General features: G+C 71.7%; 48 protein-coding genes and 6 pseudogenes (1 of these 54 running past the window's edge). 33 read left to right on the forward strand and 21 right to left on the reverse strand.

Annotated features, from left to right (window positions below):
* Window positions 1-762 carry the 3' portion of an Rv2578c family radical SAM protein gene (locus IF67_RS0109440; protein ID WP_030984034.1) on the forward strand. It extends 303 nt beyond the left edge of the window, so the window shows 762 of its 1,065 coding nt (coding positions 304-1,065); the start codon falls outside the window, past its left edge; its stop codon occupies window positions 760-762.
* Window positions 763-784: 22 nt separating this feature from the next.
* On the opposite strand, the gene IF67_RS0109445 is transcribed toward IF67_RS0109440, so the two are convergent.
* Window positions 785-1,138 (reverse strand): MerR family transcriptional regulator, encoded by a 354-nt coding sequence (locus IF67_RS0109445; RefSeq protein WP_030984035.1) that lies wholly within the window; start codon window positions 1,136-1,138, stop codon window positions 785-787.
* A gap of 90 nt (window positions 1,139-1,228) precedes the next feature.
* Complete coding sequence (locus IF67_RS0109450; RefSeq protein WP_051817821.1) at window positions 1,229-2,020, reverse strand: SDR family NAD(P)-dependent oxidoreductase; 792 nt, start codon at window positions 2,018-2,020, stop codon at window positions 1,229-1,231.
* Window positions 2,021-2,212: 192 nt separating this feature from the next.
* On the opposite strand from IF67_RS0109450, the pseudogene IF67_RS41275 reads away from it, so the two are divergent.
* The 3 genes and pseudogenes from IF67_RS41275 to IF67_RS45955 form a co-directional block, all read left to right on the forward strand.
* Window positions 2,213-2,527: pseudogene (locus tag IF67_RS41275) on the forward strand (leucine zipper domain-containing protein); the annotation flags it as partial.
* A 217-nt stretch (window positions 2,528-2,744) separates the two neighbouring features.
* Window positions 2,745-3,509, forward strand: coding sequence for an IS110 family transposase (locus tag IF67_RS46190; protein ID WP_420708629.1), 765 nt, complete (start codon window positions 2,745-2,747; stop codon window positions 3,507-3,509).
* Window positions 3,510-3,660: 151 nt separating this feature from the next.
* A complete protein-coding gene (locus tag IF67_RS45955; RefSeq protein WP_051817822.1) occupies window positions 3,661-5,280 on the forward strand; it encodes an IPT/TIG domain-containing protein in 1,620 nt (539 codons plus the stop codon).
* Between the two features lie 314 nt (window positions 5,281-5,594).
* Here the strand turns inward: IF67_RS45955 and IF67_RS41285 are convergent, their stop codons facing one another.
* Window positions 5,595-5,840 carry a transposase gene (locus IF67_RS41285; protein WP_078889355.1) on the reverse strand — a complete coding sequence of 82 codons (246 nt, stop codon included), beginning with the start codon at window positions 5,838-5,840 and terminating at the stop codon, window positions 5,595-5,597.
* A gap of 113 nt (window positions 5,841-5,953) precedes the next feature.
* Here IF67_RS41285 and IF67_RS44765 point away from each other — a divergent pair.
* The 3 pseudogenes from IF67_RS44765 to IF67_RS46195 all read left to right on the forward strand — a co-directional run.
* Window positions 5,954-6,053: pseudogene (locus IF67_RS44765) on the forward strand (transcriptional regulator); the annotation flags it as partial.
* Between the two features lie 7 nt (window positions 6,054-6,060).
* A pseudogene (locus IF67_RS0109475) lies at window positions 6,061-6,327 on the forward strand (transposase); the annotation flags it as partial.
* Window positions 6,328-6,366: 39 nt separating this feature from the next.
* A pseudogene (locus IF67_RS46195) lies at window positions 6,367-6,917 on the forward strand (GNAT family N-acetyltransferase).
* On the opposite strand, the gene IF67_RS0109485 reads toward IF67_RS46195, so the two are convergent.
* Window positions 6,842-7,624 carry a HEAT repeat domain-containing protein gene (locus IF67_RS0109485; protein ID WP_030984037.1) on the reverse strand — a complete coding sequence of 261 codons (783 nt, stop codon included), beginning with the start codon at window positions 7,622-7,624 and terminating at the stop codon, window positions 6,842-6,844. The pseudogene IF67_RS46195 and the gene IF67_RS0109485 sit on opposite strands and share 76 nt — an antisense overlap.
* A gap of 384 nt (window positions 7,625-8,008) precedes the next feature.
* On the opposite strand from IF67_RS0109485, the gene IF67_RS0109490 reads away from it, so the two are divergent.
* The 9 genes from IF67_RS0109490 (at window position 8,009) to pssA (ending at window position 19,048) form a co-directional block, all read left to right on the forward strand.
* Window positions 8,009-9,829 (forward strand): 3-hydroxyacyl-CoA dehydrogenase family protein, encoded by a 1,821-nt coding sequence (locus tag IF67_RS0109490; protein WP_051817824.1) that lies wholly within the window; start codon window positions 8,009-8,011, stop codon window positions 9,827-9,829.
* A 136-nt stretch (window positions 9,830-9,965) separates the two neighbouring features.
* The gene (locus IF67_RS0109495) at window positions 9,966-10,769 is read left to right on the forward strand and encodes a TetR family transcriptional regulator (RefSeq protein ID WP_030984039.1); all 804 of its coding nucleotides are present in this window, start codon (window positions 9,966-9,968) and stop codon (window positions 10,767-10,769) included.
* A gap of 514 nt (window positions 10,770-11,283) precedes the next feature.
* The gene (gene ccrA, locus IF67_RS0109500; RefSeq protein WP_030984040.1) at window positions 11,284-12,621 is read left to right on the forward strand and encodes a crotonyl-CoA carboxylase/reductase; all 1,338 of its coding nucleotides are present in this window, start codon (window positions 11,284-11,286) and stop codon (window positions 12,619-12,621) included.
* 40 nt (window positions 12,622-12,661) lie between these two features.
* Entirely contained in the window at window positions 12,662-14,674 is a 2,013-nt protein-coding gene (locus IF67_RS0109505) for a protein meaA (protein WP_030984041.1), read from the forward strand.
* Entirely contained in the window at window positions 14,671-15,645 is a 975-nt protein-coding gene (locus IF67_RS0109510; protein ID WP_030984043.1) for an HpcH/HpaI aldolase/citrate lyase family protein, read from the forward strand. Before IF67_RS0109505 ends, IF67_RS0109510 begins: the two co-directional genes overlap by 4 nt.
* Before the next feature lie 5 nt (window positions 15,646-15,650).
* Window positions 15,651-16,175, forward strand: a complete 525-nt coding sequence (locus IF67_RS0109515) for a MaoC family dehydratase (RefSeq protein ID WP_030079426.1) — start codon at window positions 15,651-15,653, stop codon at window positions 16,173-16,175.
* 2 nt (window positions 16,176-16,177) lie between these two features.
* Complete coding sequence (locus tag IF67_RS0109520) at window positions 16,178-17,383, forward strand: acyl-CoA dehydrogenase family protein (protein ID WP_030079425.1); 1,206 nt, start codon at window positions 16,178-16,180, stop codon at window positions 17,381-17,383.
* 170 nt (window positions 17,384-17,553) lie between these two features.
* Window positions 17,554-18,201, forward strand: a complete 648-nt coding sequence (locus tag IF67_RS0109525) for a phosphatidylserine decarboxylase (RefSeq protein ID WP_030984051.1) — start codon at window positions 17,554-17,556, stop codon at window positions 18,199-18,201.
* Window positions 18,188-19,048, forward strand: coding sequence for a CDP-diacylglycerol--serine O-phosphatidyltransferase (pssA, locus tag IF67_RS0109530; protein WP_030984053.1), 861 nt, complete (start codon window positions 18,188-18,190; stop codon window positions 19,046-19,048). Before IF67_RS0109525 ends, pssA begins: the two co-directional genes overlap by 14 nt.
* Before the next feature lie 96 nt (window positions 19,049-19,144).
* Here pssA and IF67_RS0109535 read toward each other — a convergent pair whose 3' ends face one another.
* A complete protein-coding gene (locus IF67_RS0109535) occupies window positions 19,145-20,269 on the reverse strand; it encodes a glycerate kinase (RefSeq protein WP_030984056.1) in 1,125 nt (374 codons plus the stop codon).
* Between the two features lie 353 nt (window positions 20,270-20,622).
* Between IF67_RS0109535 and IF67_RS0109540 the strand changes: the two genes are divergently transcribed.
* Genes IF67_RS0109540 through IF67_RS0109550 form a run of 3 tightly spaced genes read left to right on the forward strand, consistent with a single transcriptional unit; the run spans window position 20,623 to window position 22,333 of the window.
* The gene (locus IF67_RS0109540) at window positions 20,623-21,135 is read left to right on the forward strand and encodes an NUDIX domain-containing protein (protein ID WP_030984058.1); all 513 of its coding nucleotides are present in this window, start codon (window positions 20,623-20,625) and stop codon (window positions 21,133-21,135) included.
* Window positions 21,136-21,174: 39 nt separating this feature from the next.
* On the forward strand, window positions 21,175-21,984 hold the full coding sequence (locus IF67_RS0109545) for a DUF4037 domain-containing protein (RefSeq protein ID WP_030984060.1): 810 nt from the start codon (window positions 21,175-21,177) through the stop codon (window positions 21,982-21,984).
* Between the two features lie 31 nt (window positions 21,985-22,015).
* The gene (locus IF67_RS0109550) at window positions 22,016-22,333 is read left to right on the forward strand and encodes a TetR/AcrR family transcriptional regulator C-terminal domain-containing protein (protein ID WP_107050192.1); all 318 of its coding nucleotides are present in this window, start codon (window positions 22,016-22,018) and stop codon (window positions 22,331-22,333) included.
* A 60-nt stretch (window positions 22,334-22,393) separates the two neighbouring features.
* On the opposite strand, the gene IF67_RS0109555 is transcribed toward IF67_RS0109550, so the two are convergent.
* From IF67_RS0109555 to IF67_RS0109585, 7 genes are all read right to left on the reverse strand, one after another.
* A complete protein-coding gene (locus tag IF67_RS0109555) occupies window positions 22,394-22,933 on the reverse strand; it encodes a methylated-DNA--[protein]-cysteine S-methyltransferase (protein ID WP_030984065.1) in 540 nt (179 codons plus the stop codon).
* 10 nt (window positions 22,934-22,943) lie between these two features.
* The gene (locus IF67_RS0109560; RefSeq protein ID WP_030984066.1) at window positions 22,944-24,416 is read right to left on the reverse strand and encodes a DNA-3-methyladenine glycosylase 2 family protein; all 1,473 of its coding nucleotides are present in this window, start codon (window positions 24,414-24,416) and stop codon (window positions 22,944-22,946) included.
* Between the two features lie 103 nt (window positions 24,417-24,519).
* Complete coding sequence (pip, locus tag IF67_RS0109565) at window positions 24,520-25,497, reverse strand: prolyl aminopeptidase (RefSeq protein ID WP_030984068.1); 978 nt, start codon at window positions 25,495-25,497, stop codon at window positions 24,520-24,522.
* A 264-nt stretch (window positions 25,498-25,761) separates the two neighbouring features.
* Window positions 25,762-26,274, reverse strand: a complete 513-nt coding sequence (locus tag IF67_RS0109570) for an O-acetyl-ADP-ribose deacetylase (protein WP_030984070.1) — start codon at window positions 26,272-26,274, stop codon at window positions 25,762-25,764.
* 89 nt (window positions 26,275-26,363) lie between these two features.
* Window positions 26,364-27,785: a phytoene desaturase family protein gene (locus IF67_RS0109575; protein ID WP_063754321.1), complete on the reverse strand. Its 1,422-nt coding sequence runs from the start codon at window positions 27,783-27,785 to the stop codon at window positions 26,364-26,366.
* Window positions 27,786-27,825: 40 nt separating this feature from the next.
* A complete protein-coding gene (locus IF67_RS0109580; RefSeq protein WP_051817848.1) occupies window positions 27,826-28,626 on the reverse strand; it encodes an inositol monophosphatase family protein in 801 nt (266 codons plus the stop codon).
* Window positions 28,627-28,886: 260 nt separating this feature from the next.
* Window positions 28,887-30,752 (reverse strand): gamma-glutamyltransferase family protein, encoded by a 1,866-nt coding sequence (locus IF67_RS0109585; RefSeq protein WP_030984075.1) that lies wholly within the window; start codon window positions 30,750-30,752, stop codon window positions 28,887-28,889.
* Between the two features lie 206 nt (window positions 30,753-30,958).
* Between IF67_RS0109585 and IF67_RS0109590 the strand changes: the two genes are divergently transcribed.
* The 3 genes and pseudogenes from IF67_RS0109590 to IF67_RS41290 all read left to right on the forward strand — a co-directional run.
* Window positions 30,959-31,723 carry an SIR2 family NAD-dependent protein deacylase gene (locus IF67_RS0109590; RefSeq protein ID WP_030984077.1) on the forward strand — a complete coding sequence of 255 codons (765 nt, stop codon included), beginning with the start codon at window positions 30,959-30,961 and terminating at the stop codon, window positions 31,721-31,723.
* 262 nt (window positions 31,724-31,985) lie between these two features.
* Window positions 31,986-32,459, forward strand: a complete 474-nt coding sequence (locus IF67_RS0109595) for a hypothetical protein (protein ID WP_030984078.1) — start codon at window positions 31,986-31,988, stop codon at window positions 32,457-32,459.
* Between the two features lie 137 nt (window positions 32,460-32,596).
* A pseudogene (locus tag IF67_RS41290) lies at window positions 32,597-32,800 on the forward strand (lipoate--protein ligase family protein); the annotation flags it as partial.
* A gap of 44 nt (window positions 32,801-32,844) precedes the next feature.
* Here IF67_RS41290 and IF67_RS0109605 read toward each other — a convergent pair.
* From IF67_RS0109605 to hydA, 3 genes are all read right to left on the reverse strand, one after another.
* Window positions 32,845-34,401 (reverse strand): NCS1 family nucleobase:cation symporter-1, encoded by a 1,557-nt coding sequence (locus tag IF67_RS0109605; protein WP_030984082.1) that lies wholly within the window; start codon window positions 34,399-34,401, stop codon window positions 32,845-32,847.
* Window positions 34,402-34,550: 149 nt separating this feature from the next.
* Entirely contained in the window at window positions 34,551-35,552 is a 1,002-nt protein-coding gene (locus IF67_RS0109610; protein ID WP_030984083.1) for a TIGR03842 family LLM class F420-dependent oxidoreductase, read from the reverse strand.
* Between the two features lie 11 nt (window positions 35,553-35,563).
* Window positions 35,564-36,973: a dihydropyrimidinase gene (gene hydA / locus IF67_RS0109615; RefSeq protein WP_030984085.1), complete on the reverse strand. Its 1,410-nt coding sequence runs from the start codon at window positions 36,971-36,973 to the stop codon at window positions 35,564-35,566.
* A gap of 368 nt (window positions 36,974-37,341) precedes the next feature.
* Between hydA and IF67_RS0109620 the strand changes: the two genes are divergently transcribed.
* Window positions 37,342-38,226, forward strand: a complete 885-nt coding sequence (locus tag IF67_RS0109620) for an ABC transporter substrate-binding protein (protein ID WP_030984086.1) — start codon at window positions 37,342-37,344, stop codon at window positions 38,224-38,226.
* A gap of 75 nt (window positions 38,227-38,301) precedes the next feature.
* Here IF67_RS0109620 and IF67_RS0109625 read toward each other — a convergent pair whose 3' ends face one another.
* Together IF67_RS0109625 and IF67_RS0109630 are read right to left on the reverse strand one after the other, a co-directional pair.
* Window positions 38,302-39,624: an aspartate aminotransferase family protein gene (locus tag IF67_RS0109625; protein WP_030984088.1), complete on the reverse strand. Its 1,323-nt coding sequence runs from the start codon at window positions 39,622-39,624 to the stop codon at window positions 38,302-38,304.
* Window positions 39,621-40,463: a nitrilase-related carbon-nitrogen hydrolase gene (locus IF67_RS0109630; protein WP_030984090.1), complete on the reverse strand. Its 843-nt coding sequence runs from the start codon at window positions 40,461-40,463 to the stop codon at window positions 39,621-39,623. Before IF67_RS0109630 ends, IF67_RS0109625 begins: the two co-directional genes overlap by 4 nt.
* Window positions 40,464-40,646: 183 nt before the next feature.
* On the opposite strand from IF67_RS0109630, the gene IF67_RS0109635 reads away from it, so the two are divergent.
* The 3 genes from IF67_RS0109635 to IF67_RS0109645 all read left to right on the forward strand — a co-directional run bounded on the left by IF67_RS0109635 (window position 40,647) and on the right by IF67_RS0109645 (window position 42,619).
* Complete coding sequence (locus tag IF67_RS0109635) at window positions 40,647-41,078, forward strand: MarR family winged helix-turn-helix transcriptional regulator (RefSeq protein ID WP_030984091.1); 432 nt, start codon at window positions 40,647-40,649, stop codon at window positions 41,076-41,078.
* A gap of 138 nt (window positions 41,079-41,216) precedes the next feature.
* The gene (locus IF67_RS38980; protein ID WP_078889358.1) at window positions 41,217-41,936 is read left to right on the forward strand and encodes an MFS transporter; all 720 of its coding nucleotides are present in this window, start codon (window positions 41,217-41,219) and stop codon (window positions 41,934-41,936) included.
* A gap of 128 nt (window positions 41,937-42,064) precedes the next feature.
* On the forward strand, window positions 42,065-42,619 hold the full coding sequence (locus IF67_RS0109645; RefSeq protein WP_030984092.1) for an isochorismatase family protein: 555 nt from the start codon (window positions 42,065-42,067) through the stop codon (window positions 42,617-42,619).
* Between the two features lie 37 nt (window positions 42,620-42,656).
* Here the strand turns inward: IF67_RS0109645 and IF67_RS0109650 are convergent, their stop codons facing one another.
* Window positions 42,657-44,144 (reverse strand): amidase, encoded by a 1,488-nt coding sequence (locus tag IF67_RS0109650; RefSeq protein WP_030984093.1) that lies wholly within the window; start codon window positions 44,142-44,144, stop codon window positions 42,657-42,659.
* Window positions 44,145-44,336: 192 nt separating this feature from the next.
* Window positions 44,337-46,172 carry a gamma-glutamyltransferase gene (ggt, locus tag IF67_RS0109655; RefSeq protein WP_030984094.1) on the reverse strand — a complete coding sequence of 612 codons (1,836 nt, stop codon included), beginning with the start codon at window positions 46,170-46,172 and terminating at the stop codon, window positions 44,337-44,339.
* 227 nt (window positions 46,173-46,399) lie between these two features.
* Between ggt and IF67_RS0109665 the strand changes: the two genes are divergently transcribed.
* The 3 genes and pseudogenes from IF67_RS0109665 (at window position 46,400) to IF67_RS0109675 (ending at window position 48,672) form a co-directional block, all read left to right on the forward strand.
* On the forward strand, window positions 46,400-47,143 hold the full coding sequence (locus IF67_RS0109665; protein ID WP_030984096.1) for a hypothetical protein: 744 nt from the start codon (window positions 46,400-46,402) through the stop codon (window positions 47,141-47,143).
* Window positions 47,144-47,217: 74 nt separating this feature from the next.
* Window positions 47,218-47,541, forward strand: a pseudogene (locus tag IF67_RS38985) (ionic transporter y4hA); the annotation flags it as partial.
* 264 nt (window positions 47,542-47,805) lie between these two features.
* Window positions 47,806-48,672, forward strand: coding sequence for a polysaccharide deacetylase family protein (locus IF67_RS0109675; protein ID WP_030984100.1), 867 nt, complete (start codon window positions 47,806-47,808; stop codon window positions 48,670-48,672).
* Between the two features lie 273 nt (window positions 48,673-48,945).
* On the opposite strand, the gene IF67_RS0109680 is transcribed toward IF67_RS0109675, so the two are convergent.
* A complete protein-coding gene (locus tag IF67_RS0109680; protein ID WP_030984102.1) occupies window positions 48,946-49,683 on the reverse strand; it encodes an SDR family NAD(P)-dependent oxidoreductase in 738 nt (245 codons plus the stop codon).
* Window positions 49,684-49,971: 288 nt separating this feature from the next.
* On the opposite strand from IF67_RS0109680, the gene IF67_RS0109685 reads away from it, so the two are divergent.
* The 4 genes from IF67_RS0109685 (at window position 49,972) to IF67_RS0109700 (ending at window position 55,019) form a co-directional block, all read left to right on the forward strand.
* On the forward strand, window positions 49,972-52,248 hold the full coding sequence (locus IF67_RS0109685; RefSeq protein ID WP_030984103.1) for an MMPL family transporter: 2,277 nt from the start codon (window positions 49,972-49,974) through the stop codon (window positions 52,246-52,248).
* A gap of 52 nt (window positions 52,249-52,300) precedes the next feature.
* The gene (ligD, locus tag IF67_RS0109690) at window positions 52,301-53,272 is read left to right on the forward strand and encodes a non-homologous end-joining DNA ligase (RefSeq protein WP_030984105.1); all 972 of its coding nucleotides are present in this window, start codon (window positions 52,301-52,303) and stop codon (window positions 53,270-53,272) included.
* A 76-nt stretch (window positions 53,273-53,348) separates the two neighbouring features.
* Entirely contained in the window at window positions 53,349-54,461 is a 1,113-nt protein-coding gene (locus tag IF67_RS0109695; protein WP_030984107.1) for a glutathione S-transferase family protein, read from the forward strand.
* 258 nt (window positions 54,462-54,719) lie between these two features.
* The gene (locus IF67_RS0109700; protein ID WP_030079334.1) at window positions 54,720-55,019 is read left to right on the forward strand and encodes a hypothetical protein; all 300 of its coding nucleotides are present in this window, start codon (window positions 54,720-54,722) and stop codon (window positions 55,017-55,019) included.
* A 22-nt stretch (window positions 55,020-55,041) separates the two neighbouring features.
* Here the strand turns inward: IF67_RS0109700 and IF67_RS0109705 are convergent, their stop codons facing one another.
* Window positions 55,042-56,370, reverse strand: coding sequence for a PLP-dependent aminotransferase family protein (locus tag IF67_RS0109705; protein ID WP_030984110.1), 1,329 nt, complete (start codon window positions 56,368-56,370; stop codon window positions 55,042-55,044).
* Between the last annotated feature and the right edge of the window lie 7 nt (window positions 56,371-56,377).

The following is a 56,377-nucleotide window of genomic DNA, read 5'->3' on the forward strand; positions in this document are numbered from 1 at the left end:
CGCCGCGAGCTGGCCGGGCGGCGCTGGCGCGGGGACCACATAGCGATGGGCACCAATGTCGACTGCTACCAGCGCGCGGAAGGCCGCTACGGCCTGATGCCCGGCATCATCACGGCGCTGCGCGACTACGCCAACCCCTTCTCGATCCTCACCAAGGGCACGCTCATCCTGCGGGATCTGGCACTGCTCCAGCAGGCCTCCGAGGTCACCGACGTCGGCATCTCCGTCTCCGTCGGCTTCCTCGACCGCGAGCTGTGGCGCACGGTCGAGCCCGGCACCCCCGCCCCGGAGCGCCGGCTGGACGTGGTGCGTACGCTCACCGCACACGGCATTCCGTGCGGGGTGCTGATGGCGCCGGTGATCCCGTTCCTGGGGGACGCGCCGGACCAGTTGCGGGCCACGGTGCGCGCCCTCGCGGAGGCCGGCGCCGGTTCCGTCACCCCGCTCGTGCTGCATCTGCGGCCCGGCGCCCGGGAATGGTTCATGGCGTGGCTGGGGCAGCACCACCCGCATCTGGTGCGGCGTTACGAGACGATGTACGGGGACGGCGCCTACGCCCCCACGTGGTACCAGCGCCGGATCACCCGCCAGGTCCACGAATTCGCCGCAGAGTACGGCATCGGCCCCGCCCGGCCCGGCCGGGCCCGCCGGATTCCGCCGACGGACGCCGGCCCGGAGGCGACCGGCCCCGGTTCACCCGGCGCACCCCGCGGCGAGGGCCCCGACTCCCCGGCGGAGCCGACCCAGTTGACCTTGATATGACCCGGCCGGAGCGGTCAGGTCGCTAGGGGACCGGAGCCGCCCCCAGAGCCCGCGCCAGGCGGTTGCGCGCCTCCGTCTGGGCCCTGATCCGCTCATCGATGACGGCGAGCCGCTCACGGGCGATGCGCAGGCCCTCGGCGGACGACGGAGCGGTGGACATGTCGCCGTCCAGGCAGGGAGTGAAGCAGTGGACGTCGGCGAGGGTGAGGCCCGCCGCGAGGAGATGGCGGATGTTGCGGACCCTGACGACCGCGCGCTCGCCGTAGACGCGATACCCGTTCGCCGCCCGCACCGAGGCGATCAGCCCCTCGCGCTCGTAGTGGCGCAGCGCGCGCGGCGACGCCCCCGTGACCTGCGCCAGCTCCCCGATCCGCACCGGATCACCTCCCCGTCCGGCACCGTTTCTACCAGGGCGGGGACGGGCGGCCCCGGCCTGCCCCCGCACGGGCCCCCGTGGCCGTGCCCGTCAGCCGACCACCGCTCCCCCGTCGACCGGGAGAATCACCCCGGTCACGAACGACGCGGACGCCGCCGCGAGCCGGGTGACGGCCCAGGCCACCTCCTCGGGGCGGCCCACCCGCCCCATGGGCGTGTGCTCGATCTGCCACTTCCGTAGGGCCGCCCGCTGCTCCGGGGACCAGCCTTGGTGCCGCGCGATCGGGGTCTCGATCGCTCCGGGGGCGACGGCGACGACCCGTACGCCGCGCGGTGCCAGCTCCACCGCCCAGCTGCGGGTGAGGAGTTCGAGCCCGGTCTTCGTCGCGGCGTAGACCGAGTTGCCCGGCCAGCCCCGCTGCCCGACCGAGGTGCTGATGTTGACCACCACACCGCCGGTCCGCTCCAGGTGGGGCACGGCCGCCTGGGTGAGCAGTACCGGCGCGACGAGGTTCGTCGCCAGCAGCGGCTCCATCCCCTCCTTGGTGAAGCTGCCCAGTGCCCCGCTGCCCACCACCGCGGCGTTGTTGACCAGCACATCCAGCCGGCCGTACGTCTCGACGGCATGGCGCACGAGATCCTCGGGTCCGCCGTCGGCGGTGATGTCGGCGGCGTAGGGGACGACCTCGCCGGGCCCGCCGGCGGCCCCCGTCGCGGTCTCCGCCAGCGGTGCGGGCCGGCGGCCCACCGCGAGGACGCGCGCCCCCTCCGCCGCGAAGGCATGGGCGGTGGCGCGCCCGATCCCGGTGCCGGCCCCGGTGACGATCACAACTCTGCGGTTCGTGCCGGGCGCGTCCGGCCCGGTGTACGTGGTGCGTTCCATGCCGGGAGTCTCGAACCCTGACACCAGGGACAAGGTCAAACGGCCCGCCCCCGGACCGTGCGGACGGGAAATCTTCTTGACGGTCCCTAGGTGTACTCGGCCAAGAGGTTGGTGACCCGCGTCGGTAGTTGATCAAGAAGAGACCTCCGGGCGTAGTGGAGATGCCTGTCTTCACCACAACCGGAGGTCTTGATGGCCCATGCCAATGCCCGGCTGACCTTTCACGGCAGATGCCTTCTGGTGCGCCGTGTCGTCCACGACCGACGTCCGGTGGCGCATGTGGCCAAGGAACTGGGAGTCTCCCGGCAGTGCGCGCACCGATGGGTGGCACGCTTCCGGGCCGAAGGCTGGAACGGCCTGCACGACCGCTCCAGCCGCCCCCACACCTGCCCGAGGCCTACTCCCGCACACATCGAGGCCGCAGTGCTCAGCGCACGGCACGTCCACCGGCGGGGGCCGGACTTCCTCGGACCAACTGCGAGGATCTGGGAGCGCTCTTCCGGCCGGCCTGACTCGCAGACCAACCGGCCGGCTCGTGCCTTGTTGCCGATGTGTCGACCGGCTGGGAGGGCGCATGCGGCTGCATCGGCGGTTCGCCGGATGTGACCTGATAAGAGCCTGGCTCACACGCCTCATCGCAGTTGTGTCCCCGGTGCTCCGTCGGTGCGGCTCCAGCCCCGCGGACCGCCAGGAGGAGTAAGTGCCCACCAGTTCCAGCACGAGCGTGACCCTCGGAGTCGACACCCACGCCGATGTCCATGTCGCTGCCGCTCTCGAGCAGCTCGGGCGGAGGCTGGGCTCGCTCGTCGTCCCCTCGACACCAAGCGGCTATGCGTCCTTGGAAACATGGGCCACCGGTCTCGGCACCGTCGAGCAGGTGGGCTTGGAAGGCACCGGCTGTTACGGCGCCGGCCTGTCGAGGTGGATGCGACAGCGTGGCCACCACGTCATCGAGGTCAACCGACCTGACCGCCAGACGCGCCGCCGACGGGGCAAGTCCGACTCCCGGCTGGCCGAGGCGGTGCTGGAGTACGGCGGCTGCCTGGAGGTGGTCGTACCCGCCTGGGAGTACTGCGAGAGCCTCCCCCGCTGGCGCCACCCGGCCTATGACGCGCTGTACCGGAAGGCGACCGACGTCCACGAGACCGGGCTGACAGTGTCGGACAGCTTCGCGCACAGGGCCGCAGCCAAACCCTGGTCGGCCTGGCGGAGGAACTGCTCGCGGTCTGGGACGGACAGCCGGCCTGGGACCACGGGGGCACCGCCGACGGGGTCGCCTACGCCGAGCGCACCGGCACCCCTGTGCAGGTGGTCTGACCGCGGGCGCCACCCGAGGATGACATCTCCCGAGCCGGAAGCATCCCTGCGCCGACCGGCTCGCGCGGTGGTGCGCTCGGGTGCATGTTGTGGGCGGGTGGTGCACCCTCGGCCATCCGGGTGGCAAGGCGAGCAACCTCCTTGTCGGCGCCTGGTCTCGCTGGATTACTGAGAGCGTCGCGTCGAGCAGCACGCCCATGCTCCGGGGCCGGACGTCTCCACTTCGAGCACCTCTGCCAGCCCGGTGATCCGGACGCTGCGGTGGCCGGCCGGCCGTCTGTCCCTCACGAGTCCACATGTGGTCACAGGCAGGAGGCGTCACCATGCCGATTTCCCCGAACAAGGGGCCCACGGCCGGCGGGACCCAGGTCACGATCACCGGGACGAACCTCGCCGGCACCAGCGCGGTCACGTTCGGCACGAAGCCGGCCACCGGCATCGTCCAGGTCTCACCGACCCAGGTCACCGCGGTATCCCCGGCCGGCAACGGAGGAGTGGTGGGCGTCACCGTGACCACCCCCGGAGGTGTCAGCAACCCGACCCCGTTCTACTACTTCGACCCGCCCTTCCTGTGCTCCTTGGGTGCTTCCTCCGGTCCCCTGGCGGGTGGAGTCGGCCTCACCCTCACCGGCACCGCCCTCGCCACCGCCACCAGCGTGCGATTCGGCACCCACACCGCGGTCCCGACCGTCGTCAACGACCGTCAGATCACCGTCACCGTGCCAGCCGGCGATGCCGACGGAACCGTGGCGGTCGTCGTCACCACGGCCGGTGGGACCAGCAACCCCCTGCAGTACACCTACGTCGGCTTGCCCACGGTCACCGCCCTGTCGCCCACACTCGGCGCCCCTTCCGGCGGCACCACCTTCACCCTCACCGGAACGAACCTGACCGGGGCGAGTGTCACCTTCAACGGCGTGCCGGCCACCGCCGTCACCGTCAACGCCGCGGGCACCGCGCTGACCGGCACCACGCCGGCGGGCACCGGCGAGGCCATCGTCCAAGTCATCACGCCCGGCGGCAGCACCACCGTGCCCGGCGGCTTCACCTACACCCTGCAGCGCGCCTACGTCACCAACACCGGCTCCAGCAGCGTGATGGTGATCAACACCGCCACCAGCACCCTGGTCGGCAGCCCGATCGCCGTCGGCGCCAACCCGCGGGGGGTGGCCTTCACCCCCGACGGCACCCGCGCATACGTCGCCAACAACGGCGCGGCCACCGTCTCGGTCATCGACACCGCCTCGGCCACTGTCCCTACGATCATCCCGGTGAGCTCCACCCCCCACGGCGTGGCGATCACCCCGGACGGAAGCCGCGCATACGTCACCCACAACGGGTTGAGCATCGTGTCGGTGATCGACACCGCCACCAACACCGTCCTGACGACCGTCACCGTCGGCAGCAACCCCTACGGCGTGGCGGTCAACCCGGCGGGCACCCGCGTCTACGTCACCAGCCAGGGAACGGGCACCGTCTCGGTCATCGACACCGCCACCAACACCGTCACCGGCAGCCCGATCGTCGTCGGTGCCAGCCCGCGGGGGGTGGCGATCACCCCCGACGGCACTCGCGCCTATGTCTCCAACTCCGGCTCCGGCACCGTCTCCGTGATCAGCACGGCCACGAACACCGTCCTGACGACCATCACCGTCGGCACCACCCCACGCAGGGTGGCCATCACCCCTGACGGCGCCCGCGCCTACGTCACCAACTCCGGCTCCGGCACGGTCTCGGTGCTCGACATCGCGACGAACACCGTCATCGGCACCCCTATTACCGTCGGAACCACGCCGTACGGAGTGGCGATCACCACCGACGGTGTCCGCGCCTACGTCGCCAACCAGGGATCGAACACCGTCTCCGCCATCGACACCGCCACCAACACCGTCCTGACGACGATCACCGTCGGCACGGGCCCCTTCGCCATAGCCACCGTCTGAGGATTCCTCCGCCGATCACCCAATGCGCCCCGCCGGAGAGGAATGGCGCCGACGCTGAGGGGCACCCCTCCTCAGCGCGGGCCCTGGTCCAGAAAGTTTCGTTCGGCTCACCGGGCTGCCCAGAGGAAGATGCCTGCGATGTGGAGTCCGGCGGTTCTGTGAGAGCCGGGAGGTGAGATCCCTCCCGGCTATTCGGCAGTCCACCGCGGGACCGTCCGATGGCGTGGTCGTCCGGCTCGTCGGCCGGGGCTCCTTTTCGCGGGCCCGGCCGCGTGCCGGTGGGCGCGCACGATCGTGGAATTAACCGAGACGGCTCAGTTCAGGTCCTCGTCGGCCTCGGCCTGGGCCATCAGCGTGGTGAACGCCCGCCGCCAGGTTCCATCGGTTGCCCACATCCGCAGCCGGTTGTAGACGCCGCTCCAGTTTCCGCACTTCTCGGGCAGATGGACCCACTGTGATCCGGTCTGGAACTTCCCGGCGATCGCATCGATCACCTCGCGGTGATCGCGCCACCTCGTCGGGGCGTCCGATCCGGAAGCAACGGCTCGATCCGCGCCCACTGCACATCAGTTAACGGCACGCCTCGGCCAACGATCAGATGATCCAAACGAAACGGCCTAGCACCCGCCCCGCGCCGCCCACCCCCCTTCTCTTCGGACAGGAGCCCGCCACCGTGCACGCTGCCACCTTCGCCGCCGTCTTCATCGCCCTGTACGTCGCCCACAGCGTGGGTGACCACTTGGGTGCAGACCTCGCACCAGTCCGCGCACAAGGAAGTTCATCGAGCCCTACCTGCCGATCGGCAGGTTCGGCCCGTGCCCCGAGCGGCTGCGGGAACAGTTCGAGGGGGTGATCTGGCGGTTGCGTTCCAGTGCCCAGTGGCGGGAGATGCCCTCCGAGTTCGGTCCCTGGGCCACCGTCTACGGCCGCTTCCGGGTCTGGCGGGACGCCGGCGTCTTCACCGCTCTGCTGGAAGGCTTGATCGCCGAGGCGGCCCGCGCGGGGACACCTCCTAGCCTCTCCGGCATGGATGGGTCTCTTGAACGGAGCCGGGCGCGGCCCCCGCACCCGGTCCGCATGCGGGAAATGACCGAGGCCGATATCGACGCGGTCCCGGCGGTGCGGGTCCGCGGCCGGCAGGCGGCGTATCGCGGACTGATGCCGCAGGCGTACCTGGACGCGATGAGCGTGGCGGCGGATGCCGAGCGGCGGCGGTCGTGGTTCGGGCGGCGGTCGCCGGAGGTGTCGGACCTGGTGGCGGAACGGGACGGTGACGTCGTGGGCTGGGCGTGCGTCGGACCGGCCCGGGACCCCGATATCGCCCCGGGGGCCGAGGAGTTGCCAGCGCCCCCGCCGACCGCGGGTGAGCTGCTCGCCCTCTACGTCGCGCCCTGATGAGCGCCGGCACCGCCCGCGCACGGGCGAACGGCTACCGCGCGCTGTATCTGTGGGTGGTACGCGGCAACACCCGTGCCCAGCGGTTCTACGAGCGGGCCGGTTTTGCGCCGGACGGGGCCGAGGAGGCGTACGAGGTCGGCGGCCGGAGCGTCCCCGAGCTGCGTTACCGGCGCCCGCTGACGCCGGAACCGGAACCGGAGCCGCTACTGCCGGGGTCCTCGCCCCGCTCCGGCCCCTGACCCCGCCCGCCGTCCCCGCGCCCGTCTCCCGCGCCGTCCGGCGCGGCCTCCTTCCCCTGGGGCCCGGCGTTCGCCTTCACCTGGGGCCCGGCGTCCGCCCTCACCTCCTCGTGCACCCCCAGCCGCGCCAGTGACGCGGCCGCGGCGGCCGCCAGCCGGGGATGCCCGACGGCGGCGGTGAGCGTGGGGACCGCGCGCCGGTCGCCCAGCGCGCCCAGGCCCTCGACACAGGCGAGCGCCACCCGCCAGTAGGGGTTGTGCGGGGTGAGCAGCCGCTCCAGGGTCGCGATCAGCGCCGGTACGGACTGCGGTGCGCGGAGTTCGGCCAGCAGCCGGACCGGGTGCAGGGCGTAGGCGGTGCGCAGCGGGTTGGTGGCGAGCGCAGCGGCGGCGCGGGCGGTGCGGGGGTCGCCGAGGCGGCCCAGGGCGTGCGCGGCGGTGGCGCAGCGCACCGGGTCGCGGTAGTTCAGCAACAGCACGAGCGTCTCGAAGGCCCGTTTGTCGCCGGCGCAGCCGAGGATGAAGGCGGCGATCTCCCTGGCCCACAGCGGACGTTCGACGGCGACCAGCATCCGAGCCAGTTCCTCCCGCCCGGCCGGGGTGTTCTTGCGGGCCAGCCCCAGCAACCGTTCGTAAGCGACCAGATCCTGTGGGGAGCGGAGTTCGGCCCGCACCCGGTCCGTCAACTCGTGGAATTCCTCTTCCATTTGCCGCTCCCCTCCCGCCGGCCGCCCCGGTTCCCGCGACGTGGCCCGCACCACAGCCTAATGACCCCGCCTACCCCTGGCGCTCTGGTTACTCACCGGTTAACCTGCTGGAACGAGCAGCACCACTGCTCGGGCGGCCTGGTGACGCAGCCGCCACAGTGTGAAGTCGGTTCGGCACAGCACGACAGCAGTACGGAGAACACGGCACGGCCCCGGGACAGGGCTCGCCGCTTCTCCCGCACCGCCGGCGCTCCCGCAGCGCTGCGGCTCCCGCGGCCCACCGCCGCTTTCCGGCCGCTGCGCAGGGCAGATATCACGCCGCGCGGTACCCCTCAGTCGTCACTTCTCCCCTGCCTTCAGGGGAACACCCTCAGGAGTCTCGCGATGGGCCCTCAGTCCACCCCTGATCTCTCAACTGCCCCCTCCCCCCTGTCCCTTTCCACCGTCGCCGTCGTCGGCCTGGGCACCATGGGCACCGGCATCGCCGAGGTGCTGGCCCGCGCCGGCCGCGAGGTCATCGGTATCGACACCGACGAAGCCGCGGCCCGGCACGCCGTCACCGCTCTCGAAGCCGCCACCGCCCGTGCCGTGCAGCGCGAGCGGATCACGGAGCGGGAGCGGCAGGACATCCTGGCCCGGTTCCGTACCTTCACCGATCTCCAGGCCGCCGCGGACGCCGATCTCGTCATCGAGGTGGTGCCCGAGGACTACGAGCTCAAGCGGCAGGTCTTCGCCGGGCTGGACGCCGTGGTGCGCCCGGACACCATCCTGGCCACCGGCACCAACGCGCTGTCCGTGACCCGGCTGGCCGCCGACTCGCAGCGCCCCGAGCGGGTGCTCGGCGTGCACTTCTTCAACCCGGCACCGGCCATGAAGCTGGTCGAGGTGGTGTCCTCGGTGCTCACCGCGCCCGCCGCGGTCGCGGCCGTCACGGACCTGGCCCACGACCTGGGCAAGGACCCGATCGCGGTGGGTGACCGCCCCGGCTTCGTCGCCGACGGCCTGCTGTTCGGCTACCTGAACCAGGCCGCGGCGATGTACGAGTCCAAGTACGCCACCCGCGAGGACATCGACGCCGCGATGCGGCTCGGCTGCGGGCTGCCGATGGGCCCGCTGGCACTGCTCGACCTGATCGGCGTGGACACCGCGCGTACGGTCCTGGAGGCGATGTACGCCGAGTCCCAGGACCGGCTGCACGCCCCCGCGCCGATCCTCGGCCAGCTCGCCGAGGCGGGGCTGACCGGCCGCAAGGCGGGCCGCGGCTTCTACACGTACGACGCCCCGGGCAGCGGCACGGCCGTGCCGGACGCGGAGAGCCCGGCGGCCGCCGATGAGCTCGCCGGCGGGCGTACGGTCACCGGCGTCGGCGTGGCCGGTTCCGGGACGATGGCCAGCGGTATCGCCGAGGTCTTCGCCAAGGCGGGCTTCAAGGTCGTGCTGGCCGCCCGCAGCCTGGAGAAGGCGGAGAAGGCCAAGGCCAGGATCGCCAAGTCGCTGGGCCGCTCCGTGGACAAGGGCCGGATGAGCGCCGAGGCCCGGGACACCGCGCTGGCGGCGATCACCCCGGCCGGGTCGCTGGACGCGTTCGCGGACGTGGACCTCGCGGTCGAGGCGGTGGCCGAGGACCTGGCGGTCAAGCAGGAGCTGTTCACGACCCTGGACAAGGTCTGCAAGCCGGGCGCCGTCCTGGCCACCACGACCTCGTCGCTGCCCGTCGTGGCCTGCGCCCGCGCCACCTCGCGCCCCGAGGACGTCATCGGGATGCACTTCTTCAACCCGGCGCCGGCCATGAAGCTGGTGGAGGTGGTCCGTACGGTCCTGACGGCCGACGACGTCCACGCCACCGTGCGGGCGGTCTGCGCCAAGGTCCGTAAGCACCCGGTGGACTGCGGGGACCGGGCCGGATTCATCGTGAACGCGCTGCTGTTCCCGTACTTGAACAACGCGATCAAGATGGTCGAGGAGCACTACGCGACCCTGGACGACATCGACGCCGCCATGAAGCTCGGCGGCGGGTACCCGATGGGCCCGTTCGAACTCCTCGACGTGGTCGGCCTGGACGTGTCCCTGGCCATCGAGAAGGTGCTGCACGCCGAGTTCCGCGACCCCGGGCTGGCCCCGGCGCCGCTGCTGGAGCACCTCGTCGCCGCGGGCTGCCTCGGCCGTAAGACCGGCCGCGGCTTTCGTGAGTACGCCCGGCGCTGACGCGTGGCGGCACCCCGGCCCGGCCGGGGGAGGGTGGGGTGGACTGCTGGAACCCGACGGCGGTCCACCCCCGCTCACGGGGGCAAAAGCTGCACCTCATGCCGCAGGTCGCGTAGATATGCAGTACCGTCCCCACATGTCCCAGCCCGCTCGTACACAACCCTCCGACACCGCCGACACCACCACTCCCGGCACCCGCCGGGCGGCTGCGCAACGGCTCAAAATGCGCCGTGAATTGTCGGCGGCGGCGATGGAGCTGTTTGCGACCAAGGGCTACGAGGCGACGACGGTCGATGAGATCGCGGCCGCCGCGGGCGTCGCCCGGCGTACCTTTTTCCGCCACTTCCGCTCCAAGGAAGAGGCGATCTTCCCCGACCACGACGACACCCTCGTCCGCGCGGAAGCCGTCCTGGACGCCGCTCCGCCGCACGAGAATCCGCTGGACACGGTCTGCCGCGGCATCAAGGAGGTCATGCGGATGTACGCGGCCTCCCCGGCCGTCTCGGTGGCCCGCTACCGCCTGACCCGCGAGGTGCCCACCCTGCGGGAGGCCGAGATCGCCTCGGTGGCCCGCTACGAGCGGCTGTTCACCCGCTATCTCCTGGGCCACTTCGACGAGGGCGCACACCGCGAGGGCGACGACGATCCGCTGCTCGCCGAGGTCGCGGCGTCCGCCGTGGTCACCGCGCACAACCACGTACTGCGGCGCTGGCTGCGGGCCGACGCCCAGGGCGACGTCGAGGCACAGCTCGACCATGCCTTCGCGATCGTCCGGGAGACCTTCGGCGCCGGCATCGGCGCGGGCCGCACCGGCAGCGGGGAGACCCCTCCGGCGGCCGTCTCGCGGGAGGGCGAGGTCCTGGTCGCGGTGGCCCGCACCGACGCCCCGCTGGACGAGGTCATGCGCACCATCCGCAAGGCGATCCAAGAACGCAAGTAACGGCCCTCCGGCCGGAACCGGACATGAGCGCGGCCCGGCGCCCTTGAGCTGACCGGGCCGCGACCCGGATGGCGTAACGCCCTCCCTGCGCACGCTGCGCACACATCACCTCTCTTTGTGTCATCCGCACGCCTCCCATCGGCCCTCTTTCGCTCATGCGTGCCGCCCAGATGACATCTGAGAGAAATTCTTGGCACTCAGTGTCTTGTCGCCTGGCACGCGGTGTCATACGTTGAAGGTGTCCGGGCGGCCGGCGTGCTGAGATCCCACGCACGTCGGCTGTCCCACCAGCCCTATGCGGCTGTCCGCCCGGATGCCTGCGTCACAGGCACCTCCCAGCTGCCGCTGGGCACCGCGCTCACCAGCGCTGCCAGGCACCGCGGCCGACGGCTCTGCGACCCCCGCAGAGGCGACGGCAACGGGGCCACCCCGGCCGAACCGACGGCACCACCTCTGCACCACCCCCGACGTTCCCTCAAAGCCGTTCCCCAACGAGCTTCGCCGGAGGCACCCCGTGAACGAAATCCTGGACGCAATCCTCGCGCCCGACACCACCAGCGCCGACTTCGCCGGCCTGACCATCCCCGAGTCCTACCGCGCGGTGACCGTGCACAAGGACGAGGCCGAGATGTTCGCCGGCCTGGAGAGCAAGGAGAAGGACCCCCGCAAGTCGCTGCACGTCGACGAGGTGCCGGTGCCCGAGCTGGGGCCGGGCGAGGCGCTGGTGGCCGTGATGGCCTCCTCCGTGAACTACAACTCCGTGTGGACCTCGATCTTCGAGCCGGTGTCGACGTTCGGGTTCCTGGAGCGCTACGGCAGGCTCTCCCCGCTCACCAAGCGGCACGACCTCCCGTACCACGTGATCGGCTCCGACCTGGCCGGTGTGGTCCTGCGCACCGGGCCCGGCGTCAACGCCTGGGGCCCCGGCGACGAGGTCGTCGCGCACTGCCTCTCCGTCGAGCTGGAGTCCTCCGACGGCCACAACGACACCATGCTCGACCCCGAGCAGCGGATCTGGGGCTTCGAGACCAACTTCGGCGGCCTGGCCGAGATCGCACTGGTCAAGTCCAACCAGCTGATGCCCAAGCCGAAGCACCTGAGCTGGGAGGAGGCGGCGTCGCCCGGCCTGGTCAACTCGACCGCCTACCGCCAGCTCGTCTCGCAGAACGGCGCCGGGATGAAGCAGGGCGACAACGTCCTGATCTGGGGCGCGAGCGGCGGGCTCGGCAGCTACGCCACCCAGTTCGCGCTGGCCGGCGGAGCCAACCCGATCTGCGTGGTCTCCTCCGACCAGAAGGCGGAGATCTGCCGGAAGATGGGCGCCGACGCGATCATCGACCGCAACGCCGAGGGCTACAAGTTCTGGAAGGACGAGCACAACCAGGACCCCAAGGAGTGGAAGCGCTTCGGCAAGCGCATCCGCGAGCTGACCGGCGGCGAGGACGTGGACATCGTCTTCGAGCACCCCGGCCGGGAGACCTTCGGCGCGTCCGTGTACGTCACGCGCAAGGGCGGCACCATCGTCACCTGCGCCTCGACCTCGGGCTACAACCACGAGTACGACAACCGCTACCTGTGGATGTCGCTGAAGCGGATCGTCGGCTCGCACTTCGCCAACTACCGCGAGGCGTGGGAGGCCAACCGCCTGATCGCCAAGGGCAAGATCCACCCGACCCTGTCGCGGACCTACACCCTCGAAGAGACCGGCCAGGCGGCGTACGACGTGCACCGCAACCTCCACCAGGGCAAGGTCGGCGTGCTGGCGCTGGCCCCCGAGGAGGGCATGGGCGTGCGTGACGAAGAAATGCGCGCCAAGCACCTCGACGCCATCAACCGGTTCCGGAACGTCTGAGGCGACTCGGACTTCCGGACCACGAAGATACGGGCCTGATATGACTGAGCGTCAGAAGGATCGTCCGTGGCTGATGCGGACCTACGCCGGCCACTCCACCGCCGAGGCGTCCAACGAGCTGTACCGGCGTAACCTCGCCAAGGGCCAGACCGGCCTGTCGGTCGCGTTCGACCTCCCGACGCAGACCGGCTACGACCCCGACCACATCCTCGCCCGCGGCGAGGTCGGCCGGGTCGGGGTCCCGGTGTCCCACCTCGGCGACATGCGACGGCTGTTCCAGGACATACCCCTGGACCAGATGAACACCTCGATGACCATCAACGCGACGGCCATGTGGCTGCTGGCGCTGTACGAGGTGGTCGCCGAGGAGCAGGGCGCCGACATCTCCAAGCTGTCGGGGACGACGCAGAACGACATCGTCAAGGAGTACCTGTCGCGCGGGACGCACGTCTTCCCGCCGGGCCCTTCGCTCCGGCTGACCACCGACATGATCACGTACACGGTGGCGCACATCCCCAAGTGGAACCCGATCAACATCTGTAGCTACCACCTACAGGAGGCGGGCGCCACACCCATCCAGGAGATCGCGTATGCGATGTCCACCGCGATCGCGGTACTGGACGCGGTGCGGGACTCGGGGCAGGTGCCGCCGGAGAAGTTCGGTGATGTCGTGGCCCGTATCTCGTTCTTCGTGAACGCCGGTGTCCGGTTCGTCGAGGAGATGTGCAAGATGCGCGCCTTCGGCCGCATCTGGGACAAGATCACCCGCGAGCGCTACGGCATCGAGAACGAGAAGCAGCGCCGGTTCCGCTACGGCGTCCAGGTCAACTCGCTCGGCCTGACCGAGGCGCAGCCGGAGAACAACGTCCAGCGGATCGTCCTGGAGATGCTGGCCGTCACGCTCTCCAAGGACGCCCGCGCCCGCGCGGTGCAACTCCCCGCCTGGAACGAGGCGTTGGGGCTGCCCCGCCCCTGGGACCAGCAGTGGTCCCTGCGTATCCAGCAGGTCCTCGCCCACGAGAGCGATCTGCTGGAGTACGAGGACATCTTCGCCGGCTCGCATGTCATCGAGGCCAAGGTGGACACCCTGGTCACCGAATGCCTCACCGAGATCGAGCGGATCCAGGAGATGGGCGGCGCGATGGCCGCGGTGGAGTCCGGCTATCTCAAGTCGCAGCTGGTCTCCGCGCACGCCGAGCGGCGGGCCCGGATCGAGGCCGGCGAGGAGAAGATCGTCGGCGTCAACTGCTTCGAGGGCACCGAGCCCAACCCGCTCACCGCGGATCTCGACACGGCCATCATGACCGTCGACCCGGCCAACGAGGCACGGGTGGTCCAGGCGCTGCACGACTGGCGGGACAACCGCGACGAGACACGCGCCCAGGAGGCGCTGTCGGTCCTGAAGAAGACCGCGGCGGGCGACGGCAACCTCTTCGCGGCCACCGTGGAGTGCGCACGCGCCGGCGTGACGACCGGCGAGTGGGCCTGGGCGCTGCGGGACGTCTTCGGCGAGTTCCGGGCCCCCACGGGCGTCTCCAGCGCCCCCCTGGCGGTCGCCGCCGAGGAGGGCAGCCCGCTCGCCGCGGTCCGCGAGAAGGTCGCCAAGACCGCCGCCGAGCTCGGCAGCGGCAAGCTGCGCCTGCTGGTCGGCAAGCCCGGCCTGGACGGGCACAGCAACGGCGCCGAGCAGATCGCCGTACGGGCCAGGGACGCCGGCTTCGAGGTGATCTACCAGGGCATCCGGCTGACCCCGGAGCAGATCGTCTCGGCCGCGGTCGCCGAGGACGTGCACTGTGTGGGCCTGTCGATCCTGTCCGGCTCGCACGCCGAGCTGGTCCCGGACGTGCTGGCCCGGCTGCGCCGCACCGGCGTCGATGACATGCCGGTCATCGTCGGCGGCATCATCCCCTCCGCCGACGCCGCCGCGCTCCGGGAAGCCGGAGTGGCGGCCGTGTTCACCCCCAAGGATTTCGGTATTACGGAGATCATCGGCCGTATCGTCGACGAAATCCGGAAAGCGAACCAGCTCGACCCCCTGGAGGTCCCCGCATGACCCAGGCTCACCCCCGGGTAAACCGCCTGCGACCGCGCCGCTCCTGTCTCGCGGTCCCCGGCAGTAATCCCCGCTTTCTGGAGAAGGCCCAGGGCCTTCCGGCCGACCAGGTCTTCCTGGACCTGGAGGACGCCTGCGCGCCGCTCGCCAAGGAGGGCGCCCGGCACCACATCGTCGAGGCGCTGAACGAGGGCGACTGGACGGGCAAGACCCGGGTCGTGCGGGTCAACGACTGGACGACGCACTGGACGTACCGGGACGTCATCACGGTCGTCGAGGGCGCCGGCCCCAACCTGGACTGCATCATGCTGCCGAAGGTCCAGGACGCCCAGCAGATCGTGGCGCTGGACCTGCTGCTGACGCAGATCGAGAAGACCATGGGCTTCGAGGTCGGCAGGATCGGCATCGAGGCGCAGATCGAGAACGCCAAGGGCCTGGTGAACGTCGACGAGATCGCCGGGGCCTCGCCGCGCCTGGAGACCATCATCTTCGGCCCGGCCGACTTCATGGCGTCCATCAACATGAAGTCCCTGGTGGTCGGCGAGCAGCCGCCCGGCTATGGGGCGGATGCCTATCACTACATTCTGATGCGCATTCTGATGGCGGCTCGCACCTACGATCTACAGGCAATCGACGGTCCGTACCTTCAGATCAAGAATGTTGACGGCTATCGCGAGGTCGCCGGCCGCGCCGCCGCCCTCGGCTTCGACGGCAAGTGGGTACTGCACCCGGGTCAGGTCGAGGCCGCCAATGAGGTGTTCTCCCCCTCCCAGGAGGACTACGACCACGCCGAGCTGATCCTGGACGCCTACGAGTGGCACACCTCGGAGGCGGGCGGAGCCAAGGGTTCCGCGATGCTCGGCGACGAGATGATCGACGAGGCGAGCCGGAAGATGGCACTGGTCGTCGCCGGCAAGGGCCGGGCCGCCGGCATGACCCGCACGTCCAAGTTCGAGGCCCCGGAGGCATAAGCACCATGCAGTTCGGCCGTACCTACGAAGAGTTCACCGTCGGCGATGTCTACAAGCACTGGCCCGGCAAAACCGTCACGGAATACGACGACCACCTCTTCTGTCTGCTGACGATGAACCATCACCCGCTGCACATGGACAGCAACTACGCGGAGCAGACCACCGACTTCGGCAAGAACGTCGTCGTCGGCAACTACATCTACTCGCTGCTGCTGGGCATGTCGGTGCCCGACGTCTCCGGAAAGGCCATCGCCAATCTGGAGATCGAGTCCCTGAAGCATGTGGCGCCCACCTTCCACGGCGACACGCTCTACGGCGAGACGACCGTGCTGGACAAGACGCCGTCCCGCTCCAAGACGGACCGCGGCATCGTGCACGTCGAGACCAAGGGCTACAAGCAGGACGGCACCCTGGTCTGCGTCTTCCGGCGCAAGGTCATGGTCCCGACGGCCACCTACATCAAGGAGCGCGGCGGCGAGCAGCCCGGCCGCCCGGAGCTTCAGGCCCCTCCGGCCAAGAAGGAGAAGTAGCCATGACCCGTCTCGCGCAGACCGAGGGCCTGACCGACATCCAGCGGGAAATCCTCTCCACCGTCCGCGACTTCGTGGACAAGGAGATCCTGCCGGTCGCCACCGAGCTGGAACACCGCGACGAATACCCGTCGCAGATCGTCGAGGGCCTGAAGGAACTCGGCGTGTTCGGCCTGATGATTCCGGAGGAGTACGGCGGTCTGGGTGAGTCCCTTCTCACCTACGCGCTGACCGTCGAGGAGATCGCCCGCGGCTGGATGAGCGTCTCGGGCATCATCAACACCCACTTCATCGTGGCCTACATGCTCAAGCAGCACGGCACCCAGGAGCAGAAGGACTATTTCCTGCCGAAGATGGCGGCCGGTGAAATCCGTGGCGCCTTCTCGATGTCGGAGCCGGCGCTCGGCTCGGACGTGTCGGCCATCTCCTCCAAGGGCGTACGGGACGGCAACGATTACGTCCTGAACGGCCAGAAGATGTGGCTCACCAACGGTGGCACGTCGACGCTGGTCGCCGTGCTGTGCCGGACCGACGAGGGCCACCCGGAGGGCACCGCCCCGCACAAGTCGATGACGACCTTCCTCGTGGAGAAGGAGGCCGGCTTCGGTGAGGTGCGGCCCGGCCTGACCATTCCGGGCAAGATCGACAAGATGGGCTACAAGGGCGTCGACACCACCGAACTGATCATGGACGGGCTGCGGATCCCGGCCGATCGGGTGCTCGGCGGCGAGACCGGACGTGGCTTCTATCACATGATGGACGGCGTCGAGGTCGGCCGGGTCAATGTGGCCGCACGCGGCTGCGGTGTCGCCCAGCGCGCGTTCGAGCTGGGTGTTTCGTACGCGCAGCAGCGGCACACCTTCGGCAAGCCGATCGCACAGCACCAGGCCATTCAGTTCAAATTGGCGGAAATGGCGACAAAGGTCGAAGCCGCGCATGCGATGATGGTTAATGCCGCTCGCAAAAAGGACTCGGGTCAGCGAAACGACCTCGAGGCGGGCATGGCGAAGTACCTGGCCTCCGAGTACTGCAAGGAGGTAGTGGAAGACGCTTTCCGGATCCACGGCGGCTACGGCTTCTCCAAGGAGTACGAGATCGAGCGCCTCTACCGCGAGGCCCCGATGCTCCTGATCGGCGAAGGCACCGCAGAGATCCAGAAAATGATCATTGGTCGACGGCTACTCGAGGAGTACCGGATCCAGGGGTGAACGTCCTGTTTGGGGTGCTTTGATCTAGACGAAGATCACACCCCGTCATCGTTCTTCGGCCACGGATTGGCTCTGGCTCTTGGCCAGTTGCCGCTCGCAACCGATACCATCCCCGGAAAGCCGCCGTCCCCCGTATCCATACGCGGCATCCTCCGCTACGAAGGTCATCCATGCCCCACAGCCAATCCTCTGCACAACGCGGTCGTATCCGCCTCGCGCGCGGAGCGTCGCCGTGGCTCCTGCCGACCGTTGCCACGGCAGCGGTCAGCCTCGCCCGGTCCCGCCGGTCGGGTCGCTGGGCCGCTGTTGCCGTGCCCACCACCGCGCTGGCGGCGGGCATGCTGTGGTTTTTCCGCGACCCCGAGCGGGAGATCGCTCAGGGACGTGTCATCTCCCCGGCCGACGGTGTGGTGCAGAGCATCATGCCGTGGAAGGACGGACGCACCCGCGTCGCGATCTTCATGAGCCCGCTGAACGTCCACGTCAACCGCGCGCCGCTGGCCGGCACGGTGACGTCCGTGGAGCACATCCCCGGCGGGTTCGTCCCGGCGTTCAACAAGGAGAGCGAGAACAACGAGCGGGTGGTCTGGCACTTCGACACCGAGCTCGGTGACATCGAGATGGTGCAGATCGCCGGCGCGGTGGCCCGCCGTATCGTCCCGTACGTGCCCGAGGGCACCAAGGTCGAGCAGGGCGAGCGGATCGGACTGATCCGCTTCGGCTCGCGCGTCGACGTCTACCTCCCGGAGGGCGTCGAGGTGGCGGTCGAGGTCGGCCAGGCGACCACCGCGGGGGTGACTCGTCTTGACCGTGATTGATCCCGAGACACAGGCGGGCTGGGCGCCCGAGACCGACGAGGACGAGGACGACATGCCGCTGTCCACGCGGCTGTCAATAGCGGACACCCTCACCCTCGGCAACGCGATCTGCGGCTTCATGGCCGTGTACTTCACCACCACCGGGGTCCTCATCCCGCATCTGACGGGCACCGAGGACGGCGGGATGGCCCGGAACAGTGCGGCGATGGCCGTGATCCTGATGCTGCTGGCGTCGGTCTTCGACCTCTTCGACGGGCTGGTGGCGCGCAAGCTGCGGGCCTCGGCGATGGGGGCCGAGCTCGACAACCTCTCCGACCTGATCAGCTTCGGCCTGGCACCCGCGTACTTCGTGGTGACCTGGGGCATGGTCACCCAGGACGCCAACCAGCGGGTGTCCGTGGTCGCTGCCGTCGTGGTGCTGCTCGCGGTGGTGCTCCGGCTTGCCCGGTTCTCCTGCGTGCCGATGCGCGACGGCATGTTCCAGGGCATGCCGGGCCCGTTCGGCGCACTGACCGTCGTGGCCATCGTGCTGCTGGAGCTGCCCTTCGTGCCGACGCTGCTGGCGATCATCGGGGTGGCCTGGCTGATGGTGAGCCGGGTCGAGTACCCCAAGCCGCGGGGCCGGCTCGCGGTGGCGGTGCTCAGCTGGATCGTGCTCAGCATGGGCATGCTCACGGCCTGGGCGCTGGACGCCCCCGGCGGTCAGCTGCTGCTCCAGACCGGCTGTGCCCTCCAGGTGGTCATGGGCGCGATGATCCCGCTGTTCGCGACGGCCCGGAGGGTCAACACCTTCCGCGACAACCGCCGTGAGTCGCGGGAGGAGTCCCGCGCCGCACAGCTCCCCTAGCGGAACGCAGAACGACGCCGCGGGCCCCGAGCGAGTTTCTCGCTCGGGGCCCGCGGCGTTGTGGTGTGTGCGGCCCGCGGCGGGCCGCGCACCGCCTCAGATCAGGAAGTCCCGCGCCAGCTGCTCCGCCGTCCGCTCCAGCAGCGGGCCCGCCTCGGCCATACAGCGGGCCGGGTCCGGCTCCAGATCCGTCAGGGCGTAGGCCCGCCGGATGCCCGCAGCGCCGAGCGCTTCCTGCGTCAGCTGGAGGCGGCCGCAGACCGCGACCACGTCCAGACCGGCCGCACGGGCCGCGGCGGCGACCCCCGCCGGCGCCTTGCCGTGCAGCGTCTGGGTGTCGAGCGAGCCCTCGCCGGTGATGACGAAGGTGGCCTTGGCCAGCGCCGGGGCGAAGCCCAGGACGTCGAGCATCACGTCGATGCCCGGCCGGAACGCCGCGTCCAGGCCGACCAGCGCGCCGTAACCGATCCCGCCCGCGGCGCCCGCGCCGGGTGCCAGGGCGTGTTCCGCGGCCGTCGGGCCCACCGCGCGCTCCAGCACCTCGGCGTAGTGCGCCAGCGCGGCGTCCAGCGCGGCCACGTCCGCCTCGCTCGCGCCCTTCTGCGGGCCGTAGACCGCCGGGGCGCCCTTCGGACCCGTGAGCGGGTTGTCCACATCGCTGGCGAGCACGATCCCGGTCCTGGCCAGCCGGGGGTCCAGCCCCGTCAGATCGGCGGTGGCCAGGTCGCGCAGCGGGCCGCCGCCAGGGGCGACCGGCTCGCCGTCCGCGTCCAGGAACCGCGCGCCCAGCGCCGCGAGCATGCCCGCGCCGCCGTCGGTCGTGGCGCTGCCGCCGACGCCGAAGACGATCGAGGTCGCGCCCGCGTCGAGGGCCGCGAGCAGCAGCTCGCCGGTGCCGTACGTGGTCGCGGTCAGGGGCGCGAAGACGCCCGCCGGGAGGTGCTGGAGCCCGGAGGCCTCCGCCATCTCCACCACCGCGGTGCCTTCGTCGCGCAGCGCGAAGGTGGCCGTCACCGGCGTGCCGGTGGGGCCGGTGACCCGTGCCTCGTGCCGGGTGAAGCCGGCTGCGAGTGCCGCCGCGACCGTGCCGTCGCCGCCGTCCGCGACCGGGACGGCCGCCACGTCGAGACCGGGGACCGCACGCCGGAGACCGGCCGTGACATGCTCGGCGACCTCGACGGCCGTGAGCGAACCCTTGAATTTGTCCGCGGCGATCAGCACATGCGCTGTGGATGTCCTTGCTGCGTCCGCCACCGTGTTTCCCCTTGCTTTCGAACTGGCAGTCGCGCCGCTGTGACCTTATCCGGCGCATGGCCCGGCGAACAGGCCACTTGGGACGTGCCTTGCCGACACGGCGGGCTCGCGGGCCCGGTACGCACTCCCCCAAGGTCTTCGGGCCCCGCTGCCTGATCGCCCCCTGATCCGTCCCTGATTCGCTCCCTGATCCGCCCTGACCCGTCCTGGCCGGAAAGACACGCCCGGGGTCGGGCGGTGCTGCCGAGCGCCCCCGGGGTGCGCCGGCAAGATCCCCGGGACCGGCGTGGCCCCGGACCCGTACCGTCTAGGCTCGCGCCGTGACCACCTTGGACTACGCCACGTACATCGCCGGCCTGCCCCGTGTGCTCGCGGGCGCGGGCATCATCTTCCGTGACGCGGAAGGCCGCCTTCTGCTCGTGGAGCCCAACTACCGCGACACCTGGATCCTGCCGGGCGGCACGGTCGAGTCGGACCACGGCGAGTCGCCCCGTCAGGCCGCCCGCCGCGAGGCCGCCGAGGAGATCGGCCTGGACGTGGAGCCGGGCGCGCTCCTCGTCGTCGACTGGGTACGTGGAAAGGACCGGCCGCCGCTGGTGTCGTACCTCTACGACGGCGGGGTGCTGGACGCCGCGCAGCTGGCCGCGATCCGTGTGCAGGAGGACGAGCTGCTCTCCTGGCGCATGGTGCACTGGGACGAGGCCCAGACGCTGGTGAACCGGGAAATGGCCCTGCGCCTCGGCGCCGCCCTGAAGGCCCTCGCGGACGGCCGTGGACCGGCGGAACTGGAGGACGGCGTGCCGCCGGCCGGGGCTGACGGTACGTCGGAATAAGGCGAGCGGCGGTCATCCCGCCGGTACTAGCGTGGCGGGATGGATGAGATCGCCGCGAAGGTCGCGCAGGTGCCGGGAGTTGTCGGGGTGATGCTCGGCGGAAGCCGGGCACGGGGTACCCATCGGCCGGACTCCGACTGGGATCTGGGCGTCTACTACCAGGGCGAGCCGGATCTTGCGGCGCTGGAGGCGCTGGCCGTGGAGGTGACCGGTGGCCCCGTCGAGGTGTACGGGCCGGGCGCCTGGGGCGCGTGGGTTAACGGCGGGGCCTGGCTCGTGCTGCCCGACGGCAGCCATGTGGACTGGATCCTGCGGGACGTCGACCGGGTGCGGCGGGTGTGGGAGGAGTGCCGCGAGGGCCGCTACGAGATCGGTGTACAGGCCGGTCACCCCCTGGGATTCTGGTCCCCCGCCTACCCGGGCGAGGCGGCACTGGGCCGGGTGCTCGCGGACACCGACGGGGAACTGGCCCGCCTGAGGAACGAGACCCGCACCTATCCCGAGGCCCTGCGCAGGGCGCTGACCGAGGGTGCGGTCTGGGACGCGGGATTCTCGGTGGCGATGGCGGGCAAGTCGTACGCGGCCCTGGACGTGCTGCATGCGGCCCTGTGTCTGTCCCGGGCCGTCGGCGACCTCGTCCAGGCGCTGCACGCCCATCATCGCGTCTGGTGTCTCAATGAGAAGGGCGCGCTCGCGGCGGCCACGGCGATGCCGGAGACGCCGCCCGGCTTCGGTGCCCGTGCCACCGCCCTGCTCGGCGGCCTCGGGCGCGGGGAAGCGGAGTTGCGGCGCTCGGTGGCGACGGCGGCGGAGCTGGTGGACGAGGTACGCGAGGTCGTCGCGGGCTGAGGCCGGCGATGATTGCGGGGCCGGGTGGCGGGTGGTGGGGTGGCGGGGCCGGACGGGCGTCCGGGCCCGCATCCTGATCGAGCTCGGCACCGCCGGGCCGCAGAACGCCACCCAGCACCTGGCCGGATATCTGGCGGCCGAGCAGGCGCTGGGCCGGGTCTCATCCGGCATCGACCCGCACGCGGCGGCCACGCTGCTCATCGGGGCCTGTTTCCACCGTGCCTTCCTCGACCTGTTCTTCGACGCCGAGGCACCGCCCGGTGTGCTTCTCCCGGAAGGCGACGAGGAGTTCGCGGCGGAGACGGTACGGGTGCTGCTCGACGGCCTCACTCCCCCGGGCCGGGCCTGAGGGCGCAGGCCCCGATCCGAGTACGGCTTCGCTCGGGCCCAGCAGGGGCGAGCGGACCCCTCACTCGCACGCCTCCGCCGGGAAGAGGGCGTCCTCCGTCCGCTCGAAGGCGAGCAGACGGCGCTTGCGGTCGAGGCCGCCGCCGTAGCCCGTGAGGCTGCCGTTGGCGCCGACGACGCGATGGCAGGGGACGACGATGCCGACCGGGTTACGCCCGTTGGCCAGACCGACCGCGCGGGCCGCCGTCGGGACGCCGAGCCGTTCGGCGAGCTGCCCGTACGAGAGGGTCTCGCCGTACGGGATGGTGCACAGCGCCGCCCAGACGCGACGCTGGAAGGGCGTGCCGTGCAGGGCGAGCGGCAGGTCGAAGGTGGTCAACTCGCCGCGGAAATAGGCCCGGAGCTGGGTGACGGCCGGGGCGAACGGAGGCTCGTCGGGGTCCGCCGGGCCGCCGAAGGTCTCCTGGGGCGGGCGGTGGCGCTGGTCGGTCATGTAGAGGCCGGTGAGGGCCTCGCCGGCGGCTACCAGGGTGAGCGGCCCCACCGGGGTGTCGTCGAGGACGGTGTGGGTGCGGGGCGCTTCGGGCGCGTGAACGGTCATGGCTGCGGGCTCAGTTCGTCGGGAGGTGGTTGATGGGGTGGTCGTCGGTCGCCCAGAGGTACTGGACGGCGTAGGCGCGCCAGGGGCGCCAGTGCGCGGAGTGGCGGGTGAGGGCCGCCGGGGTGTGCGGCAGTCCGAGCCCGGCGGCCGCGCGGCGCAGGCCGAGGTCGGTCGGTGTGAAGGCGTCCGGGTCGCCGAGCGCGCGCATGGCGATGCATTCGACGGTCCAGGGGCCGATGCCCGGCAGCGCCGTGAGCTGTGCGCGGGCCTCGTCCCGGTCGCTGCCGACGCCCAGTTGGAGTGCGCCGGAACCGAGCGCGGCGACGACGCCGGTGAGGGTGGCCCGGCGGGCACGGGGCATCGCCAGCGACTCCGGGTCCAGCCCGGCGAGCGCGGTGGCGGGCGGGAAGAGATGGCTGAGGCCGCCGCCCGGGTCGTCGACCCGTTCGCCGTGCGCGCGGACCAGCCGTCCGGCGTGGGTGCGGGCCGCCGCGGTGGAGACCTGCTGGCCGAGGACGGCACGGACGGCGAATTCCTCGGCGTCGACCGTGCGCGGGACCCGGCGGCCCGGCGCCTTGTCGACGAGGGGTGTCAGCAGCGGGTCCTCACGGAGCAGCGCGTCGACGGCCTCCGGGTCCGCGTCGAGGTCGAGCATCCGGCGGCAGCGGGCGATGGCTCCGGCCAGATCGCGCAGATCGGTGAGGGAGAGGCGGCAGTCGATGTGGTCGGGGCGGGGCGAGAGGGCGACGATGCCGTGCCCGTAGGGGAGGCTCAGGGTCCGGCGGTAGGCGCCGTCCCGCCACTCCTCGACCCCGGGGACCGCGGTGGCGGCGAGGTGTCCGAAGAGGTTGTCGGGGTTCAACGGCCGGCGGAAGGGCAGCCGCAGCGCGAGCGAGCCGGGCACCGCCGCACGGGGGCCGGGCCTGGCGCGCTGTCGCAGCTCCGTCGGGGACAGCGCGAAGACCTCCCGTACCGTCTCGTTGAAGGTACGGATGCTGGCGAATCCGGCGGCGAACGCGACATCGGCCATCGGCAGCGCGGTGGTCTCCACCAGCAGCCGGGCGGTCTGCGCGCGCTGCGCGCGGGCCAGGGCGAGCGGCCCCGCCCCCAGCTCCGCCAGCAGCTGGCGCTCTATCTGCCGGGGGCTGTAGCCGAGCCGGGCGGCGAGTCCGGGAACGCCCCCACGGTCGACGATGCCATCGGCGATCAGCCGCATGGCGCGGGCGACGAGGTCGGCCCGCTCGTTCCACTCGGGAGACCCCGGGCTGGCGTCCGGACGGCACCGCTTGCAGGCCCGGAACCCCGCCTGCTGAGCGGCGGCCGCGCTCGGGTAGAAGCACATGTTCTCCGGCTTGGGCGGCACCACGGGGCAGCTGGGACGGCAGTAGATACGGGTCGTGAGCACGGCGGTGTAGAACCAGCCGTCGAAGCGGGCATCCTTGGACTGCACGGCGCGCAGACAACGCTCGGTGTCGGTGTGCATGACCTCAGGATTGCTCAGTCGGCGGCATCCGGCTGGCGAGAATCCGACATCTGCGTCGGGCCACCAGGGGCGGCGCGGGTCGCCTGGGGCCGCCCTTCCGGCCTCACTTCCCGGCGAACCGGTCGAGCGCTCCGATCGCCTCCGCCCGCATCGACTCGCTCCCCTTGTGCCCCGCGTCAGGGAGGACGGTCAGGTGGGCGTCGGGCCAGGCGCGGGCGAGCTCCCACGCCGTGTGGGGCGGCCCACCCATGTCCTGACGGCCGTGGAGGAGCACTCCCGGGATGCCTGCCAGCCGTCCGGCGTCCCGCAGCAGCGCGCCCTCCTCCAGCCATGCGCCGTGCGAGAAGTAGTGCGAGCAGATCCGGACCAGGGCCACCCGGGCCTTCGAGGGCCGGTCGCCGTAGGGGTGGGGTGCGCCGTACGGCTCCAGGGAGAGCACCGTGTCCTCCCAGGCGCACCAGTCGGCGGTGGCCCGCTCGCGCACCGCGGGGTCGGGGTCCGCCATCAGGCGGGCATAGGCCCCGACGATGTCGCCGTCCCGTCCCACCCCCGGAGCACCGGCGAGGAAGCGCTCCCACGCCTCCGGGAAGAACCGGCCGACACCCCGGTAGAGCCAGTCGGTCTCCGAACGCCGGGTCGTGGTGACGTGGGGGATGACGATCTCCGACACCCGCTCCGGGTGCCGTTCCGCGTACGCCAGGATCAGCGTCGAGCCCCATGATCCGCCGAACAGCAGCCAGCGGTCGATGCCCAGGTGCCCGCGCAGCCGCTCCATGTCGGCGAGCAGATGGCCGGTGGTGTTGTGCCGCATGTCGGTGGCCGGGTCACTGGCGTGCGGGGTGCTGCGTCCGCAGCCGCGCTGGTCGAAGAGGACGACGCGATAGCGGTCCGGGTCGAAGTTCCGGCGCGCGCCCGTGCTGCACCCCGACCCCGGCCCGCCGTGGACGACCAGCGCGGGCTTCCCTTCCGGGTTTCCGCAGACTTCCCAGTACACGAGGTTGCCGTCGCCGACGTCGAGCATGCCGGTGTCGTAGGGCTCGATCGGAGGGTAGGGCTCGATCGGGGCGTAGGGCTGCGTCATCTTCCGCTCTCCTCCTGGTACTTCGTCCAGTCCACTCGACGTGGCGCTTGCGGTCGAGTGGACCGGCCGTGCCCAACGGATCGAACCATGCCCCGCCCCCGTCCCCGGTACGAACAGGCCACGGGTCAAGGGGAGTTCGGTGATCCCCAGTTGCGGCACCTCGTCAGTACCCGGGCTGCACGGCACCCTGCCCCTCGGCGCTGTGCCATGCCCGACCGCTCCGGGCTGTGCCGTGCCGAGCCGGGCCGTAGTGCCGTGCCGCGGTCAGCGCACGTGCGCAGCGAAGGTCGCGTGCGCCTGCTCGTCGAAGAGGACGAACCGCACCTCTTCGACCGCCGTCTCGGCGTCCCGCACCGTCTCCACCGCGATACGGGCGGCGTCCTCCATCGGCCATCTGTAGACGCCGGTGGAGATGGCCGGGAAGGCAACCGTTTCGGCGCCCAGTTCGTCGGCGATCAGGAGGGATTCGCGGTAGCAGGAGGCCAGCAGGCCGCTGCGGTCCTCGCTGTCGGAGTGGACGGGGCCGACGGTGTGGATGACCCAGCGGGCCGGCAGGTGGCCGGCGGTCGTGGCGACGGCCTGGCCGGTGGGCAGACCGCGACCGTAGTGCGCGGCACGCAGGGCACGGCACTCGGCGAGGATCTCCGGGCCGCCGCGCCGGTGGATCGCGCCGTCCACTCCCCCGCCGCCGAGCAGCGAGGAGTTGGCGGCGTTGACCACGGCGTCCACGGCTTGTTCGGTGATGTCGCCCTGGATGAGGGTGAGAGTGGGGCTCATGGGGTCCGAGCCTACGGAGGGTCGTAGGGCGCGGCCACCCGATTCAGCGGCTGAGCGGCACTCGGTTCAGCGGTGAGCGGCCACTCGGTTCAGCGGCGGTTTGCGCGCAGCCGGCGCCAGACCGCTTTGGCGGCGTAATGGCCGGACATGCCGTGGACGCCGGGGCCGGGCGGGGTGGCCTGGGAGCAGAGGAAGACGGCGGGGTGGGCGGTTTCGTAGGGGACGCGGGTCAGCTTGGGGCGGATGAGCAGGCGCAGGCCGGCCGCGGAGCCGGTGGCGGTGTCGCCGCCGACGTAGTTGGCGTTGCGCGCGGCGATCTGGGGCGGACCGGCGACCGCGCGGGCCAGGACGAGGTCCCGGAAGCCGGGGGCGAAGCGCTCGATCTGCCGCTCGACGACGTCCGTGGCGTCGCCTTCCCAGCCATGGGGGACATGGCCGTACGCCCAGAAGGTGTGCTTGCCGTCGGGGGCGCGGGTGGGGTCGATCAGGCTGGGCTGAGCGGTGATCAGGAAGGGTACGGAGGGGTCCTGGCCGTGTGTGGCGGCGTTCAGCGCGGCGGAGATCTCGCCGCTGGTGGGGCCGATGTGGACGGTGCCGGCGCGGTGGGCCTCCTCGGCCGTCCACGGCACCGGGGCCGACAGGGCGTAATCGACCTTGAAGACGCTGGGGCCGTACTTCACGTCGCGGTAGGCGTTGCCCAGGCCCGCGATCCGGGCGAGCGCGGTCGGTGAGGTGTCGAAGACATAGGCGCGGGCCGGCGGCAGGTCGTCCAGGCGTTTGACCTCGAAGTCGGTGTGCACCACGCCGCCGTGGGCGCGCAGCAGACCGGCGAGCGCGTCGGAGATGGCCTGGGAGCCGCCGCGCGCCACCGGCCAGCCCTTGGCGTGCGCGGCGAGCGCGAACATCAGGGCCATGCCGGAGGTCCCGAAGCCGCCGAGCGGGGCGTTGGCATGCGCCGCGAGCCCGGCCATCAGGGCGCGCGCCTTCTCGTCCTGGAAGCGGCGGTTGAGGAGGGTGACCGGCTGCGCCGCGACCAGGCCGAAGCGGGCGTAGGTCAGCGGGTCCTGCGGCAGGCCCAGCCACTGGGTACGCAGGAAGTCATGGGCCATCGCCTCCCACTTGCCGGTGAAGGGCTCGACGAGCCTGCGGTAGGTGCCGGCGTCGCGCGGTCCGAAGGACATGGCGGTCTCGCCGACGGAGTGGCCGAGCACGGCGGCCGTGCCGTCGGGGAAAGGGTGCGCCATGGGGAGGTCGGCGTGCAGCCATTCGAGGCCGTAGCGGTCCAGCGGCATGGCGGAGAAGGCGGGTGAGCCGATGCCGGTGGGGTGCACCGCCGAGCAGGGGTCGTGGCGGAAGCCCGGGAGGGTCAGCTCCTCGGTGCGGGCGCCGCCGCCGATGGTGCCGCGGGCTTCGAAGACCTCCACGGACATGCCGCGGCGGGCGAGTTCGACCGCCGCCGTCAGGCCGTTGGGCCCCGCCCCGATCACCACGGCATCGAGCATCCTCGGCACCTGCGCCACTCCCCTCAAGTCCGACCCTCGTCGGTGAGGGTCAGTTGGCGGCTGCCAGCAGTCCGAGGATACGCCGCGCGGTGGCGGTGTCCCGCGCCGCGGTGAAGGGCAGCGCATTGCCGCCTTCGATCCGGAACGGCTGCCCGGCGACCGTGCCGCTCGCGCCGCCCGCCTCATGGACCAGCAGCAGCCCGGCCGCGTGGTCCCAGGAGTTTTCCCAGCTGAAGGCCGTGGCATCGAGGTCGCCGCGGGCTATGTGCAGATACTCCAGGCCCGCCGAACCACAGGGGCGCGGGGCGATACCGCCGGTCTCCAGGGCGGCGAGCACCCGCTTCTGGTCGTCGGTGGTGAAGTCGTAGTGGGAGGTGGCGACATCGAGGACCGCAGCGGACGAGGGGCTGCCGGCCCGGAGCGGTACGCCGTTCAGCCAGGCGCCGGCGCCGCGGCGGGCGACGGCCATCAGGCCGAGGGCGGGGGCGTACGTCCAGGAGGCGAGCACCTCGCCGTGGTGGGCGAGCGCGACGAGCGTGGCGAAACCGGGGTCGCCGTGGACGAACTGGCGGGTGCCGTCGACCGGGTCGACGATCCAGACGGGGGCGTCGCCGTGCAGCGCGTCGAGCACGCTCGGGTCGGCGTGCACCGCCTCTTCGCCGACCACCCGGGAGCCGGGCAGCAGGTCCGTGAGCGCGGCGGTGAGGTGCTCCTCGGCGAGCCGGTCGGCGACCGTGACGAGGTCGTGCGGCCCGTTCTTCTCGACGATGTCCTCGGCGGCGAGCTGCCGGAAACGAGGCATGATCTCGTCGGCCGCGGCGCGGCGGACGGCGACCTCGACGGCGGCCATGTCCAGCGTCGACACGTCGAACGACGGAGCCTCGGGTGCGCCGGGTGCGGTCGCGGCGGCAGCTGTGGGGGCAATCGGGGTAATCGCGGTCTCTCCCGAATCTTGGGTACGAAGTGCTTCGATCATGTGTCCATCGAACCACGAGCCACTGACACGAGGGCTGGACTCCAGGTGAACTCCGGATGCCGCGGAAGGCACGGGGCCTGTCCGGGCGGAGCCCCCTGCCGCCCGGACAGGCCCCGGCAGGCCCCACAGCGCCCTCAGCGCCCGACCGCGTACCCCTGCATCCCCCGCGGATTCGCCGCGGCGGCCAGCACCCCGGTCTCCGGGTCCCGCGCCACCGCGCACAGGCGCCCCTCGGACCAGGCGTCACCCACCGTGACGTGGTGCCCACGCCGGCGCAGCTCGTCGATGACGCCGTCGCCGATGCGGGATTCCACCGTCACGCTCCCCGGCCGCATCCCGCGCGGGAAGAAGGAGCCGGGGAAGGAGTCGTTGTGCCAGTTCGGGGCGTCAACGGCGCCCTGTAGGTCGAGGCCGCCGCGGACCGCCCCGCGCAGCGCCACGGCCAGGAAGAAGTGGACCTGCCACTGGTCCTGCTGGTCGCCGCCCGGCGTACCGAAGGCCATCACGGGGACCCCGCCGCGCAGGGCGAGGGACGGGGTGAGGGTGGTGCGAGGGCGGCGTCCCGGGGTGAGGGAATTGGGCAGGCCCTCCTCCAGCCAGGTCATCTGGAGCCGGGTCCCGAGCGGGAAGCCGAGCGCCGGGACGACGGGGTTGGACTGGAGCCAGCCGCCCGAGGGGGTGGCGGAGACCAGGTTGCCCCAGCGGTCGACCACATCGATATGGCAGGTGTCGCCCCGGGTGGCGCCGTTCCGGTCGATCTCCGGCGCGACATCCGCCGGCACATCGCCGGGCCCGGAAGGCGCCGGCGTACCGCGCGCGACGGTCGGCTCGCCGGCTCCGCTGCCGGAGACACTCCTCGCGTCGAAGCCGTCCTCCCCCGCCGCTGCCGCCACCGCATGCTTGCTCAGCCGCGGGGTGCGGCCGTCCGGGCTGCCGGGCCGCAGCTCGTACGAGGCTCGCTCGCCGATGAGGGCCCGGCGGGCGGCGTTGTACCCGTCGCCGAGCAGGGTGCCGAGCGGCACCTCGTCGGCGTCGCCGTACCAGGCCTCCCGGTCGGCCATGGCCAGCTTGCAGCCCTCGATGAGCAGATGGACGTAGTCGGCACTGCCGTATGCGGGCAACTCGTCGGGCAGCAGGGCGAGTTGCTGGAGGAAGGCGGGGCCCTGGGACCAGCCGCCCGCCTTGGCGACGGTCCAGCCGTTCCAGTCATGGGTGACGGGTGCCTCGTAGGTGGCGGAGAAGGCGGCCAGGTCGTCGCCGGTGAGGGTGCCCGCGTGCCGTTCGCCGGAGGTGTCCATGGCCGGGCGGGCCGCGAAGTCGGCGAGCGCCGCGCCGATGAAGCCTTCACGCCAGATGCGGCGGGCGGCGTCGATCTGCGCCTCACGGCTCGCCGACGCGGCCTCCGCCTCCGCGAGCAGCCGCCGCCAGGTGGCCGCCAGCGGCCGGTTCCTGAGCAGCCCGCCGGGAGCGACGGATTTGCCGTCCGGGAGGTAGATCTCCGCGGAAGAGATCCACTCCGTCTCGAAGAGTTCGCGGACCGTCTCGACGGTCTCACCGATCCGCTCGACGGCGGGATGGCCGTGCTCGGCGTAGCCGATGGCGTACCGCAGCACCTCGGCGAGGGACTTGCTGCCGTGGTCGCGCAGCAGCAGCATCCAGGCGTCGAAGGCGCCGGGGACCGCGGCGGCGAGCGGCCCGGTGCCGGGCACCAGGTCGAGGCCGAGCGAGGTGTAGTGCGCCACGCTCGCACCGGCCGGCGCCGGGCCCTGCCCGCACAGCACCTGAACGGGACCGTCGGCGGGTGCCAGGATGATCGGCACCTCGCCCGCCGGACCGTTCAGATGCGGCTCCACCACATGCAGCACGAACCCGGCGGCCACGGCCGCGTCATAGGCGTTGCCGTCGTCCTCCAGGACAGCCATCGCGGACTGGGACGCAAGCCAGTGCGTGGTGGAGGCCATCCCGAAGGTGCCTTGGAGGGTCGGGCGGGTGGTGAACACGGAGGCTCCTGTGTCTGTGCGGAGGTATCTGTGCGGAGGTGTCTGTACGGATGTGCCTGTGCGGATGTACGGCCGGGGGGCAGCCGGGGCTTCACCCCGGATCCGCCGCCCCCGGAGGTTGCTGCCCCGGAAGCCGCCGCCGCATCCGTATGCCGCCCGGCCCGAATTCCTTCGCTCCTGTCGGCCCCTCTGCGTACCCTCGCGTCATGACCGGCACCGACGTGTCCCCCGACCAGCCGACCAGCCGCCCGCTCGTCGCGATCCTCACCGGCGCGGGCATTTCCACCGACTCCGGCATCCCCGACTACCGCGGGCCGAACGGGCTGTGGCGGCGGGATCCGGAGGCGGAGAAGCTCGTCACGTACGACGCGTACATGGGCGACCCGGAGATCCGTCGGCGGTCGTGGCGGATGCGGCAGGAGAGCCCGGCGTTCCGGGCCGAGCCGAATGCCGCGCATGCGGCGGTGGCCCGGCTGGAACGGTCCGGGACGCCGGTACGGGTGATCACGCAGAACGTGGACGGGCTGCATCAGCGCGCCGGGATGCCCGAGCGCAAGGTGCTCGAACTGCACGGCACCGTACGGGCCGTGACCTGCACCCGCTGTCATGCACGGTCGTCGATGCAGGAGGCGCTGGCCCGGGTGGCCGCGGGCGAGCCCGATCCGCCGTGTCTGGTGTGCGGGGGGATCCTGAAGTCGGCGACGGTGATGTTCGGGGAGCGGCTGGACCCGCAGGTGCTCGGTTCGGCGCTGGGGGTGGCGAAGGCGGCGGAGGTCTTCTTCGCGGTCGGGAGCACGTTGCAGGTGCAGCCGGCGGCCTCGCTCGCCGGGGTGGCCGCGGAGCACGGCGCGCGGCTGGTCATCGTGAACGCCGAGCCGACGCCGTACGACGAGCTCGCCGCCGAGGTGATCCGCGAACCGATCGGCAGTGCGCTGCCGAGAATCCTGGCGGGGCTGGCGGAGCACGCATAGACACGGGCGGCACGGGGGCGCTCGCCCCGGCCCCGGCTTGCAGCCCACGGCCGGCAGCGAGTGCCGCAGCAGGCAACGTTCGCCCTGTCGTGACGTGCCGTCCGAGTGCTGCCGTCAGTTGTTGGCGTACTGGCCAAGGCGCCCGGCAGAGTACGCGCGAACGCGCTCGGTGCGTGCCGGCCGGGCTGCCCGAGGATCTCTGCAGCGAGGTACGAGATCATGTCCATGCTTGTGGGTGGGACTTCTCGGAGGGGGTATCGAAGTGGCCGGCGACGTCTGGGCATCGGTCGTGTCGCTCATGGGTGTTGCGCTCGGAGGCGGGCTGACGGCGCTTGCCCAGCGTGCCACTCAGCGGGCCGCGGAGCGGGCCGAGGAACGCCGCCAGGTGGTGGCGAATGCGGAGAGCCGCCGGGCGGAACAGCTTCAGGCGCTCAAGGATTTCATCGCTGGTGCGGCGGAGGCAGAGCGGGCTGCTTATCGCCGTCCTGAGCCGTGGGGTGACGACGAGGACGGCTGGATGACGCAGACGCAGACCGTCATGACCGCGCTGTGGACCACATCCGGGAACGTGATGCTGCTGTGCGACGAGACACTGCACGAGCCCGTCCGCGTCTACGGACATGCGCTCAATCAAGCGGTCTGGCGCGACATAGGCGATACCGAGGTGAACGAGCACCTTGAGACGGGGAAGGCCGCTTTCATGGCCGCAGCGCGGAACAGCCTGGCCCCCTCCTGAAGGCAACACTCAGCGAATCCAGGCAACCGAGACTCGGGAACACGTACTGGGACTGCGCACGTTCGGGCTGCGGAACCGGGAGGACGTGATCGCGTTCGAGACCCGCAACGAGAGCATCGGGAACGGCATCGCCTGCCTCCCTCGACGTCCCCGAGGTGCTCGTCTCAGGCCTCTCCTGCGCCGACAGCTACGCCTACCTCGACGACTGGGGCCTCGGCGCTCTCGGCGACATGGGCATCGAGGCGTGGTACCAGCCGCTCAACGACATCGCCGCCGGGGCCGGAAAGGTCGCCGGCGCCGCGCAGAAGCGCATGGCCGGACCGGACGGCGGAACCGACGCGGACGGCGGACCCGGCGCGGGCGCGGGAGCCCACGGCCGGCACCTTCAGTGCGGCCGGGTGGCCCGCCCGCGTGCCGTGATCATCAGCAGCGGGTAGAGCGTCAGCGCGGTGCCCAGGCCCACCGCCCAGCCGTAGTCGGCCAGGGGTTTGAGGAACGGGATCAGACCGTCGGCGGGGAACGGGCCCTTGCCGGGCTGTGAGTACGAACCGCCCACCGCCAGCAGGCCGCCGACGGCGAAGGCGAGGACGGCCCGCCAGTTCCAGCCGGCCGTGTACCAGTAACGGCCGCCGGGACGGTAGAGGTCGGCCAGGTCGAGGACGGTACGGCGGATGATCCAGTAGTCGGCGATGAGGATGCCGGCGACCGTACCGAGCAGCCCGCCGACCACTCCGAGCCAGGTGAAGATGTAGAGCTCGGGGGTGGCGGTGAGCTTCCACGGCAGGATGATCACGCCGATCACGCCCGTGATCAGCGCGCCCCTACGGAAGTTGATGCGCTTCGGGGCCAGATGGGCCAGGTCGTAGGCGGGCGAGACGACATTGGCGGCGATGTTCACGGAGATCGTCGCGACCAGGACCGTGACCAGGGCGAAGAGCAGACCGAAGACGCTGTCGGACTTCCCGGCCAGCGCGACCGGGTCCCAGACCGGCGCCCCGTACACCGCCTGTGAGCCGGAGGTGACCAGTACGGAGAGCAGGGCGAACGCCGTCATCGTGGTCGGCAGCCCCAGGGACTGCCCCCAGACCTGGGCCCGCTGCCCGGCGCCGAAGCGGGTGAAGTCGGGGATGTTCAGGGACAGGGTGGCCCAGAAGCCGATCATTCCCATGAGGGACGGGAAGAAGACCGGCCAGAAGTGTTCGCCCCAGCCCAGTGCGCTCGGCTGGTCCAGCAGCGGACCGAACCCGCCCGCCTTGGCCGCCATCCACCCGAGCAGCACCAGCGCGCCGACGAGGACGAAGGGCGCGGCCCAGTTCTCGAAGCGGCGCAGGGTCTCCATGCCCCGGTGGATGATGGCGAGTTCGACGACCCAGAAGACCAGGAAGCAGAGCCAGAGGGTCCAGGGGTAGCCGCCGATGGACGCCGCCCCGGCCCAGTCACCGCCGAAGATCTTGCCCAGCAGGATGTAGATGCCCTGGCCGCCGATCCAGGTCTGGATGCCGAACCAGCAGCAGGCCACGGCGGCCCGCACCAGCGCGGGCAGATTGGCGCCGCGCAGCCCGAAGGACGCCCGCGCCAGAACGGGGAAGGGGATGCCGTACTTGGGGCCCGCATGCCCGGTGAGCAGCATCGGGACGAGGACGATGAGGTTCGCCAGCGCGATGGTCAGGACCGCCTGCTTCCAGTCCATGCCGAGCGCGACCAGGCCGGAGGCGAGCGTCCAGGAAGGGATGTTGTGGGCCATGCCGATCCACAGGGCGGTGAAGTTGTAGGTGGTCCAGCGGCGTTCGGACAGCGGTACCGGGCGCAGGTCGGCGTTGACGTACCGGCCGTGCGCCGCGATGGCGCCCGGTGCCGGTTCGACCCGGCCGTCCGGGGCGGTGATCTGGCCCGCGGGCGCTATGGGGAGTTCCGGCGGCACGGAGGAGGAGGGCGCGGACATGTGCGGGGCCTTTCGTCCGGGTGCGGGCCGCCCGGTGGCCGGGGCGGCGCAGCGGGGCATCGGTCGTGGCGCCCGGCACGCCGGCCGGCGCCACGACCGCTGGGGCCGAACGCCGGAGGCGGTGGGCACCGCCCCGTATGAGCGCCCGTTCAGTCGGCGAACGCGGGAAGGATCTCTGCTCCGTAGGCGTCGAGGGTGGATTCCTTTGCGTCGTGCATGGCGTAGAGCGCGAACTGGTCGACGCCCAGCGCCTTGAGCTGTTGCAGCTTGTCGAGGTGGGCGGCGACCGGGCCGAGCAGGCAGAAGCGCTCGATGACGGTGTCCGACACAAAACCCGCGTCCGGGTTGCCCGACCGGCCGTGGTGGGCGTAGTCGTAGCTCTCCCGGGACTTGATGTAGTCGGTCAGCTCGTCCGGCACCATGCCGGAGTGCTCGCCGTAGCGGGTGACGAGGTCGGCGACGTGGTTGCCGACCATGCCGCCGAACCAGCGGCACTGCTCGCGGGCGTGCTCCAGGTCATCGCCCACATAGGCCGGTGCGGCGACACAGATGGTGATCTCGTCCGGATCGCGTCCGGCGTCCGCGGCGGCCTTCCGAACAGCCTTGATCATCCACTCGGTGAGGAAGGGGTCGGCGAGCTGGAGGATGAAGCCGTCGGCCAGCTCGCCGGCCATGGCGAGGGCCTTGGGCCCGTAGGCGGCCATCCAGACCGGCAGCTTGCCGTCCTTGATCCAGGGGATCTTGATCCGGTGGTCGCCGACATACGCCTCCCGCCCCTCGGCCAGATCGCGGATGACACCGATCGACTCGCCCAGCCGGGCCAGGGTGTTCGGCGGCCGCCCGGCCACCCGCATCGCGGAGTCGCCACGGCCGATACCGCAGACGGTGCGGTTGCCGTACATCTCGTTGAGGGTGGCGAAGGTGGAGGCGGTGACTTCGGGGGCGCGGGTGGAGGGGTTGGTGACCATCGGACCGACGATCAGCCGCTCGGTGTGTTCCAGGATGCGGCTGTAGAGGACGAACGGTTCCTGCCACAGCACGGTCGAGTCGAAGGTCCAGCCGTAGCGGAAGCCGTTGCGCTCGGCCCGGCGCATCAGGGACACGACGGCGGCGGAGGGCGGGTCGGCCTGTAGGACAACTCCGAAGTCCACAGCGGCGCTCCTTAAGTGAGGTACTGACATGTGCCACGCGGGATGTACTGACCGTGTCCCGCGCGTCCGGTGAACTCCCGCCGGTCGATGACGAGTTCGCCCCGTGAGAGGACCGTCTCGACCTGTCCGGTGAGCTGTTTGCCCTCGTACGCCGAGTAGTCGACGTTCATGTGGTGGGTCTCGGCGGAGACGGTCTGTTCCGCGGTGGGGTCGTAGATGACGAGGTCGGCATCGGCGCCGGGGGCGATGGTGCCCTTCTTCGGGTAGAGGCCGAACATCCTGGCGGGGGCGGCGCAGGCGATCTCGATCCAGCGCCGACGGCTGATCCGGCCCTCCACAACGGCCTGGTGCAGGAGGTCCATCCGGTTCTCCACACCGGGCATCCCGTTGGGGATCTTGGAGAAGTCGCCGCGGCCGAGCTCCTTCTGCCCCTGGAAGCAGAAGGGGCAGTGGTCGGTGGAGACCACCTGGAGGTCGTTGGTGCGCAGCCCGCGCCACAGCGCCGCCTGATGCTCCCGGGGCCGCAACGGGGTGGAGCACACGTATTTGGCGCCCGCGAAGTCCGGCTCGGCGAGGTTGTCGGTGGACAGGAACAGATACTGCGGGCAGGTCTCACCGAAGACGTTCAGCCCCTTGTCCCGGGCCTGGGCGATCTCGGCCAGGGCTTCCTCGGCGGAGACATGGACGATATAGAGCGGTGCACCGGCCACCCGCGCCAGCTGGATGGTGCGGTGGGTGGCCTCGGCCTCCAGAAGGACGTGGCGGACCTCGCCGTGGTAGCGCGGGTCGGTGCGGCCCGCGGCCAGCGCCTGTTCGACGAGGACGTCGATGGCGATGCCGTTCTCGGCGTGCATCATGATCAGGCCGCCGTTGTCGGCGGACTGCTGCATGGCGCGCAGGATCTGTCCGTCGTCGCTGTAGAAGACGCCGGGGTAGGCGGTGAACAGCTTGAAGGAGGTGACGCCCTCCGCCACCAGGAGGTCCATCTCCTTGAGGGTGTGCTCGTTCACATCCGAGAGGATCATGTGGAACGCGTAGTCGATGGCGCACTGGGCGTCGGACTTGGCGTGCCAGGTGTCCAGGCCGGCGCGGAGCGACTTGCCGCGGGACTGGACGGCGAAGTCGACGATGGTGGTGGTGCCGCCCCAGGCCGCGGCGCGGGTCCCGGTCTCGAAGTTGTCGGAGGAGAAGGTTCCGCCGAACGGGAAGTCCAGGTGGGTGTGTGCGTCGACGCCTCCCGGGATGACATATCTGCCGGTGGCGTCGAGGATGCGGTCCGCCGACTCCCCCCAGCTGTCCGCGGTGGGGCTGCCGTGCGCGGCGAGGGCGGCGATCCGGCCGTCCTCCACCAGCACATCGGCGTGGATCTCATCGGCGGCAGTGATGACCAGTCCGCCCCGGACGACCGTACGGCTCACAATCCTCGCTCCTTCCACACCAGCGACATCGGCGGCACGGGAAGGCGGAGCTCGACGCGCACCATCCCCTCGGCAGGTCTGCTCCGCTGACGCCACGCCACCACCGGTCTACACCCGTAGATCGCGGTCGAGAAGGAGACCGTAGAAGCATGTCACCCACGGTGGCAATACCGTGACCGTTAATCAGCGGAGACGTTCGTGTTGCCCCGACGATCAGCTGGACGGTTCAACGCGGCGCCCGGACGCCATGGGCCCGGCACGCGGCGGAGGGGTGCGGGAGTGACGCGATGGGCAGATATCCGCCGACGCCGGCGGGCCATCCGGGCGAACGCCACAGCATCCTGACGGACGAGGCAGAGGGGCGACAGGTCATGGAGCACAGCACACCGTGGGAGTTCTCCGACGACCGGGGGCGCCTTGCGGTGGCCGGGGACCGGCCGTTGCGGATCGTGGCGTACATACAGGCGGGGGCGACGCTGTGGGACCACGGCATACGTCCCGTGGGGCTCTTCGGGTCCCAGCACGACGGCGCCGCCCCCGACCCCGCCAAGGCCGGTGAGCTGCCGCTCACGGAGATCCCCTACTTGGGCTCGGGTGGCACGCTGCACCCGGACACCCTGCTGGAGGCGGAACCGGACCTCGTCGTGGCCGTGACCTATGACGGCGAGCAGGTCTACGGGCTGGAGCAGAAGACCGCGCGGGAGCTGGAGACACATGTCCCCCTCGCCACGGTCGCGGTGGGCCCCGGCCGGAGCCTGGCCGAGGTGCGCGAACGCTTCGCGGCGCTCGCCGGCTCGCTCGGCCGGGGCGAACCCCCTTCCGGCGCCCGCGAGTTGGACACCGCCGAGGATGCCCTGCGGCAGGCGACCGGCGGCGCCGTACGGCCGCGGGTGCTGGCGCTGTCGCCCGCGGGCCCGGAGCGGGTGCATCTGGCCCGGCCCAGCTCCTGGCCCGACCTGCGGGCGCTGACCGAACACGGCCTCGGGCTGCTGGAACCGGCCGCGGGCGCCGGGGTGAACTGGTCCACGGTCGGCTGGGCGGAGGCCGCGGCGATGGACCCGGACATCGTGCTCATGGACGTACGGGTCAATGCCGCCCGGCCCCAGGAGCTCCGGGCCGACGAGCACTGGCGCGCGATCGAGGCGCGGGCCCGGCTGCTGCCGTGGAACCCGGAGGCCCCGTGCAGCCGGCGCGCGCACACCCGTTTCTTCACCCTGCTGGCCGACACGGTGCGCGCGTCCGCCGGGACGGGGTGAGCCGTGCCGCGGCCCGCCGCGGGTGAGCGGGGGCATCGCGCCTCGTGAAGCCCCCGCCGGCCGCAGTGGTGTCCGCTACGAAGCGGCCGCCATGCCGTGCGCCGCCCGCAGCGCGTCCGCGAGCAGATCCGCGCCCTCCTCGGCCTCGGCGACGGTCAGCGTCATCGGCGGGGCGATCCGCAGCGAGGCGCCGCCCTGGCCACCCTTGCCGACCAGCAGACCGCGTTCCCTGGCGGCCTCCACGACCAGCGAAGCGGCCTCGGGCGAGCGCTCGTCGGTGCCGGGGCGGACCAGTTCGATACCGATCATCAGGCCGCGGCCGCGCACTTCCCGGACGAATTCCAGGCCGGCCGCGACCGCCCGCAGCCGCTCGATGAGCAGACCGCCGACCCGCCGGGCGTTGCCCTGGAGGTCGTGTTCGAGGAGGTAGTTGAGGTTGGCCAGGCCCGCGGCCATGGTGACGGGGCTGCCGCCGAAGGTGGAGATGGAGTTCGCGGAGAGCGAGTTCATCACCTCGGCGCGGGCCACCACCCCGCCGATGGACATGCCGTTGCCGATGCCCTTGGCGAAGGTGAGCATGTCGGGCGGGCCGTGGCCGGCGTGCGCCTGCCAGCCCCAGAAGTGGTCGCCGGTGCGGCCCCAGCCGGTCTGCACCTCGTCGCTGATCCAGAGGATGCCGTGGCGCGCGAGCACCTCGCGGAACGCGGCGTAGAGGCCGTCGGGCGGCATGGTGAACCCGCCGACGCCCTGGACCGGTTCGGCGATCAGCGCGGCGACACCGCCCGCGGTCTGCTGGAGCATGTCCTCCAGGTCGGCGACGCAGGCGGCGGTGTACTCGGCATCGCTCAGCTCGGCGTACGGGCCGCGGCTGCGTACCCCGCCGTGCACATAGAGCGTCTGGAGCGGCGAGAGGCTGGTCGGCGACCAGCTCTGGTTGCCGGTGATGCCGACGGTGGAGAACGAGCGGCCGTGGTAGCTGTTGCGCATCGCCAGGATCTGGTTGGAGCGGCGGTGCGTGGTGGCCAGCAGCAGGGCCGCGTCATTGGCCTCCGTACCGGAGGTGGTGAAGAAGACCCGGGCGTCGGGGATGCCGGAGAGCGCCACGATCCGCTCGGCCAGATCGACCATGGGGCGGGAGAGGTAGAGCGTCGAGGTGTGGATGATGCGGCCGGCCTGCTCGCTGACGGCCTTGGTCACCTCGGGCAGCGCATGCGCCGTCATGGTGGTGAGGATGCCGCCGAAGAAGTCGAGGTAGCGGTTGCCCTCGGCGTCCCAGACGTGGCGGCCCTCGCCGTGGGTGAGTTCGAGCGGCCGCTCGTAGTAGAGGCTGAGCCAGGAGGGCAGGACGGCCTGGTGGCGGGCGTGCAGGGCCGCCGTGTCCTGAGGCGTCTGGGTCATGGCTGCACCAGCCCGTCGTACGCGTCGGGGCGGCGGTCACGGTAGAACGCCCACTGCTGCCGGACCTCGTCGATCAGGGCGAAGTCGAGGTCGCGGATGACCAGTTCCTCCTTGGAGTCGCTGGCGAGGTCGCCGACGAACTGGCCTCGGGGGTCGACGAAGTAGCTGGTGCCGTAGAAGTCGTTGTCGCCGTACTCCTCGACGCCGACCCGGTTGATCGCCGCGATGAAGTACTCGTTGGCGACAGCGGCCGCGGGCTGCTCCAGCTGCCAGAGGTAGGCGGACAGGCCGCGGGAGGTGGCGGAGGGGTTGTAGACCAGCTGGGCGCCGTTGAGGCCCAGCTGCCGCCAGCCCTCGGGGAAGTGGCGGTCGTAGCAGATGTAGACGCCGACCTTGCCGACGGCGGTGTCGAAGACCGGCCAGCCGGCGTTCCCCGGCTTGAAGTAGTACTTCTCCCAGAAGCCCTTGACCTGCGGGATGTGGTGCTTGCGGTAGGTGCCCAGCACCGTGCCGTCGGCGTCGATGACGGCCGCGGTGTTGTAGTAGAAGCCGGGCTGTTCGACCTCGAAGACGGGGACGACGATGACCATGCCGGTCTCGCGGGCCAGGTCCTGCATCCGCCGGACGGTCGGGCCGTCGGGCACCGGCTCGGCCCAGCGGTAGTGCTCGGGCTCCTGGACCTGGCAGAAGTACGGGGCGTTGAAGACCTCTTGGAAGCCGATCACTTTCGCACCCTGCGCGGCCGCCGCCCGGGCGTACTCCTCATGCTTCGCGATCATCGATTCGGTGTCGCCGGTCCAGGTCGCCTGGACCAGTGCGGCACGCACAACATCGGCCATGAGCTGCTCCTTTGTCGATGCGTCAGCCATGCAGCCCGCGCGGGATCTACGCGTGTGGAGGTGACCGTAGGCCCCCGTCACGCACGGTGGCAAGACCATCTCTCCCGTGGCGCGTCCGGCCGCCGTCGACAGGCACGACAGGGAAACTTGCAAGTTTTCCTGCCTACCTCCTACGCTGGACGTATGCCGGAAAACGACCAGGAACGCCTGGCGACAGATCTGGGCGCCGCGGTGTCGCAGCTCATGCGTCATCTGCGTGCCGCCTCGCCCCAGGGCGAGCTCACCCCGGCCCAGCGGACGGTGATCTCCCGGATCGACACCGACGGGCCGGCCACCATCGCGGCGCTGGCCCGCGCCGAGCTGGTCCGGCCGCAGTCCATGCGGCTGATCGTCGGCGCGCTGGAGGAGCGCGGCGTGCTCGCCCGCAGCCCGCATCCGACGGACGGGCGCCAGGTCGTCTTCTCCCTCACGGAGGAGGGGGGCCGGATGCTCGCCGCCGTACGGCAGGCCAAACAGAACTGGCTGGCGGTGGCCATCGCCGACCGGCTGACGACGCAGGAGCAGCAGACCCTGGCGACGGCCACCGAGCTGATGCGGCGGCTGATGCCGGAATGACCGGCGTAGGCGGCTCCAGCCCGACCGGCCCGGAAGGCGCCATCGGGGCGCTCGCCCCCACCTTCGGGCTGCTGATCGTCTCCCGGGTCGTGCTCGGGATCGGCACCGCGGCGGCCTACCCCGCCGCGATGGCGCGGGATGTTCTTCCTGCTGCGGCTCGAAGACCCGCAGTGGCTGCTGCTGGCGCCCACGGGCGTGCTCGCGGGCGTCCTGGTGTGGTGGCAGCTGCGCCGTCCGGCGCCCTTCCTCGACCTGCGGATGCTCGCCCGTCACGGCGCCCTGCTCCGCACCTGCCTCCGGCACGGACTGGCCTATCTCGTCATCTACTGCGTGCTCTACGGCTTCAGCCAGTGGCTGGAGGAGGCGCACGGCTTCTCGTCCTTCCACGCCGGCCTGGTCATGCTGCCGATGTCCGGCGCGGCCGCGTTCTGCTCGATCGCGGGCGCCCGCACGAAGGGCATCCGCGCCCCGCTGACCGTCGCCGCGGCCTGTCTCGCCGTCGGCAGCGCGGTCTTCCTCCTGCTCCAGGGCACCAGCCCGCTGGTCGCGCTGCTGTGTGCCGGGGCGCTCTTCGGCATCCCGCAGGGCCTGGCGGCCACCGGCAATCAGGCTGCCGTCTACGCCCAGGCCCCGGCCGAGGGGGTGGGCCCGGCCGCCGGGCTCCAGCGCACCGCCCAGTACCTCGGCGCCATCACCGCATCGAGCCTCATCGGGCTGCTGTACGGGGAGCGCGCCTCGGACTCCGGGCTGCATGCGATCGCCCTGATCGGCGTCGTACTCGGCCTGCTGCTGCTCGCCCTGGCCCTCGCCGACCGCAGCCTGCGGGCCGGCGCCGCCGGGACCGGTCCCGGCGACTGAAACCGGCCACGTACCCGCCGGGCCACACCGGTCACAGCAGCTGCACCCACCCCACCGGAAAAGCCCGCAACACCCCGCCCCCGGCCCTCCCCTCACCTCACCTCACCTCACCTCACAAGGAGCACCTCATGCCCGCCACCACCCTCGACGCCACGACCGCCCTGGTGCTGATCGACCTTCAGAAAGGCATCGCCGGGCTGCCCTGCGCCCCGGTGCCCCCGGCCGAGGTCATCGAGCGCGGCGCGCGGCTGGCCGCCGCGTTCCGCGCGCGCGGGCTGCCGGTCGTCCTGGTGAACGTCACGGGCGGCGCCCCGGGCCGTACGGAGTCCGCGCGGCACACCGGCAACCCGCCCGCCGACTGGGCGGAGCTGGTACCCGAACTCGACCGGCAACCCGGCGACATCGGCATCACCAAGCAGCAGTGGGGCGCCTTCCACGGCACGAACCTGGATCTGGAGCTGCGCCGCCGTGGCGTGACCCAGGTCGTCCTCGGCGGCATCGCCACCAGCATCGGGGTGGAGTCCACCGCCCGCGCCGCGCACGAGCACGGCTACCACGTCACCCTCGCCACCGACGCGATGACCGACCTGGACGCCGAGGCGCACCGCAACAGCCTGGAGAAGATCTTCCCGCGGCTGGGCGAGACCGGCACGACCGAGGCGATCCTCGCGCTGCTCGGCTGAGGCCCGACGGCTCGGCCGAGGCCCGACGGCGTACGCCTCACAGACGCACGCCGTCGGGCGACGCCGGATGTGCGGCCGGCCGCCGCTCGTGCCAGCGCAGATCGTCCTGGAGCTGGGCGGCCAGCGAGATCAGCCGCGGTTCGGCATGGGCCGGGCCGAGCAGCTGGGCGCCCAGCGGCAGGCCGTCACTGCTGAACCCGGCGGGGACGCTCACGCCCGGCCAGCCGAGGACATTCCACGGCCAGGCGTAGGGACAGGCGGCGATCATGGCTTGATCCGTACGCCAGCCGCTGAGCTTGGCCAGGGTGCCGATGCGCGGCGGCGGGGTGGCGGTGGTCGGTGTCAGCAGGACGTCATAGGGGCCGAACAGCGCTCCGATCCGGCGCTGTTGCCGCTTCTCGACGGCGCGCGCCCGGCGCAGTAAGGAGCCGCCGAGCAGCCGGCCCATCCGTGCCGCTTCCCGCGTACGGCGGTCCAGGAGGGAGCGGTCGGGCACCCGGTCCGCCCACTCCCCCACCCCGGCCGTGGCGCGCGGGACGAAGGCCAGCCCGACCAGCCCGTAGTCCGGCTCCGCCTCCTCGACGAAGTGCCCCAGGCGGGCGAGGGTGCGGGCCACACCGGTCACCGCGGCCCGGACATCGGGGTGCAGCGGCTTGGGGGTGAAGGTGAAGGCGGCCTTCCAGGACAGGGCGATGCGCAGCCGGCCCGGGTCGCGGCCGGCCGCCTCGCGCGCCGCGATGGCGGGCGGCCGGTGGAGATCGCCGTCGTGGTTTCCGCTGGCCACGTCCAGCAGCAGCGCCGCGTCCTCGACCGTACGGGCCAGCGGGCCGATGCCGGTGATCCCCTGGAAGGCCTCCGGGTCGGGCCAGGTGGAGATCCGGCCGCGCTGGGGTTTGATGCCGACGAGATGGGACCAGGCGGCGGGGATCCGGACGGAACCGGCGCCGTCGGTGCCGAGGGCGGCGGGGACCAGCCCGGCCGCGACCGCGGCGGCCGAGCCGCCGGAGGAGCCGCCCGGGGTGTGCGCGAGGTTCCAGGGGTTGCAGGTGTTGCCGAAGGCCGGGCCCTCGGTGAACGGCCACTGGCCCAGTTCGCAGGCGTTGGTCTTGCCGACGATGACCGCCCCGGCCGCGCGCAGCCGCCGGACGACCTCGGCATCGCGCTCCTTGGGCAGGAACTCGCCGGCACAGCCGAACGCGGTGGGCTCGCCCGCCACATCGGTGTCGTCCTTGACCGCGACCGGCACTCCGAGCAGCGGCAGCCGCTCCCCGGCCGCCAGCCTGCGGTCGGCCTCCGCCGCCTCCGCCATGGCCGCCTCGGCCCGTACCCGCCGGAAGGCGTTGACGCTGCTCTGGGTGGCCTCGATGCGCTCCAGCGACCGCCGTACCAGTGCGGTCGAGGTCACCTGTCCCTCGGCGAGCGCCCGTGCCTGCTCGGCGAGGCCTTCCAACTCCCCCGCCGTGGCACCGATGTGCCGGGCCGGGGCAGGCCCGGTTCCGCTGTCCTGGCTCTCGTCAACGCTCACGCTGCGTGCCCTCCCTGGAACCGCTCATTCGAACGAACGGTCCCAGGAGGCTAATCGCCCCGGCAAGGGCCATCAATGACGCCGCGCGGTGCGCCACATCGACGACACACGGACGGCACACAGCGGCCCGTCGTGTTCCGGCACTGTCACGCGCGGTGCACGAACCGGCGGCGTGCGGGCGGTGGACGACCGTCACGACCGGTGGACGACCATGGCCGAGCCGCCGCCGCGCCGTACCTTCTCGGCCGCGGCCAGCCAGCGGCCGTCCGGCAGCCGCTGGACGCCGGTTGCCGCTCCGATCTCCGGGTTCTGCTTGAACGCATGACCGATCGCTTCGAGTTGCCCCCGGACCGGGCTGTTCCACAGGCCGGGTTCGAGTTCGGTCGTCGCCGCGTTGCGCTGGCTGGCACGCGGCGCGGCGATGGCGTCGACCAGCGGCATACCGCGGTCGAGGTGGTCGACCAGGGTCTGGAGCACGGTGGTGATGATGGTCGCGCCGCCGGGCGAGCCGAGCGCCACCACCGGCCGGCCGTGCCGCAGCACGATCGTCGGCGAGATCGACGAGCGCGGCCGCTTGCCGGGGCCCGGGAGGTTGGGGTCATGGACGGCCGGGTCCGCGGGCGCGAAGGAGAAGTCGGTGAGCTCGTTGTTGAGCAGGAAGCCACGGTGCGGGACGACGATGCCGCTGCCGCCGGTCTGCTCGATGGTCAGGGTGTAGGCGACGACATTGCCCCACTTGTCGGCGACCGTCAGATGGGTGGTGTTCTCCCCCTCGTACGTGGTCGGCGCGGCCTTGCCGCCGCTGGCGCAGCGCTTCGGATGGCGCGGGTCGCCGGGGGCGAGCGGGCTGGTCAGCGCCTTGCCGTCGTGGATGAGGCAGGCACGGGCGTCGGCGAACCGCTGCGAGGTGAGGCCCTTGACCGGTACGTCCTCCTGCGCCGGGTCGCCGACCCAGCGGCCACGGTCGGCGAAGGCGATCCGGCTGGCCTCCAGGTAGCGGTGGAGGTACTGCCGCTCGCTCAGCCGGGAGACATCGCTCTTCTCCAGGATGTTGAGCGCCTCGGCGACGCTGGTGCCGCCGGAGGAGGACGGCCCGATGCCGTAGACGTCGAGGCCGCGGTAGCGGGTGCGGGTCGGCGCCTGGCCGAGGGCCCGGTAGGCGCGCAGATCGCCCGCGGTCAGCTCGCCGGGCCGCACCTCACGCGACGATCCGGTGCGCACCGGTGGCTTCTGAACGGTGCGGACGATGTCCCGGCCCAGTGCGCCGTCGTAGAGCGCCCGGACGCCCTTCTCCGCCAACTCCCCGTACGTACGGGCCAGATCGGGGTTCTTCATCGTCGAGCCGACGACCGGCAGCTTGCCACCGGGCAGGAAGAGGCCGGCGGTCGCCGGGAAGTCCCGGAAGCGTGCCTCGTTGTCCGCGGTCTGCTGACGGAAGGTCGGGTCGACGGTGAAGCCGTCCCGGGCCAGCTTCCGGGCGGGCCGCAGCACCTGGCCCAGGGACCGGCTGCCCCACTTGCGCAGGGCGGTGTCCCAGGTGGCGGGGGTGCCCGGGGTGCCGACGCTCAGCCCGCTGGTGACCGCGTCGGCGAACGGGATCGGTGTGCCGTTCTCCAGGAAGAGGTCCTTGCCGGCGGAGCGCGGGGCGGTCTCCCGGCCGTCGAGGGTGCGTACGGTCCGGGACTTGGCGTCGTAGGAGACGAAGTAGCCGCCGCCACCGATGCCCGCGGAGTAGGGCTCGGTGACGCCGAGGGCGGCTGCGGTGGCGACCGCCGCGTCCACGGCGTTGCCGCCCTTCGCGAGCACCGCGATACCGGCGGCCGAGGCATCCGGGTCGACGCTGGAGACGGCCCCGCCGTGGCCGACGGCGACCGGGGTCTTCTCCGGTGTGGCGGTGCGGGCGCTGTCCTGGGCCGCGGGGGCCGGCCGCGCGGACGCGGCGGAGCCGGCGGCGGCCGGGACCGTCACCAGGGAGCCGGCCAGCGCGGCGGCCGCTCCCAGGACGGTGAGACGTCGGGCTGTGGTCATACCGGGGTTTCCTCCAAGGGCGGGCGGGGGGCGGCAGGGGCCGGAGCCTACTCGGCGCAACAGCGCGCCGACAGAGGGCATTTCACCTGCGACCGCCCTGCGGACGGCGGGGATCAGATGCCCGTTTCCGTACGGATCAGGTATGCCCGCACGAACTGGGACAAGCCGCCCAGGTGCCCCGCCCCGCCCTCGAACACACACCCGGTGAGCCGCTACGCTCCCCGGCCATGGACGACACCCTGCTGCTCCCGACCGTGGCGGCCGTGGCCCTGATCGTGGGGCTGGTGGCCGGCTGGGCCGTGCAATCGGCGACGGTCCGCCGGCGGCTGACCCGCGAACAAGGCTTCTTCGGGCTGCCGGCCGGTTCGGAGTGCGTGCTGGTCACCCACCGGGACAGCACCTCGGCCCACTGGAGCATCCCCCGGCATGACGCGCTGGCGCTGCTGGGGCTGGCCGCGGTGATCGAGAACTGCGGTGCGCACCCCGAGGTCGCCCCGCACGACACCGGCCTACAAGGCTTCGGGGCGCGTACCGAGTTCTGTGTCGGCGACCCGACCGCGCACCGCCGGCTGGCGGCCCATCTGGCCAATCTGCTGCCGGGTGTCGCGGTGCATCCCGGGGACGAGTCCGGCGCGGGCCGCGGCACCTTCACGATCGGCGGCTCGGCCTACCCGATGGAGCCGGGCGCGGTCGAATACGTCCTGCTGGCCCGGCTGACCGCCGGGGAGGGCGGCCGCCCGGTGTTCCTCGCGGCCGGCCAGCGCCCGGTCACCCACCGGGCCGCGGTCCGTCATCTGGTGCGCAACCGGGCCCGGCTGGCCCGTAAGCACGGCGCCGACGGCCAGTTCTGTCTGCTGCTGAAGGTGGTCAACTCACAGGCGTACGGACCCGATGTCGTCGAGCTGGTCGCCGATGTCACCAAGTCCGCGCTCACGGCCGCGGAGCCGAAGGGGCCCCGGGCGGCGGCCTGATACCGGCGCCGGGCGCCGGTCTCCGCCCGCGCACCGACAGGCAGCCGTCCCGCCGGGCCGCCAAGCTCAAAGGCATGATCGCCGGTCTCCGCTCACCTGTCCTGCACTGGACCGGTGCGCTGCCGGTGCTGGCGGTGGTGCTGCTGGCCCTGACGTGGGGGCGTTCGCTGCCGCTCGCGCTGATCGTGCTGGTGTCGTGCTTTCTGGCCGGGGCGGTGCTGGCCGCGGTGCATCACGCGGAGGTGATCGCGCACCGGGTGGGCGAGCCGTTCGGGTCGCTGGTGCTGGCCGTCGCGGTGACCATCATCGAGGTGGCCCTGATCGTCACCTTGAGGGCCGACGGCGGCGAGAAGAGTGCCGCGCCGGCCCGGGACACCGTCTTCGCGGCGGTGGTGCTGCTCGCGCTGACCGTGACCGTCGGCACCCTGACGGTGATCCCCGGCCGCGCCACCCCGCTCCAGGGCGGCGTCCATCTGGCCCTGCTGGCCGCGTACATCGTGCTGGCGGTCAGCCCGTGAGGCGAACGGCCCCCGGATGCCGATCCGGTCCCCCCTTTGACGCCCCTCCCGACGGTCCGCCGGTGCGAGCCGATCGGGTGCCGAACCCTCCCGCTCCGGTGTCGTTCCCGCTTGCGCGGCGGACCGCGTGAAAGCACGTGGAGGATGGCATCCGACCAGCACACGAACACCCGGCGGAGGTTCCTGACGGCCGCAGTCGTGGTCGGCATGCTCTCCGCAGGCCGTGTCCTGTTCCTGCCCGACAGCGGTCCTCCGGAGACCGGCACGCCGCCACGGCCCCGGCCCCGCCCGCCGCAACCGCCTGCCACCGCGACCGGGCCGGTGACTGCCGGCGGCCCGGGGGACACCCCGCAGCCGTACCGGCTCCGCCCGATGCCCGGCGAAACCTCCCGCTCCGGTCCGGGCGCCTCACCACCGCACCCGGATGTCGCCTTCCGCCTCGCCACGGACCGCCGCGAAATCTTCCTCACCTTCGACGACGGCCCCCACCCCGTGCACACCCCCGGCATCCTGCGGATCCTGCGCCGCCACGAGGCACGGGCCACGTTCTTCGTCATCGGCGAGAACGCCGCCGAATTCCCCGGTCTGCTGCACGACATCGCCGAGGCGGGCCATGCCGTCGCCAACCACACCTGGTCCCATCCGCAGCTCACCACGCTGCCGCCGGGCGCCGTCCGCAACGAGCTCGGCCGCACCAGCAGCCTGATCGAGGACGTCCTCGGCGCCGCCCCCGACATGGCCCGCGCCCCGTACGGCGACTGGGACGATCCCTCGCTGGACATCTGCAACGACCTGGGCATGTCCCCCGTCGGCTGGGCGATCGACTCGCAGGACTGGACCCTCCCGGGAGCCGGGGTCATCGCGTACACCGTCCTGGACGAGCTGCGCCCCGGCGCGATCGTCCTGTCCCACGACGGGGGCGGTGAGCGAGCGCAGACCGTCGAGGCGCTGGAGTGGTATCTGCCGCGTCTGCTGGACGAGGGCTACCGTCCGGTCCGCATCGAGCCCTGACGGAGAACCCGCCGATGACCGTCGCGGCCGGCGGCCTCGGGTGAGAGCGGTCACCCGATACCCCGGAAACCGACTCAATGGTTTATCGTTCAATTGGAAGCGGGTGCCGCCACGACGGCGTCCGAGGGCCCTCCCCCCAGGGGAAGCCGGCCCGCCGCCGCACGGCAGCAGGCCTTCGGGGCCACCGCCGTCACCGCCCGCGCCACCCGAGCCGCCCCGGCCGAATTCCCCCGTTCGGCCGGGGCTTCCCCCTTTCCGCGCAGATGCGCCGGCTCAGCGCAGATGCGACGCCCCGTTGACGTCGAGCACCGTCCCGGAGGACCAGGCCGCCTCGGGTGAGGCCAGATAGTGGACGGCGGACGCCACCTCCTGCGGCGAAGCGACCCGGCCGAACGGACTCTGCTGCCGTACCTCCTCCGTGAGGCGGTCCGCGACCCGCTCGGTCGCCACGAATCCGGGAGCCACCGACGCCACGCCGATGCCGTACGGCGCGAGATGGACGGCCAGCGACTGCCCCATCGCGTGCAACGCCGCCTTGGACGCGCCATAGGCCGGGTGGTCCGGCTCACCGCGGAACGCCCCGCGCGACCCGATATGGACGATCCGCCCCTCCACCTCGCGCTCGATCATGTTCCGCGCCGCGTGGTAGGTGACATGGGCCGCCCCCAGCAGATTCACGTCCACGACCTGCTGCCAGGCCCGCTGCCAGTCCTCGAACGACGTACGGTCCAGCGGATGCGCCACATTCGCGGCCGCATTGTTGACCAGCACATCGACGCCGCCCAGCCCGTCCACGGCCGCCTCGACGAGCGCCGCCGCCCCCTCCGGTGTGCTCGCATCCCCCTGCACCAGCACATGCCCGCGCCCCGCCAGCCCCTCGAACGCCTCCTGGGCCGCCGCCCGCCGCGACGCGTAATGCAGCGCGACACGGTCCCCGTGCGCGGCGAAGATCTCGGCGACCGCCCGGCCGATACCCCGCGAGGCCCCGGTCACCAGCACGGCCCGGCTCATCGGCCCCCCTCCGCCCCGGCGCACGGACGGCTCGCACAGCCGGGACCGCTACCGGACAACAACCGCTCAGCAAACGACCGGGGATGGTTCATCAACAGATCAATCCTTACCTCGTGCCATGCCACGAACGTGCGTAAGGAATCGTAGGGAGCCGGACGGGAGGCAGGGGGCCCGCACCCGTTCGGGCGGCACCCGTCTCCCCCAGTGGGCATGCCGCGGCGGCCGGACCACCGTTGAATGCTGCATGTCCGCATGTGCCAGGAGCGCCGGCCCGCATCGGGAGCACGCATGCCGTTGCCGAAGACCCCCAGTGCCCCGGCCGCGCCCGGCGCCCGCCGCCCCCACGGCGCGCTGCGCCGCATCGGGGAGTGGTGCGCCCGCCGCTGCGTCCTCGTCATCGTCCTGTGGCTGGTCGCTCTGGCCGGGCTCCAGGTTCTTCAGCGCACCTACGGCGGTGACTACTCCGACGACTTCGCGCTGCCCGGCGTCCAGTCGGCACAGGGCCGCGAGGTGCTCAAGGAGCACGAGCCGAAGGCCGGTGGCTACAGCAGCCAGGTCGTGCTGCACGACACGGCCGGGCCGCTGACCGGATTCCGCAGCCAGATCGACGGCGCCGTCACCGCCCTGGGCAAGCTGCCGGAGGTGCTCTCCGCACAGAACCCGCTGCCGCCGCCCGGCGCCCCGCCCGCCAAGCCGCCGCCCGGGACGCCGAACGTCGGCCCGCTGTCCACCGACGGCCGCACCGCGTACATCACGGTGCGGTTCGGCGTGCAGCCGTCCACCCTCGACCCGGACTATCTGAACGGTGTCGACGCGGCGGTGCGGCCGCTGCGATCCGCGGGTGTGGAGGTGGAGTACGGCGGGCCGCTGGGCGAACTGGCCCGGCCCGAACCCAATGACGTGATCAGCGAAGTGATCGGCTTCGCGGTGGCGATCCTGGTGCTGCTGGTCGGCTTCGGGAGCGTGCTGGCGGCCGGGGTGCCGCTGCTGACCGCGCTGATCAGCGCCTTCTGCGGACTGGCCTGCCTGGGACTGCTCGCCGCCGCGTTCGTCTTCGCCACCGTCTCCCCCACCCTGGCCACGATGATCGGCCTCGGCGTCGGCATCGACTACGCGCTGTTCCTGATCACCCGGCACCGGCAGAACCTGATGGACGGGGCGGACCCGGTCACCGGAGCGGGCAAGGCCGTGGCGACCAGCGGGCGGGCGGTGCTGGTGTCCGGCTGCACGGTCATCATCGCGCTGATGGGGCTCTGGGTCTCGGGCCTCTCCTTCATCGGCAAACTGGGGGTGGCGGCCGCCATCACCGTGGTCTCCGCGGTGCTCGGCGCACTCACCCTCGTACCGGCGCTGCTCGGGCTGATCGGCCGCCGCATCGACCGGCTCCACGTCCGCAAGCCGATCGCCGAGACGGATGCCGCACCGGGCGAGCAGGCGCGCGGCACCTGGCACCGGTATGCGCAGCGGGTGGAGCGCCGCCCGTGGTGGTACCTGGCGGGCGGGGTGCTCGTCATCGTGGTGCTGGCGCTCCCGGTCTTCTCGATCCAGCTGGGCCACATCGGCGACGGCGCCGACCCGAAGTCCTTCACCGACCGGCGCGCCTTCGACCTGATGTCCTCGGCGTTCGGTCCGGGCTCCAACGGCCCGCTGACCCTCGTGATCGACGAGTCCGCCGTCCCGCAGGCGGACCGGCCGATGCTGGCGGCGCAGGCGCAGAAGGCGCTCACGGATGTGCCGGGCGCGGCCTCTCTCACCCCGCTGAAGGCCACCCCGGACGGCGAGGTGCTGACCGGCACCGCGTACTCCGCCCGGGCCCCGCAGAACGCGGACACCACGGACCTGGTCAACCGCCTCAAGCTCGACCTGCTGCCGCAGGCGGTGAAAGGAACCGACGCGCACGGCTATGTGACCGGCACGACCGCCGGCCAGGTGGACTTCCTGGACATCGTCGCCAGCCGGCTCCCGCTGATCATCGCCGTGGTCGTCGCCCTCGCCTTCGTCATCATCCTGATCGTCTTCCGCGGCGTGCTGGTCGCTGTGAAGGCGGCAGTGCTCAACGTGCTGTCCATCGCCGCCTCGTACGGGGTGGTGGTGGCGGTCTTCCAGTGGGGCTGGGGCGGTCCGGCGCTCGGGGTCTCGGGCACGGTGCCGATCGAGAGCTATGTGCCGATGATGATGTTCGCGATCGTCTTCGGGCTGAGCATGGACTACGAGATCTTCCTGCTGTCACGGGTGCACGAGGCATGGCTGCGCACCGCCGATGCCAAGGCGAGCGTGGCGCATGCGCTGGAGATCACCGCGCGGGTGATCACCTGCGCCGCACTGATCATGGTGAGCGTGTTCGCCGCGTTCATCATCAGCGACAACATCGTGGTGAAGATGCTGGGCCTCGGCCTGGCCGTGAGCGTACTCATCGACGCCACCGTGGTCCGGCTGCTGCTGGTCCCCGCGGTGATGACGCTGCTGGGCCGGAAGGCCTGGTGGACGCCCCGGTGGCTGGACCGGACCCTGCCGCATGTGCGTACGGAGGGCGACGAGCAGCTCTCCACGGCCGGGCCGGCCTGACCGCCCCCGCGTCCGATCTGCGGGCGCCCCCGGATCCGACGACCATCGAATCATGGCCCCGTCCGCCGAGGTTGGCTCGGCCTCGTACCCCGTGATCCGGCCGATGCTGGCCACGGTCGGCCCGCTGCCTGCCGAGTACGAGGAGGCGGCCTGGGCCTTCGAGGCCAAATGGGACGGCGCGCGCTGCATCGTCAACACTCCCGGCGACGGCACGGTCCGGCTGGTCACCCGGGCGGGCAACGACGCGACCGCGACCTATCCGGAACTGGGGCCGCTGGGCGAACAGCTGCGGGGCCGGCCCGCGGTGCTGGACGGCGAGGTGGTGGTGCTGGACGCACGCGGACGGCCCGACTTCGGGCTGTTGCAGCGCCGGATGGGCGTGGTCAACCCGCGCCGTACGGCCCGGCTGGCCATGGAGCACCCGGTCCACCTCGTCCTGTTCGACCTCATGTACCTGGGCGGATCGCTGCTCGGGTCGCCGTATTACGAGCGCCGCAGCCTGCTGTCCGGGCTGCGGCTGCGCGGCCCGAACTGGTCGGCGCCCGGTTATGTGGAGGGCCATGCGCAGCAGGCGTGGGAGGCCTCATTGCAGGGTGGTCTCGAAGGAGTGGTGGCCAAGCGGCTGACCTCCGCGTATCTGCCGGGCGTCCGCTCACCCGAGTGGCGCAAGACGAAGCATCTGATGACCCTCGACGTGATCATCGGGGGCTGGACCGAGGGCCATGGCGGGCTGGCCGGCCTGCCCGGTTCCGTGCTGGCGGGCATCTCCGAACCGGGGGGCCTGCGCTATGTCGGCTCCGTCGGCTCGGGGCTGTCCGACCGGGAACGCCAGGAACTGGCGCACTACCTGGGAGTGATCCCGCTCGACCACTCCCCGTTCGTCAACCCCGTGGACGCTCCGGGGGTCCACTGGGCCGAGCCCCGGCTCGTCGCCGAGATCACGCTCAGCGGCTGGACCTCGGCCGGCCGGCTGCGGCACCCGATCTGGCACCGGCTGCGCCCCGATCTCACCCACCTCGGCTGAGATGGGGGATACCCGCGCCGCACCGGGAAGGCTCGCCATGAGGACTCCGGGCAACCGCAGACGGAAGGAGCCGGTGATGCCGCACCCCACCGACAGCCACACCGACGGCCACACCGACAGCACAGCCGACGGCACCACGGACGGCACGCCGCACGCCACCCCCGACGGCAACGAGGCCTACGGAAAGAAGCCCTTCAAGCGCTCCAAGAGCCACTTCGCGGACCGCGTCACGGCGGACGGCCGCGACGGCTGGCCGGTCGAGGCCGGCCGCTACCGCCTGGTCGTCAGCCGAGCCTGCCCCTGGGCGAGCCGCGCCGTCATCTCCCGACGGCTGCTCGGCCTGGAGGACGCGATCTCGCTCGCCCTCACCGATCCGCTCCAGGACGACCGCAGCTGGCGCTTCACCCTGGACGCGGACGGCCGCGACCCCGTCCTCGGCATCCGCTTCCTCAGCGAGGCCTACGACGCCCGCGAGAAGGACTACCCGGGCGGCGTCAGCGTCCCCGCCCTCGTCGACGTCCCCAGCGGGCAGCTCGTCACCAACGACTATCAGCAGCTCACCCTGGACTTCGCAACGGAGTGGACGGCGCTGCACCGGCCCGGCGCACCCGATCTGTACCCCGGGCCGCTGCGCGAGGAGATCGATGTCGTCATGGCGGGCGTCTACCGGGACGTCAACAACGGCGTGTACCGGGCCGGTTTCGCCACCGGGCAGAGCGATTACGAGGCCGCCTTCCACGATCTCTTCCGGCGCCTGGACCTGCTGTCCGAGCGGCTGTCCGACCAGCGCTACCTCGTGGGCGACACCCTCACGGAGGCCGACATCCGGCTGTTCACCACGCTGGTCCGCTTCGACTCCGTCTACCACGGACACTTCAAATGCAACCAGTTCAAGCTGGCCGAGGACCCGGTGCTGTGGGCCTACGCCAAGGACCTCTTCCAGACGCCCGGCTTTGGCGACACCGTCGACTTCCACCACATCAAGCAGCACTACTACCAGGTACACACAGGCATCAACCCGACCGGCATCGTGCCGATCGGGCCGGATCTCTCCGGCTGGCTGACCCCGCACTACCGCGAGGAGCTGGGCGGCCGGCCGTTCGGCGACGGCACCCCGCCCGGCCCGGTACCGCGGGCCGAGGAGGTCCCGCCCAGCGGACGCCCCGAGGCTCTGCTGACCGGCTACTGACCCGACCGCTGACCGGCCCCGGCCCTGGACCTGGCCGCGGCGATCCGACCGCCGCTCCCGGACCGTGAGATCCTGAGAACAGACAGGGACAGACATGAATAGACAGGGGCAGACAGGGACGGGCGAGGTCGAGCCCGGCGGCCGGGCTGTGCGCGTACCTGCCGAGCGCGCGGGTGCCCGGGGTCGCCACGGCGCCCCAGCCGCCCCACAGCTCCCCCACCCCACACGACCCACGCACTCCAGCGAGGAGTCAGCCCGATGAGGATGGTCCTGAAGGCCCGTATACCTACCGAGCCAGGCAATGAACTGATCCAGAACGGCGAGCTACCGAAGATCATGGAGACGGCCATCGCCGCCCTCCAGCCGGAGGCGGCCTACTTCACTCTCGACGACGGTGAGCGCACCGCCTTCTTCTACTTCGACATGACGGAGTCGTCGCAGATGCCGACTCTCCTCGAAGCGTTCTTCATGGACCTGCACGCCAAGGTCTCGCTCCAGCCGGTGATGAACGTGCAGGACCTGCGCACCGGACTCTCGGAGCTGATGAGCGGCACCTGAACCGGCGCCCCCGGCACGGTGCTCACTCCGGCGCCGTGTCCTCCGGTGCGCCGTGCGCCAGCCCGGCCAGGACATCGAGCGCGTCGGCCAGGGCGTCGAGGGGCGGCGAGGCGAGAGCCAGACGTACGGCGTTGGGCGCATGGCCCGGGCCGACGGCGAACGCCCCGGACGGTGTGACGGCGATCCCGCGCCGGGCAGCGGCGGCGACAAAGGTGTCGGCCCGCCACGCCTCCGGCAGTTCCCACCAGCAGTGATAGGCCTGCGGATCGGCGCGGACCCGGAAGCCGGCCAGCCTGTCGGTGACGATCCGCCGGCGCGCCGCGGCATCGCTGCGCTTCGCCTCCTCGATGGCGGCCGCGGTGCCGTCGGCCATCCAGCGGGTCGCCGCATCGAGCGCGAAGCGGGAGGCCGTCCAGGTCCCCGAGCGAAGGGCCGTCGCAAAATCCTGGGTGGCACCGGCCGGCACCGTCAGAAATCCCAGCGACAGTCCGGGCGCGAGCCGCTTGGACAGGCTGTCGACGACCACCGTGCGCTCCGGAGCGAGGGCCGCAAGGGGCGGCAGGTCGTTGCGGAGGAATCCGTAGATGGCGTCCTCGATGGCCGGGATGTGCAACTCCCGCAGCGTTGCGGCGAGTTCGGCGCGACGGTGGCCCGGCATGGTGATGCCCAGCGGGTTGTGCAGGGCCGGCTGGAGGTAGACGGCGCGCAGCGGGGCGGCGGCCCGCAGCGCCTCGGGGGTCAGGCCGTGCTCGTCCATGGCGAGGGGGACGAGCGTGACACCGAGGCGGGCCGCGATGCCCTTCACGACGGGGAAGGTGAGCGCTTCGACGCCGAGGCGCTCACCGGCCGGGACCAGCGCGGCGACCGCCGCGGCGATCGCCTGCCGGCCGTTGCCCGCGAAGAGCAGCTGCCGGGGGTCCGGTGCCCACTCGGCGCGGGCGAGGTGGGCGGCCGCCGCGCGGCGGGCAGCGGCCGTGCCGACGGCACCCACCGGGCGGAGCGCGGCACCCAGGGCGTCGGGGCGCAGCAGATGCCCGAGGCTCTTGGCCAGGAGCGCGGGGTGGTCCGGCAGAACGGGGAAGTTCATCTCCAGGTCGACCCGGGCCTCCCCCGGCTCGGCGAGGGCCGGCTCGTCCGACGGGGCGGCGGAGCGGACGAATGTACCGCGGCCGACCTCGCCCACCGTCAGACCACGTCGGCTCAATTCCCGGTACACCCGAGCCGCCGTCGAACTTGCGATACGCCGGTTACGGGCGAACCGGCGTAGCGGCAGCAGCCGGTCACCGGGGCGGAGCCGGCCGGCAGCGATGTCGGCCGCGAGTTCATCGGCGATCGCGCGATAGTCGTCCATCGGTCAC

The sequence above is a fragment of the Streptomyces sp. NRRL S-1813 genome (assembly GCF_000719605.1).
Classification (GTDB): domain Bacteria; phylum Actinomycetota; class Actinomycetes; order Streptomycetales; family Streptomycetaceae; genus Streptomyces; species Streptomyces decoyicus.

Excerpts from the sequence above, each read along its gene's own strand:
- pip (WP_030984068.1), bottom strand. The coding sequence starts at position 25,497 with ATGACGCAGCCCTACGCCCCGATCGAGCCCTACCCTCCGATCGAGCCC.
- IF67_RS0109545 (WP_030984060.1), top strand. The coding sequence starts at position 21,175 with ATGGATGAGATCGCCGCGAAGGTCGCGCAGGTGCCGGGAGTTGTCGGG.
- IF67_RS0109645 (WP_030984092.1), top strand. The coding sequence starts at position 42,065 with ATGCCCGCCACCACCCTCGACGCCACGACCGCCCTGGTGCTGATCGAC.
- IF67_RS0109490 (WP_051817824.1), top strand. The coding sequence starts at position 8,009 with ATGGGCCCTCAGTCCACCCCTGATCTCTCAACTGCCCCCTCCCCCCTG.
- IF67_RS0109515 (WP_030079426.1), top strand. The coding sequence starts at position 15,651 with ATGCAGTTCGGCCGTACCTACGAAGAGTTCACCGTCGGCGATGTCTAC.
- IF67_RS0109700 (WP_030079334.1), top strand. The coding sequence starts at position 54,720 with ATGAGGATGGTCCTGAAGGCCCGTATACCTACCGAGCCAGGCAATGAA.
- IF67_RS0109680 (WP_030984102.1), bottom strand. The coding sequence starts at position 49,683 with ATGAGCCGGGCCGTGCTGGTGACCGGGGCCTCGCGGGGTATCGGCCGG.
- IF67_RS0109625 (WP_030984088.1), bottom strand. The coding sequence starts at position 39,624 with ATGACCCAGACGCCTCAGGACACGGCGGCCCTGCACGCCCGCCACCAG.
- ggt (WP_030984094.1), bottom strand. The coding sequence starts at position 46,172 with ATGACCACAGCCCGACGTCTCACCGTCCTGGGAGCGGCCGCCGCGCTG.
- IF67_RS0109520 (WP_030079425.1), top strand. The coding sequence starts at position 16,178 with ATGACCCGTCTCGCGCAGACCGAGGGCCTGACCGACATCCAGCGGGAA.
- IF67_RS0109450 (WP_051817821.1), bottom strand. The coding sequence starts at position 2,020 with ATGGAACGCACCACGTACACCGGGCCGGACGCGCCCGGCACGAACCGC.
- IF67_RS0109665 (WP_030984096.1), top strand. The coding sequence starts at position 46,400 with ATGGACGACACCCTGCTGCTCCCGACCGTGGCGGCCGTGGCCCTGATC.
- IF67_RS0109555 (WP_030984065.1), bottom strand. The coding sequence starts at position 22,933 with ATGACCGTTCACGCGCCCGAAGCGCCCCGCACCCACACCGTCCTCGAC.
- IF67_RS45955 (WP_051817822.1), top strand. The coding sequence starts at position 3,661 with ATGCCGATTTCCCCGAACAAGGGGCCCACGGCCGGCGGGACCCAGGTC.
- IF67_RS0109505 (WP_030984041.1), top strand. The coding sequence starts at position 12,662 with ATGACTGAGCGTCAGAAGGATCGTCCGTGGCTGATGCGGACCTACGCC.
- IF67_RS0109620 (WP_030984086.1), top strand. The coding sequence starts at position 37,342 with ATGGAGCACAGCACACCGTGGGAGTTCTCCGACGACCGGGGGCGCCTT.
- IF67_RS0109695 (WP_030984107.1), top strand. The coding sequence starts at position 53,349 with ATGCCGCACCCCACCGACAGCCACACCGACGGCCACACCGACAGCACA.
- IF67_RS0109705 (WP_030984110.1), bottom strand. The coding sequence starts at position 56,370 with ATGGACGACTATCGCGCGATCGCCGATGAACTCGCGGCCGACATCGCT.
- IF67_RS0109485 (WP_030984037.1), bottom strand. The coding sequence starts at position 7,624 with ATGGAAGAGGAATTCCACGAGTTGACGGACCGGGTGCGGGCCGAACTC.
- IF67_RS0109525 (WP_030984051.1), top strand. The coding sequence starts at position 17,554 with ATGCCCCACAGCCAATCCTCTGCACAACGCGGTCGTATCCGCCTCGCG.
- IF67_RS0109630 (WP_030984090.1), bottom strand. The coding sequence starts at position 40,463 with ATGGCCGATGTTGTGCGTGCCGCACTGGTCCAGGCGACCTGGACCGGC.
- IF67_RS0109570 (WP_030984070.1), bottom strand. The coding sequence starts at position 26,274 with ATGAGCCCCACTCTCACCCTCATCCAGGGCGACATCACCGAACAAGCC.
- IF67_RS0109510 (WP_030984043.1), top strand. The coding sequence starts at position 14,671 with ATGACCCAGGCTCACCCCCGGGTAAACCGCCTGCGACCGCGCCGCTCC.
- IF67_RS0109675 (WP_030984100.1), top strand. The coding sequence starts at position 47,806 with ATGGCATCCGACCAGCACACGAACACCCGGCGGAGGTTCCTGACGGCC.
- IF67_RS0109605 (WP_030984082.1), bottom strand. The coding sequence starts at position 34,401 with ATGTCCGCGCCCTCCTCCTCCGTGCCGCCGGAACTCCCCATAGCGCCC.
- IF67_RS0109635 (WP_030984091.1), top strand. The coding sequence starts at position 40,647 with ATGCCGGAAAACGACCAGGAACGCCTGGCGACAGATCTGGGCGCCGCG.
- IF67_RS38980 (WP_078889358.1), top strand. The coding sequence starts at position 41,217 with ATGTTCTTCCTGCTGCGGCTCGAAGACCCGCAGTGGCTGCTGCTGGCG.
- IF67_RS0109685 (WP_030984103.1), top strand. The coding sequence starts at position 49,972 with ATGCCGTTGCCGAAGACCCCCAGTGCCCCGGCCGCGCCCGGCGCCCGC.
- ligD (WP_030984105.1), top strand. The coding sequence starts at position 52,301 with ATGGCCCCGTCCGCCGAGGTTGGCTCGGCCTCGTACCCCGTGATCCGG.
- IF67_RS0109560 (WP_030984066.1), bottom strand. The coding sequence starts at position 24,416 with ATGCACACCGACACCGAGCGTTGTCTGCGCGCCGTGCAGTCCAAGGAT.
- IF67_RS0109580 (WP_051817848.1), bottom strand. The coding sequence starts at position 28,626 with ATGGCCGCCGTCGAGGTCGCCGTCCGCCGCGCCGCGGCCGACGAGATC.
- IF67_RS0109495 (WP_030984039.1), top strand. The coding sequence starts at position 9,966 with ATGTCCCAGCCCGCTCGTACACAACCCTCCGACACCGCCGACACCACC.
- IF67_RS0109590 (WP_030984077.1), top strand. The coding sequence starts at position 30,959 with ATGACCGGCACCGACGTGTCCCCCGACCAGCCGACCAGCCGCCCGCTC.